Raw genomic sequence first — 53821 nt, 5'->3', positions numbered from 1 at the left:
CCCATTGGAAGCCTGGGAATAAAGTTTTCTTCTAGATAGAAATTAGCCACTCCAACTACCACGTTGTCGAAATACAATAAAATGAGGTGGGGTTCATTGAAGTAATAATTAGATTGAACAAAAAGGCCGTGCGAATCATGTGTATCAATTTGATTCGTAGCGTATCCATATATTTCGTAGCGAGAAAAACTCGCACCAATGTAGTGCTGCCAAAATGCTGGATTTGCCGAATATCTTTCAGCATGGACACAAAAAGACTTATTTGACACGCTGAGGCTATATTGATGCCATCCGTCAATATTTGCCCACGAAATAAATATGGTCTGATTATCGTCGAAAAGTAGTTCTATCTGATGTGCAACTATATCTACTCCTTTGCCATTGGTAGTTAGAAATTTCTGGTCGAACACATCATGATAAAAGCAGGCTTGCAAATTTTTCCCCAGCACTTGTGCCAACGGCGCGTGAAAATAGGATTCTAGGTTATCCATATTTATGAATGAAATCAAAAGCGCCCCGTCCGAACAATTCGGGCGGGGCGCTTAAGGTACGGCGGGGGCGGCAGAAACTGCGGCGTTAGGCTTTCTTCAGGAACTCGGTTTTGAGCACCATCGTGCTGCCGCCGGCCCGGCCTTCGATTTCGGCGGGGCTGTTGGTGAGGCGGATGTTTTTGACCACTGTGCCGCGCTTGAGCGTGAGCGAGGAGCCCTTCACTTTCAGGTCCTTGATGAGCGTCACCGAGTCGCCTTCCGCTAGCAGGTTGCCGTTGCTGTCCTTTACGTGCATGAGGAGTGCGGTTTGAGGAGAGTGGAAGTAAAAGAGAACGTCATGCTGAGCGGAGTCGAAGCATCTCTACCGCTTCGTTGCCCTGCTATGCAGCCGACAAGATTACCTACTGCGGTAGAGATGCTTGACTCCGCTCCGCTGCGCTCAGCATGACACGTTCAGGTTTACTGCCTTACACGTTGAAGCGGAAGTGCATGATGTCGCCGTCCTGCACCACATATTCCTTGCCTTCGACGGCCATTTTACCGGCTTCCTTGATTTTGGCTTCGGTCTTATACTGTTGGTAGTCGGGCAGCTTGATAACTTCGGCGCGGATGAATCCCTTCTCGAAATCGGAGTGGATGACGCCGGCGGCGGCGGGGGCTTTGTCGCCCCGGTGCACTGTCCAGGCGCGTACTTCCTGTACGCCGGCCGTGAAGTAGGTAATCAGGTTGAGCAGCGAGTAGGAGGCGCGGATCAGGCGGTTCAGGCCCGATTCGGTGAGGCCGTACTCGCCCAGGAACATCTCCTTCTCCTCGGGGTCCTCCATCTCGGCAATCTGCGACTCGATGGCGGCCGACACGAGCACCACTTCGGCGCCTTCCTGGGCCACATGGGCTTGTAGGGCTGCCACGTGGGCGTTGCCGTTCTGGATGCTGCCTTCGTCCACGTTGGCCACGTAAATCACGGGCTTGATGGTGAGCAGCTGCAAATCGGCCACTGCTTCCAGGTCCTCGGGCGTTACCTCCAGGGCGCGGGCGTTCTGGCCGCCTTCGAGGGCATCCTTGAAGCGCTGGAGCACCACTACTTCCTTCTTGGCCGCCGCGTCGCCGCTCTTGGCCGAGCGCTCCGACTTGGCGAGCTTCTTATCGATGCTCTCCAGGTCCTTAATCTGCAGCTCGGTGTCAATCACGTCCTTATCGAACACCGGATCGACCCCGCCGGCCACGTGCACGATGTTCTCGTCGTCGAAGCAGCGCACCACGTGGATGATGGCATCGACCTCGCGGATATTGGCCAGGAATTTATTGCCCAGCCCTTCGCCCTTGCTGGCGCCCTTCACGAGGCCGGCAATGTCCACGAACTCGATGATGGTGGGCAGCACCCGCTTGGGGTTCACGAGCTCTTCCAGAATCTGCAGCCGCTCGTCGGGCACCGTAATCACGCCCACGTTGGGCTCGATGGTGCAGAACGGGTAGTTGGCCGATTCGGCTTTGGCGTTGGAAAGGGCGTTGAAAAGCGTGGATTTGCCGACGTTCGGCAGGCCGACGATACCGCAGCGGAGACCCATAAGAGGAGATGGTAAGTTGAAGAAATAAGGAATCAGGCTATCGGCCTAGTTCAGGGGGCAAAGGTACGGGGCTTTTTTGGGGAAAGCATGGTACCCGCAAGGATGTAGCGCGAAGCTCCGGCTTCGCGGATCGTGGCGAACGGCTAAGCCGGGTGGTGCCCTGGGGCGCCCGGCGCAAGCCCAAGCCATTTCGCTTAAACGCAACACGCGCACCAGCTATAAAAGCTAGGTGCGCCGTGAGGCAGGCAGTTGCCAGAAAGAGTAATGTAAAGTTTGTTTCGCTAGGCAGGGGCAGTTAGTAGGCAGAATCGGTGGCGGGGGCGGGCGGAATGTTGTAGCCACCGTCGCGCTGGTCACGGTCGTCGTAGGCGGGGCGGGGACGGTCGAGCTCGGCCACTTCATCGGGCGTCAGCAACTCCTCGCGCACATATTCCACAGCGTCCTGCAGGGCATCCACAAACTTGAGGAAGTCCTCTTTGTAAAGGAAAATCTTGTGCTTCTCGTAAGAGAACGTGTCGTCGTCGCGTAGGCGGCGTTTGCTTTCCGTAATAGTGAGGTAATAATCTTGCCCGCGGGTGGCTTTTACATCGAAAAAGTAGGTGCGCTTACCGGCTTTGATGCGTTGGGAGTAGATTTCTTCCTGGTCGTGACGGTCTTCCACTGGCCTAGTTGCTAAAATTTGGTTATTCCAAGATGATTGAAGTTGCATGCAAAATACGGAGTTAGGGTAACATTGGAAAGTTTTAGAGTGCTATTTTTCCTATTTCGGGATAATAACATATAAATAAGAAAAAGAAGCAACTTTTAAGCCTCACCGCTGAGGAAGCCGACAGTGTCTATTATGGTATAAAAGCAAGATTATATAGTTTAGCTAACGTATAGTGATTGTATGGGTCAACTGGTTTGGTAAGCGGGCTTACTAGACTTCTGCCGGGGCCGTCCGCCCGATTCCGTTGTATCTTGCCGTAGTTCCGCCCGCCGCTCTTCCTCTATGGCCCAACCCCTCGATCTTGCCGCCGTCAGTTCTTTCGGGAACCTGGAGTTTCTGGCCCGCCAACTGGTGGAGGGCTTCATTACGGGCCTGCACCAGTCGCCCTACCACGGCTTCTCGGTCGAGTTCTCGGAGCACCGCCTCTACAACCCCGGCGAAAGCACCCGCCACCTCGACTGGAAGGTGTTTGCCCGCACCGACAAGCTGTTCGTGAAGCGCTACGAGGAGGAAACCAACCTGCGCTGCCACCTGCTGCTCGACGTGAGCCCGAGCATGTACTACCCAGCTCCGGGCCACGATAAGCTGCGGTTTTCGGTGCTCTGTGCGGCCGCCCTCACTACGCTGCTCCAAAAGCAGCGCGACGCGGTAGGCCTCGTTACGTTCGCCAACGCAGTGGAGCTGCAAACGCCGGTGCGCTCCACCAGTACCCACCGCCACACGCTGTTGCTCACGCTGCAACAGCTGCTGGAGCGCCCCGCCCCGGTGGGGCAGGCGGGCACCAACGTGGCGGCCGTTATCCATGCCATTGCCCAGCAAATTCCGAAACGCTCGTTGGTGGTGCTGTTTTCCGACATGCTGGGCCGCGCCCCCGACGAGCAGGCCGAAACCCTGGCCGCCCTCCAGCACCTGCGCCACCAACACCATGAGGTGCTGCTGTTCCACGTAATGGACCGCGCCACCGAGGCCGATTTCAACTTCCCCGACCGCCCGTATTTGTTCGAGGACCTCGAAACCGGCCAGACTCTCAAGCTCCAGCCCAACCAAGTGCGCGAGCAGTACCAGGCCGCCATGCGCCGCTACGAGCACGACCTGGCCCTGCGCTGCGGCCAGTACAAAATCGACTTCGTGCCGGTTGATATCCGGGAGCCGTTCAATAAAGTGCTGTACGCTTACCTGGTAAAGCGCGGCAAGATGCGGGGGTAATTCCCGGCATATTGTTCCTCTTTGTATCGCCTTACTACTACCTATGGCCCTTTGGTTTTGCCGCGTGTGCGGCCTGGATTACGATGAGTCGCCGTGGGGCGCGGATGGGCGCACGCCCGACCACACGTGGTGCAGCTGCTGCGGCACCGAATTCGGATTTCACGACGCCTCACTGGAGGCTGCCCGGCAGCGGCGGGCCCAGTGGCTGGGGGCGGGCGCGGAGTGGTTCTACCCCAACATCCGGCCTGCGGGCTGGAACCTGGCCCAACAGCTGGCCCAGATTCCGGTTGACTACCAATAGGCCGCTTACTTTCGCGTTATGTTCTTATTTGATACCCTGTTCTTCGCCCTGCCCCTCTGCCTGCTGTCGGCGGTGATGACCGTCTACATTGCCCACATGTACGGGCGGCGGTTCTGGCCCTGGCTGCTGTTCGGGTTCTTCGTGCCGATAGTGTCTACGTTCATTGCCATTGCCCTCGGCATCCGCGATGCCCGCCGGAAAGGCGAGCAGTAAGGCCAACGTTGCCAACTACTGCGCGCCAGTCCTACTCCGCACCAGGGCTGTTATCCAACGACTGCCAGAGGTACTTGCTGGCCAACGTGCGGTAAGGCCGCCAAGGCTCGGCAAGCTCCACCATGCGGCGCAGCAGCGGCCGACCGGTTTCTTCCAAGCCATAATGGCGGCGCATGGCGTTCTGGATGCCCAGGTCGCCCTCCGGAAATACATCGGGCATATCCAACGCAAACATGCACAGCATCTGGGCCGTCCAGCGGCCAACCCCTTTTATTTGGGTGAGGTGCTGGGTGAGTTCTTCTTCGTTGAGTTGGCTCAGGTGGGCGTGGTCGAGCTGGTCGCGGAGGGAAAAATCGGCAATGGCACGCAGGTAGCCCGCTTTCTGGCGCGAAAGGCCGGCCGTGCGCAGCTCCTCATCCGAAAAGGCCAGCAGCGCCACCGGTTCGGGGTAGCCCTCGGGGCCGAACAGACCCTGAAACTTACGCCAGATGGCCGCCGCCGCCTTCGTAGAAATCTGCTGGCTCACGATGGCGCGTAGCAGCCCCAGGTACAGGTCTTCGTGGGCGGCGGGCGCAATGGGCCGGCCGGCGGCTAGCAGATGGGCCAGCACCGGGTCGGCGGCGCGCAGGTGGCGCAGGGCAGCTTCGGGAGAAGGGGAGGAAGTGAGGGCGGACATAGGCGGAAGGGAAAACAGCGGCGCTAGGCCAAGGCAATATCGAGGCGGGAAGTGGGCACTGGAAACTCGGCCAGCACCTGCCCGGTGGCGGCGAGGCGTATGCCTGTCAGGCACTGGCCCAGGTACGCTCCAGTATCCACGTAAAGTGCGTTGGAGGCGGGGTCGAGCATTATTTCGCCGGCGGTAGGGGTATGGCCTACTACCTGCCGCCGCCCCTGGTTAAGTAAGGGGCCGCGCCGCCAGAGTACGCCGTGGGGGTTTCCGGGGTCCAGGGGCGTAAGCGTGTCGGCAAACCCAGCATGACTGATGAGCAGCTGCTCGCTTTCCCAGCACAACGGGCGCTGTTCCAGCCAGGCCAGATGGTGCTGCAACAGCATTCGGCGGCCCTGGTACTGCTGCACGGTAACGTCGCCGCCCCAGGTCAGCCAGCGCGGGTTCGGGCCCTGGGGCCCAAAGTGCCGGAGCATTTCCTGCTCGTGGTTGCCCCGCAGAAACACCGTGCGGCCGGGATGGCTGGCCTCCAGCTCGCGGGCCAGCTCCACGCACTCGGGGGCAAAGCGGCCCCGATCCACTAAATCACCTACCTGCACCAGCAACTCGGTGGCCGGCCGCCAGTGGCCCACTACCTCCCGCAGCGTGTGGTAACAGCCGTGCACATCCCCGATAACGAATAGGTCCATCGTGTTTAAACCTTTAGCCGAGGGCCATTGGCTGATAGTTTTATGCTTAAACGAAATCTAGCAGCTAATGGTCCTCGGCTAATAGCGTACGTACAAGCATCAGTGCATGCCCGGTTCGGCCTCAGTGCTGAGGCCCAGCTTTTTAACCAACGGCCCGATGGTAAGACCCTGCACAATAATGCTGAACACCACCACCACATAGGTCGCGCCCACAATCAGGTCACGGGGCATGGAATCGGGCAACGACAGCGCCAGCGCCACCGAAATACCGCCCCGCAGCCCGCCCCACACCAGCACGCGCAGGGTAGGGGCGTTGAAATCGGAGTAGCGCTTGAGCAGGCTTAGGGGGAGGGCCACCGAAATGAGGCGGGCCAGCAGCGTCAGGAAAATGGAAATCACCCCCACCATGAGGATAGTCCTGTTGATGTCGAGCACCAGCATTTCAAGGCCAATGAGCACGAACAGCACGGCATTCAGGATTTCATCGAGCATTTCCCAGAACTTATCCACGTACTCGCGGGTGAGGTCCGACATGCCTTTCTCCCGGCCCTTGTCGCCCACAATCAGGCCCGCCACCACAATGGCCAGCGGCCCCGAGGTGTGCCACTGCGAGGCCAGGGCCGTGCCGCCCATGACCAGGGCCAGCGTAATGAGCACTTCTACTTTGTAGTTATCGATGGTACGCAGGGCCCAGAAGCCGGCGTAGCCCAGCACCACGCCCAGCACCACGCCGCCCAGTGCTTCTTGCAGGAACAGCTTGCCAATGAAAGCCGGCGAGGCCTTATCGGTGCCGTAAATGGCAATTTCGTAGAGGCTGGCGAAGACGACAACCGCAATGCCGTCGTTGAATAACGACTCACCCACAATCTTGATTTCCAGGTTCTTGCTGATTTTAGCCTGCTTCAGAATCCCGAGTACGGCAATAGGGTCGGTGGGCGAAATCAGGGCCCCGAACAGCAGGCAGTAGATAAAGTGCGTCTCGACCCCGAATAAAGGCAGCACGTAGTAGGTGCTGCCGGCCACAATCAGAGTAGAAAGCAGCGTACCGGCCACGGCCATGGCCGCCACCGAGCCGCGCTCCTTGCCCAGGGTGCGCACATCGACGTGCAGGGCCCCGGCAAAGAGTAGGAAGCTCAGCATCACTTCCATCAGCACATCATGGAAGTTGATGCCGCGTACCAGTTCGCTGGCCGTGAGCAACCAGGGTACCCCTAGGCGGCCCAACGCAATGGCAACAAGGGAGGATACCAGGGCCAAAATCATGAGGCCGATGGTGGAGGGTAGGCGCAGAAAGCGGTGATTGATGTAGCCGAAAGCTGCTGCTATGACTAACAGCAGCGTCAGGGTATTATATAATTCCATGAAAGGACACTAGGGAGAGTTTTGGTAAAAGACGCGAATTCGAGGCACAAAGCCCAGTCGTACGTCATACTCCACCCTAGTCGAGGGCGACCAGCGCCTTTTCCACCCGCGCCAGCATTGCATCGTCTACATCGAGGTGGGTCACGAACCGAATGAGCTGGGGACCAAACGACGAGGCCTTGATGCCCTGCTGCTCCAAATAAGCCAGAAACGCCTCTGCGGGTTGGCTGTCGCGGAGGCGGAAGATGACCAGGTTGGTATCGGCGGGTAGCACTTCGGCCACGTAGGGGCGGGCGGCCAGCAGGTCGGCCAGTTTTCGGGCCCGGCGGTGGTCGTCGGCCAGGCGCTCCACGTTGTGCTCCAGGGCGTACAAACCAGCGGCGGCCAGGTAGCCGGCCTGGCGCATGCCACCGCCCATTACCTTCCGAATGCGCTTGGTTTGCTGAATGAAGGCGCGGCTGCCCAGCAGCACCGAGCCTACCGGCGCGCCCATCCCCTTGCTCAAACACACCGAAATGGTGTCGAACAGGCGCCCGTACTCGCGGCCGTCCTGGCCAGTGGCTACCAGGGCGTTGAACACCCGGGCCCCATCGAGGTGCAGGGGCAGGCGGTGGCGGCGGGCCACCTCGGCCAAGGCCTCCAGCTCGGGTAGGGTGTAGCAGCTGCCGCCGCCTCGGTTATGGGTGTTTTCGAGCGAAATAAGGCGGGTGATGGGGTAATGTACGTTCTCGGGCCGGATGGCCGCCTCCACCTGCGGAGCCGTGAGGCGGCCCCGGTCGCCGGTCAGCAGCGCCACCGACGCACCCGAGTGGAAGGCAATACCGCCCACTTCCCACAAATAAATATGCGACGTCTGCTCGCAGATGACCTCGCTCATGGGCACGGTGTGGGCCTTAATGGCAATCTGGTTGGTCATGGTGCCGGAAGGGCAGAACAGGCCGGCTTCGAGGCCGAAGCGGGCGGCCGTTTCGGCCTCCAGGGCCTGCACAGTGGGGTCTTCCTCATACACGTCGTCGCCGACTCGGGCATGGAACATGGCTTCCAGCATGGCCGGAGTGGGGCGCGTAACGGTGTCGGAGCGCAGGTCGATGGGGGGCGTATTCATGGCTGCAAGAAGCGGTAAAATTGGCAAAGGTTTTCGGGTGTCAAATTTAGTCCTTACTTTTGCCCCTCATTTACAGAAAGATTTTAACCGACCCGGAAAATGAGCGTTACCCGTCTGAAGCGGAAGCACCGCAAGAACATTGCTCGCGCCAACAACAAGCAGCGCATCATCAAGCAGCTCCTGCTGACCCCCGTACTGAAGAACGTGGACCTCGACGAGTTGAAGGCCAGCTTCCAGAACGGAGGCGGCCGCCCCGACATTGCTCCTAAAACGGAGGCCATTGCCGCTGCCGTTCACGAGTCGGAGGCCGCTACGGAGGCCGCCGCTAATTCGGGCCTCAGCCAGCTAGAGTCGGCCGAGTAGGTTAGCGCGCACCAGCTTGGCAGTAGGGGCCCGCTTAATGCCCCAGCCAGGAAAGTGACGCTACCAGCCAGCGGTGACCGGAGTCAGTGCGAATAATAATAAAAAAGCCTTTCCTAACCCGGAAAGGCTTTTTTTGCTGTCTTTTTTGATTCTAATAGCAGCGGCTACTCCACCATTAGCCGCTGCGTGACCCGCCCCGTGCCGGCCTGCACGCCGACCATGTACAGGCCGGGAGCCAAGCCGGTCAGGTTCAGCTCGTAGGTCAGGCCAGCAGCGGGTAGGGCTACAGTAATGGCGCGGACCGACCGGCCCAGGGCATCGCGCATTGTAAGTGTAGCGCGTGCCGCACCAAGCAAAGGCGGTAGTAGGAGCCGAACTGTGTTGTGGGCCGGATTGGGGGCTAGGCTGAAGTGAAGTGAGGGCGCTAGCGTTTTAGTGGCCAGCGCAACACTTCCTACTGCCGCCAGAAAGCCCACGGGGCTGCCACCTGTGGCGGCTACCGTGAAGCGGCCGAATTGCGCGGACGGGCGCGTATCGCCCACTACGTAGAGGCCGGTGGTCGTCAGGGTCAGTGCCTCGGCGGCATCGTTGCCGGGGCCCCCGGCCTGCTGCGCCCAAGCCACGGCGCTGGTGCTGCCTTGGTCGGTGAGCAGCGCCACAAATAAATCATCGGTGCCAACGGCCCCCGCGTTGGTCAGGGTCTGGCCGCCCGCGCTGAGCGTACGGCCATCGAAGGTACCGGCCACGCCCACGCTGCTTCCCTGCACGGTTATGCCCCGCAGGAAATTACGGCCCGGGCCGGTAAGCTGCCGTTCCCAGACGCGGGTAGCGCCGTTGCCCTCGTCCGTGAGCTTCAGCACATACATATCGTCGGGGCGGCTACCATTCACAATGACCGGGGAGGTTGAATTACCCGCCACGTACACGCTGTTGCCATTGGCCGCTACTGCGGTGGCCGCGTCGCCCAGGTTTTGCGCCCAGGCAAAGCTGGCTGCGGTACCGGTATCGAGCAGGCGGGTCAGAAAGCCGTCGTTGGCGGAACTGTTGTCGGAGTCGCTCAGGTTGGTTAATCCCAGGTTGCCGAATGCGACATTCTTGCTCGAAAAGCTACCGGCCGCATACACGCTGCTACCATTTACCGCCAAGCTGTACACCTCCTCACGGCCGTTGCCACTGATGGGCCGCACCCACTCGAAACGATATTCTCCCGCCACCTCCGCGAGTCGGGCCACGAAGCCGTCGGCCAGGGGGGATGCTCCATTGCTGAGGTTCAGTTCGCCGAAAGCCGTGACGTCGCTCTCAAAGAAACCACCCACGTACACGCCCGATTCGCTTAGTGCCAGCGCATTTACCCGCTCATTGGCAGGCCCCCAGATGGGCTGGGCCCAGATGAAATCGGCGCTGCTGCCCTGATCCGTGAGCCTAGTGATGAAAGCATCGGAGGTAGCGGCGGTCTTGTTGGTATTGGTGAGCGTAACGGCCCCGAACGCCACGGTGGAGCTGTAAAAGGCTCCGGCCACATATACGCTGCTGCCGCGAACCACCACAGCCAAGGCCTCTTCGCGGTCGGCGCTGCCCATGCCGCGGGCCCACTCGAAGCGTTTACTAACCGGGCTCCACTTGGCTACGAAGGCATCCGTAAGGCCCGCGCTTACCAGCGTAGTGGCGCCAAAGTTGACCGTACCCGAAAACGAACCAACCACAAACACGTTACCGGCTGCGTCGGTGGCGACGGCGGCAACATGAGAGCTGCCGTTTGTTTGGGTGAAAGTCTGGGGCATTTGCCATTCGGGGGCTTGCGCGTAAGCAGCCGAACCGGCTAGCAGTGTCAGCAAGAGGGGCAACCGTTTCAGACGAGTGGTAAGATTAGGTAGAGAAAGAGGCATAGTACTGAAAGTAAGGGGTGGGATAAAGAGGTGCTGGCCGCCGCAAACCGATAAAAGAGGTCCTGTGGCTGTTTTTATAAATATAATTTATTTTATTTATAATATAGCTTTTTATGGCTACTGGTATTCTGCGGCTGAAAACAGCTACAACACTTACTCACTCGCTGCCGCGCGGCCCCAATTCCACGGCCTGCAACTGCTGCACCTTGCCGTCGGCCACCTCAAACCGCAGCAGTGTGCGCACCTTATGGAAGCCGTGGCGGCCGGCCGCACCGGGGTTGAGGTGGAGCAGGTGGCGGGCCTTATCGGGCATCACTTTCAGGATGTGCGAGTGGCCGCTGATATACAGGCCGGGCCGGTGCTCCTCGACGAGGGCACGACCAGCGGGGCTATAATGGCCGGGGTAGCCCCCGATGTGGGTCATGAGCACGCGCAGGCCTTCCAGCTCGAAGTATTGCACCAGTGGCTGGGTTAGGCGTACGTCGCGGCCATCGATGTTGCCGTACACGCCCCGCAGTGGCGCCAGTTCCTCCAGCTGCTCCACTACGGCCGCCGTGCCGAAGTCGCCGGCGTGCCAGATTTCGTCGCAGCCTCGCAGATGGTGCAGTATCCGCTCATCGAGGTGACTGTGGGTATCGGAAAGCAAACCAATTTTTTTCATGGGGCGAAGGTAGGAGGCGAGGTAATGGGTTTGGTAGGTTGTCATCTTGAGGGAAGCATAAGATGGCGATTCACCAAAATCCCCATTTTACCAACTCACCATTTGGGAACACAACCGGCTACATCCCGTATCTTGCCCGGCCCCCGGGGTATTTTCGTATCCGGGGAAATATGCTGTGCTTTGCAGCAATCCGTCTCAGTTCTCTTTCTGCCCTCCAGCTTACCCCGCGATGAACGTTTTCATCAACGATATTCCGCTGATTATCAAGAAAAACAGCGAAAAGATTTACAAGCACAAGTACGACCTGATTCTAAATCCGGAGGACGAGTTTACGTCGAAGGATTTGGTGGGCGACGTGCTGGTGCGCGACGTGACGGACGGCTTTGTAGACCGGCTGCTACGGCTGATGGAGGTCAAGAAATTAAAAAAACTGACCTCCCTCACGCTGCTGGCCCGCAAAAAAAAGCGCCTCATTCTCCACCTCAAAGACCAGTTCCGCATTGTGAAGGCTGCCGGCGGCTTGGTGGAAAAGGATGGGATGGTGCTGATGATTTTCCGCCTCGGTAAGTGGGATTTGCCTAAGGGCAAGCTCAAAAAGGAGGAAGACCCGACCCTGGGCGCGTTGCGCGAAGTGGAGGAGGAGTGCAATGTGCGGATTGAGTTGGGCGAAGAGCTGCCCAGCACCTGGCACTCCTACGCCTACAACGGCAACAAAATCCTGAAAAAAACGAACTGGTATATCATGCGCTGCCTCGACGACTCGTTGATGAAGCCCCAGGCCGAGGAGTATATCGAGGAAGTCCGCTGGATGTCGCCCCAGGAGGCCCTCGGCGTCCTCGATGAGTCGTATGCCAGCATTGCGCTGGTGATGCGCCACTACCTGAGCAAAACGGCCGGCCAGGTTGCCCCCGTCGAGCAAGATCCCACTACGTAATATTTCACCCTTAGCTTTCCATTCCATGCGTGTTTCCCACTACCTTGCCCTTGGCCTTTTATGGAGTATGGCCGCGTGCAGCGGCTCGCAGATGGCTTCGGAGCGCAGTAGCCCCAACACCGGTAGCCAAGCTGCCGGCCGCACGGCCGCCGTTGATGTGCCCGCACTGATGGGCCGCAACATCGACCAGGTGCGCCGCACGCTGGGAGCCCCCAAGGAAACCAAGGAGCAGGCCATCGGGCTCGAACCCACGGCCGAGCAGATGCGCATGACCAAGGGCCAGGACTGGATCAATACCTTCGAGCGCAACGGCACCACCATGATCGTGACCTTCAACGCTAGCAACCGCAAAGTGCGCGACCTTGTGTTGGTAGGCAGCGACGAGGACGAGCTACTGCGCGAGGCCAACTTGAGCCTGACCGCCCCCGAGTATATGGTGCTGCCCGTAATGAACCCCAGCAATGCCTCCGAAATCATCGGTATGCGCGTTGTGGCACGTCGGCAGTAAGGGTAGCAAAGTCAGCCCCAGGCAGCAAGAGGCAGCGCCGCTCAACTTACCCGTAAGGGCCGTTGAGCGGCGCTGCCTTTTGCTGCCTGGGGCTGAACTTACTCGTATTTCGGCAGTGTGAAGGGTACGAAATCGTCGACGTTGCCGCCGAAACGGTGGATTTCTCGGATGATGGTGCTGCTGATGGCCGCCAGGGCCGGGGAGGTGATGAGGAATACGGTTTCGAGGGCCGGGTTGACGTGGCGGTTGGCCTGGGCAATGGTGTTTTCGTACTCGAAGTCGGTGGTATTGCGCAGGCCGCGCAGCAGAAACCGGGCACCTACTTCGCGGGCAAAATCGGCCGTTAGGCCCTTGTAAGACCGTACCGACACCTGGGGCTCATCGCGAAATACGTCCTCGATCATGCCCTGCATCACTTCTACCGGCAAGTAGCGCTGCTTGCTGCTGTTGTTACCGATGGCGATAATCACCTCATCGAACAGCTCGGTGCCCCGGCGCACCACGTCGAGGTGGCCGTTGGTGAAAGGGTCGAAGGAGCCGGGAAACAGGGCGATACGCATGGGCAGTGAATGAGCGACTCGGTGAATGAGTGATGATGTTCTGGAGAGGCAAAGAAAAAAAGTGCTCCGTATTGAGTGCGGGGAGTCAGGGCGAAGCAGCTGTCAGACTCACTCATTCACCGAGTCACTCACTCACTTATTCGCACAAGTGCAGGGCGAAGAGCTCGAAATAGCGGTACTCGAACAGGTCGTTGAGGCGGTAGCTGTAGCCCAGGTCGAAGGGGCGGTTGCCGAAGCGCAGGTTACGGACATACTTGCGCAGGATGCTGAACAGCTCCGAATCGTGGGTTAGGTCGCCCCAGACCATTACCGGGTCCTGGTCGGGGTTGAGCTGAAGCTCCTGCATCACCAGGATAACGTAGTAAATAAGGTCTTCGGGGGTGCTGTAGGGGAATACGTTGCAGAGTTGCAGCTGTTTGCCCCGCATCACGAGGATGGTAAGCTGGCGGGGGCCAATGCTCAGGTACACCCGGGCCGGACCGTTGTTCTCGCTCTGTTGCAGCACGCCCTGCAGCAGGGCGCTGGTGCGGTGCACGAGGCGGCCAGCGGGGTAGGTCTGCTTGAACCAAGTGCTCAGCGAGCGGTCGGTCGCAAACAAACTCACGATGTCGGGGCCCCCATGGGTGTAGGCGTGCACCGATTCGTGGCGGGTGTCGAGGGCGTGGTGCAGGCCCAGGTAGGCGGTTTCGTCGCCGGGCCGGAACAGGGGGGCGGGCAGCAGCGTGAAGGCGCGGTTATGCACGGCCAGCCGCACCCGGTTCCAGCCGGTACGGCCCAGCAAATCGTGGTCGGTGGCCAGGGCGGCCAGCTGCTGGGCCAGGGTAGTATCGGCTTCCGGCGCGGCGTACTCTTCGAGGGCCACAAACTTGTTGCGCTTCACATCGGCTACACCCAGGCGCAGGCCAGCGGGCCCGGCCGTGAGGTAAAGGTTGTAGGCCGCCAACTGCTGCGGGTCCAGGGTTTCGTCGCGCAGGCGGTGCAGGGCCGCCGGGACCAGAGAAGCAGCAGTAACAGTAGGCGACATGGGCAGCAGGAGAGGAGGCAGGAAATCGGGGAGGGGAGAAACAGCCTGGGCGGCGGCACTCGGCCCCGGCCCGCCAAAGGTACAAAAGGCCTTCTTTACTGAAACCGCGTTTGAGGGATAAACACGTCGTCGGTACTGATGAGGTCGCGCAGCACCGGGTGCACCTGCGCGGGCGGCAGCTGCGTTAACTGGCGCGGGGCCACAAATTCGAGGCGGGTCAGCAGTTGGGCATTGGGGGCATGCTCGGGGTCGTGGCCGAGGCGGGGCATAGCGGTGGCATCGAGGGGCAGCACCTCAAAGAACAGCTCCAGCGCCTGCAAGCCAGGGCCCTGGTACTCGTGCAGGTGCAGAAAACGGCCTACCCGCACAGCCAAGCCTGTTTCTTCTTCAAATTCGCGCCGTAGGCAGTGCTGCAAGGTTTCGCCGAAGTGCCAGCCCCCGCCCGGTGGCGACCAGAACAGCTGCTCGTTGGGCAGCAGGCCCCGGTGGGCGGTGAGCAGCAACGTGCCCTCCTGCACCAGCAGGCCGCACACCCGCACCCGGGCTACGCCGGCGTAGGCCTGAAGCAAATCGTGGGGGTGGGCAGAGAAAGAGGAATCCATAGCAACAGAACAGAAAAAGCGGGCGGGCCGCCGGGCAAAGCTAGCAACCTGCGCCCACAACGCCCCCGCCGCGCTTCTATTGCCAGCCGCCGCGCGCGGGGAGCCACCAGAAATCCCCAACTTTGCCCCCTATGACGACGCCCGAACCAACGCCTGCAACTCCCGAAACACCCCAGTCCCTCGAAGCCCGCATCCGCCGCAAGCTGGTCCGCCAGCACTTCATGCACCATATCGGGGCCAATCTCACCCTGATAGCGCCTGGCCGCATCGAAGCCGAGCTAGTCCTAGAGCAGCAACACCAGCAGCACACCGGCTTCGCCCACGGCGGCCTCGTGGCCACGATGGCCGATCTGGTAGCCGGCTTCGCGGCCGTGACGCTGGTGCCCGAAGGCACGGGCGTAGTCACGGTGGAGCTCAAAACCAGCTACCTGCACCCCGGCGTGGGCCAGCGCCTGCGGGCCGTAGGCTGGGTGCTCAAGGCCGGCCGCCGCCTGCACTTCTGCGAATCGGAGGTTTGGTGCGACGACAAGCTGATTGCCAAGGCCACCGCCACAATGGCTGTAATTGAGCCCAGTTGATATATGGAAGAGAAAGCAGGTTTTTTTGTGAGTTGGTTGCGCTGGCAACGGCAGGACGGCTATTCGTTGTGGATTGAATGGCCCGAACGAGAGCAGTACTGGGCGGATGCTCGGGGTAATGTCCCGCTATTCGCAACCAGTGAGGAGGTCGGCCTACTGGCTACCAAGCTTGGCGTTCAGATATATGTGCAGGCAGCAGAGCCTGGTATGATTGATTTAGACTGCGTGTGGCAGTGGTTGCAGCAGCCACAAAAGCGTCCGCCCAAGGAGTGTCTGGCTATTTGGAATACATTCAGCGATGTGGGCTCGGGAGTGAGCGTGCCGTTTGATGGTGACCGGAAGAGTACGGTGCGTAATCGGGTTTTCGATAAGCTTTATTTCAACGACGGTATTTTTCAGATAAATCAGGACGGGAAAGCGGATTTTCATGGTCCACACACTAAACCCTGGATCCCAGGCTGGAAACGAGAGGAGCGGAAAAAGCTGCAACGCAGCCTCAAGCAAGGATTTCGTTTGTGGCAGAAGCATACTTACCGAGCAACTATCGACGCGGTGCCGTTGCCGTAGCTGCATAGCGCAATGCTGTACCTTTGCCCAGTATGCTAAGCGTCAGAACTCCTTCCGTAAGAGATTATTTCCCCTTCGAGCCCACCGAGGACCAGGCCACGCTGTTTCGGCAGCTCGATGGGTTTCTGGGCGATGCGCTGCCGGGGCGCAAGGCGTTCGTGCTGCGCGGCTACGCCGGTACCGGCAAAACTACCGTCGTGAGTGCGCTCGTGCAGTGGCTCCACCAGATGGGCCGCAAATACGTGCTGATGGCCCCCACCGGCCGCGCCGCCAAGGTGATGAGCACCTACTCGGGCGTGGCGGCCAGCACCATCCACAAGAAAATATACCGCCAGACCAGCGGCTCGCCCTCCCAGGGCCTCACGTTTCAGCGCCAGCCCAACCGCGCCCAGGACACGCTCTTTATCGTCGATGAGGCCTCGATGATTTCCGACGAGAAGGCATTCGGCGTGAATGGCCTGCTCGACGACGTGATGAATTTCGTGTTCGAGAAGCCCTCCAACCGCCTGCTGCTCATCGGCGACACGGCCCAGCTGCCGCCGGTGGGCCAGTTGCTCAGCCCCGCCCTCGACCCCGAGCTGCTGCGCGACCGGTTCCGGGCCGAAGTGGGCTCGGTGGAGCTGCGCCAGGTGATGCGCCAGGCCGAGCAGTCGGGTATTCTGATGAACGCCACGGTGCTGCGGGAGGAGTTGCGCGAGGAAAACCCGCGCATCCAGTTCTTCACTAAAGGCTACCCCGACATCTTCTCGATGGGCACCGACAAGCTCGAAGACGGCCTGCGCTGGGCCTACAAGCAGTTCGGCCACGAGAATAGCACCATTATCTGCCGCTCCAACAAGAACGCCAACCAATACAACCAGTACATCCGCCGCATTCTGTTCGAGGCCGAGGACGAGATTGAATCGGGCGACTACCTAATGGTGGTGCGCAACAACTACTACTGGCTACCCAAGGATTCCGACATCGGCTTCCTGGCCAACGGTGACTTCGTGCAGGTGGTTAAAATCATCCGGACCACCGAGGAGTTCGGCTTCCGCTTCGCCGACGCCCGCGTGCGCCTCGTCGACTATCCCGACGAGCCCGACCTGGAAGTAAAGCTGCTGCTCGACACCCTGCACACCGAAAGCCCCTCGTTGCCCGCCGACCGCAACAAGGCCCTCTACGAGGCCGTGGGCATGGATTACGACCACCTCACCACCAAAAAAGAGCGCAGCGCGGCCCTGCGCAAAGACCCGTTTCTGAACGCGTTGCAGGTGAAATTCGCCTACGCCCTCACCTGCCACAAAGCCCAGGGCGGCCAGTGGCAGGCCGTATTCGTCGACCACGGCTATCTGAAGGACGATATGGTGAATTCCGAGTTTGCTCGTTGGCTCTACACGGCTGTCACCCGTTCCTCCGAAAAGCTGTTTTTACTTAACTTCAACCAGAAGCTGCTCGGCGACCCGGCCGAAGATTAAACCCGCCCAGCGCGGGGGCGGCGAACCAGAACGTTCCCGGCCGTTGTTGATTCGAAAAGCGGCGCGGCCGCAACGCTGGCCCGAAAGTTGGCAGGCTAGCCCATTGCAGATTTTTGCGTATTTTCACCTGTCTTTTATCCCCTTCTACCATGAAAAAAGTCCTTTTTCTGGCTCTGTCGCTTTCGGTGATGGGGCTGAGCACCCAGGCGCAGTCGGTGCAGCCGGCCAACGCCCAAGCCAAAGTGGCCGGTCCCCAGATTCAGTTTGAAGAGCAGAAGTTCGACTTCGGCGCCATCCGCACCGGCGACGTGGTCGACCACACTTTCAAGTTCAAGAACGTGGGCACCCAGCCGTTGGTGATTGCCAATATTGGCGTTACCTGCGGTTGCACCACGCCCGACTGGACCCGCGAGCCCATCATGCCCGGTAAGAGCGGCACCGTCACGGCCAAGTTCAACTCGGCCGGCAAGTATGGCATGCAGAACAAGGTTCTGACTGTTGAGTCGAACTCAGTAGGCGGCAACGCCATGGTGGCCATTGTAGGCGACGTGAAAGAGGCCGGCGCGGCCCTGCAGGCAGCCCCTGTCAATGCTGCCGAGGCGGCGGTGAACGAGTCGGCCCCCGATGGCAAACAGAAGCTCAAAATGGACGACCGGAAAATCAAAGCCAAGAAGAAGTCGTAATTTCTTCGCCCGGTTATTCAACTAAAAAAGCGCCTCCCCAAAACGGGAGCGCTTTTTTGTTGCTGAGTTGCAGGCTTGTTCTACAACTGGCGGGCGGCCAGCGCCAGCATAATCCAGCCGGCAATGAAGAGTAGGCCGCCGATGGGCGTAACAGCCCCGAGTTTGGTGATGCCCGTCAGGCAAAGCACATAGAGCGAGCCGCTGAACACGAAAATACCACCCAGCCACAGCCAGGCCACGGTACCCAGGCTGCGTAGCTCGGGCCGCGCCAGCAGCAGCAGCCCAATACCGAACAGCGCCATCGTGTGGAAGAACTGGTAGCGCACGGCCGTTTCGAAGGTCTCGAAGCGTCCGGCGGCCTCCAGGCTCTTGCGCAGCCCATGCGCCGCGAAGGCCCCAATGCCCACGCTCAGAGCGCCGAGCAAAGCGGCTAGTTGGATGATGAGGCGAGCAGTCATGGATGGTGGTTTTGGTTGTTAAAAATTGAGCGTCATGCTGAGCGAAGGCGCAGCCGTAGCCGTAGCATCTCTACCGCCATGGTAATCATGCTTACTGCAACGACGCAGTAGAGATGCTTCGACTGCGCCTCCGGCTTCGCTTAGTATGAGGGCCGGAGGCTAGCGGGCCCCAAAAATAGCACTGCCCACCCGGATCAGGGTGCTGCCTTCGCGCAGGGCCAGTGGGTAGTCGGAACTCATGCCCATCGATACCTCCCGGAACGTAGGTTCATCGGCGAAATACAGGCTTTTGAGCTTGTCGAAGTAGCCGCGCAACTGCCGAAACTCGCGGCGCAGCTGGTCTTCGTCGGTAGTGTTGGTAGCCACGCCCATCACGCCGGTCAGGCGTACGTGACGCAGAGCGCGGTACTCGCCGGAATTCAGAATTTCTTCAGCTTCGGACAGCGTGAGGCCGGTTTTGGTGTCCTCGTCGGCAATCTGGAACTGGAGCAGGCCCTCAATAATCCGGTCGGATTTGGCGGCCTGCTTCTCGATTTCGAGCAGCAGTTTCAGGCTGTCGATGCTCTGGATAGTATGCACGAAGGGCGCAATGTACTTGACCTTATTGGTTTGCAGGTGCCCGATGAGATGCCACTCCACGTCGGTGGGCAACTCGGGTTGCTTGGCGGCCATTTCCTGGGCCCGATTCTCACCAAAAAGGCGCGCCCCGGCCTCGTACGCCTCGCGTAGTACCTCTACGGGGTGCGTTTTAGTCACGGTGACCAGTCGGGCATTGGTGCCGGTCAGGGTTTGCTCGATGCGGTGCAGGTTGTCCTTAATCACAGATTTTTACGGGTTTTTCGCTGCTGACGCTGATTCTTGAATGCAGCTTAGGCAACGGATGAAATAATACCCTGTTTTGGTTAGCTCAACAACCGCCCAAGTTCCCTAGGGTTATGCTCCAAGTGCCAAATCCAGCACCGGAACAGCGTAAACGAATCTGCGTTATCAGCGAAAAAATCAGCGCGAATCAGCGATTTAGTCTTCCAGCGCGTTGGTGAGGAAGGTGTTTTTGAGCCCCAGCCAGACCAGCCACAGGCCCAGGCACCAGTAGAGGTAGGTGCGGTAGTAGTCCTGGGTGTTGCGGTAGCGAGTCTGCTTGATTTCGGACTTCTCGTAGCGGTTGATTTGCTGGAACACCTGGCGGAGGCCGGCGTTGTCGGTGGCGCGGAAAAAGCGACCCTCGCCGGCCTGGGCAATCTGGCGCATGGTGGTTTCGTCGAGGCGGGTGTCTATGAAGCGGGGCTGGCCGGTTTCGTCGGTGCCGTAGGGCACGAGGCCATCCTGGCCCAGCCCAATAGTGTAGAGCTTGAGGCCGTAGGCGTGGGCCAGCTGGGCCGAAGTAAGTGGGTCGAGCGAGCCGGCCGTGTTCTCGCCATCGGAAATCAGGATGCATACTTTGGTGGGCGAGGGCGAGTCGCGCAGGCGGTTGGTGGCCACGCCCAGGGCCGTGCCGATGGCCGTGCCGTCGTTGGGAATCATGCCCAGACGCAGGCCCTGCAGGTTTTCGCGCAGCAGGTCGTAGTCGGTGGTGAGGGGAGCGAGCGAGTAGGCGTCGCCGGCAAATACCACCAGCCCCACCCGGTCGCCGCGGCGCCCGTCCAGGAAATCGAGGGCGACGCGCTTGGCGGCTTCGAGGCGGTTAGGACGCAAGTCTTGCAGCTCCATGGAGGCCGATACGTCGAGCACCAACACAATATCGATGCCCTGGCCGGTTTGCACCACCCGCTCGTCGGTGCGCTGGGGGCGGGCCAGGGCCACCAGCCCGAAGCTCAGGCTTAGGGCCAGCACCAGATCGGGGATGAAACGCAGCACCGCGCTCCAGTCGCGCGGGAGCTGGCCGCGCACGAAGGCTACGCCCAGTTGTGAGCGCCGCCGCCGGGCCAGTGCCCAGCGCAGCACGAGCAGCAGCGGCACCAGTGGCAGCAGCAGCAGCAAGCGCGGCTGCTCCCAGCTGTAGCTGGCCAGCGTGGAATACCGCACGCTGTCGAGCAACGCAGTCAGCAAATCAGACAAGAAGCGAATGGGCGAATAAGTGAATGAGTGAATCGGTGGAGTAGGGGCAAAGAAACGCCATTTGCTGCATTCGCCACCTCAACTGGCTTTGCTATCGTTGGGGGCCAGCCAGCAACTGCGACCACCGCCGCGCCCGAGTACCCACGGCTACCCTATCGTAGCGGCCCGTATCCAATTACTCACTCATTCGCTCATTCACCAGCTCAGGCCAGCCGGCTGCCGTTGGGCAGGGGCGTGGCCACAGTGGCCAGCACGATGTGGCCGGCGGCATCGGGGGCGCCGGTCACGAGCACTTCGGAGCGGAAAGGGCCGATTTGTTTGGGTGGAAAGTTGACCACGCACAACACCTGCTGGCCTACCAAGTCGGCGGGTTGGTAGTGGTGGGTGATCTGGGCGCTGGATTTCTTCAGCCCGATTTCCGGACCCAGATCGATGAGAAGTTGGTAGGCCGGCTTCCGCGCCGCCGGAAACTCGCGGGCCTCCACAACAGTGCCCACCCGGATATCAACCAGTTCAAAATCTTCCCAGGTAATCATGAGGCAAAATGGTGCGGTGGTGAAACGGGACGTTTGACGTTTAGGCGGCGCGGGGAAAGCTGGCGGCGCTAGCGGCGTTATCTCAGGGCCAGTTGAACATTAAACGCCCCATCTCAGCTTACTCGGCAAAGGAGGCCAAATCCTTAAGGCGCTGCTGGGTTTTCTGATCCCACTCCTGCTGCTTGGCCGCGTTGAGGCCGTGGTTAGTTTCCCCGTCGTAGCGGGCCTCATCGCGCTGCCAGGTCAGGAAGGCCACTTTCGTGAGGTTATTGAAGGCCGGTTGCAGATGTTCGCAGTCGAACTTAATCAGCGTGAGCTTCTGGCGCAGCAGGCGGGTGTGCACTTCGGTCAGGTCGAAGTGCAGCTGCTCGTGGCGCAGCAGGGCCGGCGAAGCACGCGTAGCATTGCGCACCCACGACTCGGAGGGCGTAAACGTGGCCTGCACCTTGCCAGAGAATTGATAATCAGTGCAGCCAATATTGGCATCGATGCTCGACGAGGTAAGTGCCTCCAGGCGGTCGGTGTTGGGCCGGGCCTTGAAATCATCCCAGGTGAGGACGCGGGCAGCACTCCAAACGATTTTGGGGGCCGGGGGCGTCACCTGGGCGGCGGCAGGCACCGAACCTGTCGGCAATAGCAGGCTCAAAAGCCAGAAAGGGGCAGTAAACAGCATTCAGCCAGTTAATAGAGATAATAAACCACGAAGCCGGCAGCAGTCCGGCCCGAAGCCTAAACTACGCGAAAAGCGGGCCAGTCGGTTCCCGGTCTAGCGCGTGGCCAACGCGGGGACGGACGCCGACGGAGCTTCCAGCGGCCAACGATGGAAGCGTAGCAGCAGCACGCCGGCTACCAGCGTGAGGCCCGTAAGCAGCCCCAGCCACACGCCCACTGCGCCCCACTTCAGCCAGAAGGCCAACACGTAACCCAGAGGCAAGGCCACGGCCCAATAAGCCAGCAGCGCCACAATCGAAGGCACCTTTACGTCCTCGAACCCGCGTAGTGCTCCCAGGCCCACCACCTGCAGGCCGTCGGAAATCTGGAACGCGGCGGCTATCAGCAGCAGCGTGGCCGCCTGGGCCACCACGGCCGGATCGTGGTTGTAGTAGAAGGGCAGGCGGTGGCGCATCAGCACCAGCACCACCCCCGTCAGGCTCATGAATCCGAAGGTGAGCAGGTAAGCCATCATCCCGGCCTTCCGGGCGCCGGGCGCGTCGTGGGCCCCGTAGTACTTGCCTACCCGAATGGTAGCTGCCGCCCCAATGCCGCTGGCGGCCATATAGGTGACGGAGGCCACATTGATGGCAATCTGGTGGGCAGCCAGCTGAGTGGTGCCCAGCCAGCCAATCATGATGGCCGAGAAGCTGAACGCACCCATCTCGAAGGTCATCTGCACGCCGATGGGAGTGCCCAGATTCAGCAGGCGGCGCAGGCCGGCCGCGTCGGGACGCAACTGGTGGGCAGCAGCCTCGCGGTAGGGGCTCAGGCGGCGGGCGCGCAGCACGTAAGCCGCCATCATAACGGCCATCAGCACCCGGGCCACCAGCGTAGCCCAAGCCGCGCCCATCATGCCCATATTCGGCAGCCCAAACTTGCCAAAAACCAGCCCGTAACAGAGCACGGCGTTGAGCACGTTGGCCTGCACCGAGAGCAGCATGGCCTGGCGGGTAAGGCCCAGGCCCTCGGCGAACTGCTTGAAGCCCTGAAAAATCATCAGCGGGAAGAACGACAGGAACAGCACCCGCACCCAGGGCGCCGCCAGGGCTACCACCGGTGCGGGTTGCCCCAAGTAGGGCAGCGCCAGCGGCACGAGCAGGCCCAGGGCCGCCAGCAGCAGGCCGGCCACTGCGCTCAGACCCACCCCGTTCACGAGCAGGCGGCCGTTGGCGGCCACATCGTTGCGGCCGTCGGCGGCGGCTACCAGGGGCGTAATACCCATCGTGAGGCCCAAGCCCAGCACCATCACCACCGTACTCACGCTCACGCTCAGCGACACGGCCGCCAGCGGAATCTTGCCCGTCTGGCCCACCACCATGCTGTCCACCACGTTCACGAGCACGTGCCCCAGCTGGCTGAGCATAACCGGATACGCCAGGTTGAGCGTGGGTTTGAGGTGGGCGCGAAACGTGAGAGGGTACATGGCAGCAGGCAAATCGAAGCCGCAAAGGTACGCGCCGCCGCGGTGAGTGACGTTCTTTTCGCTCACTCACCCAAGACTTACGCAAAGCGGAGGTAGCGCGAAGCTCCAGCTCGCGCTACAAGCTCACGACCTGCCTTTGCGGAGTTCCTACCACCGTGTCACCGCAGCACCTGCTCCATCCGCTCACAAGCCAAGGCCAAATCGGCTTCGGGTAGAGCGTAAGAGAGGCGGGTGAAGCCGGGGGCGTCGCAGCCGGCGCCATCGACGCCTAGTACGCCGGCCTGGGCCAGGCGGGCCATCAGTTCGGCTGAGGCTTCGGCAGGTGGCAGGTCGGGGCGCAGGTGAGCCCGCAGGTCGGGGAAGGCGTAGTAGGTGGCCGTGGGGTGGGAGGGAGGCACACCGGGCAAGGCGGCCAGAAAATCGAGCAGGTAGGCGCGGGTGGGCTGCAGCTGGGCCAGCAGGGCGGTTGCTACGGCGGGTGCGGCCGTTGTTACGGCCAAAGCCGCGCCTGGGTGGGGGTCGGCACGGCGCAGCCGGTGGCGTGCTGCCAGTTGGCGCAGGCCCGGGCCACGGCGGTCGGAGCTACGAGGTAACCAATGCCCCAGCCAATAAGAGCCAACGACTTGCTAAACCCGTTCACAACCAGGTGTTGGTTGTGGGGGTCGGGGAAATCGAGCAACGAGGGGGTGGGCTCGGGGGTGAAGTTGATGAGGTTGTAAATCTCATCGCTGAGCACGAATAGGTCCGGAAAATCGTGGGTCACAGTGAGCCAGCCGGCCAATTCGGCCCGGCCGTAGAGGCGGCCGGTGGGGTTGCCGGGGTTGGAGAACAGCAGCACCCGGGTCCGGGGCCCAACGGCGGCCCGCAGTTGGGCAGGGTTTAGGGTGTAGTCGTCGGCCGGGTCGAGGGGCAAGGCCCGGAGGATGCCGCCGGCCCGCTCCACCAGTTCTGCGAAGCCGAACCAGTTCGGTGTGGGCATCAGCACCTCGTCGCCGGGGCGGAGCACCGTTTGCAGCAGGGCAAACAGGGCGGCCTTTGCCCCGGGCGTAATCACCACGTTTTCGGCGCCGCGGGCCAGGCCGGCCAGCGCCGTCCTCAGGGCCTCGGAACCAGCGGCGGGCAGCACTTCGAGCGTCGGCGTGCGCAGGCTACGGGCCGCCGCTTCGGCCGCCACGGCTGGCACGGCAAAGTTACCGTAACCAGAAGCAAGGGAAATATCCATTAATGAGCTAGGAATGCGCCTTTTTGAAAGCCGGTTTCTGCGAATAAATAGAAGAAGCTGTTTAGGAAGTCGTTTGAAACTTAGGTGAACGTCATGCTGAGCTCAGCCGAAGCAGTAGAGATGCTTCGACTGAGCCATCCAACGAAACGGTAGAGATGCTTCGACTTCGCCTCCGGCTTCGCTCAGCATGACGTTCCTTTTTAGTCCAGTTCGCGTACCGCTTCTCACTTCTCACTTCTCACTTCTTGGCCAGTAAGGCGTCGGCGAAGAAGTTCTGTTCATCGGTGAAGTACTCGGCCACTTGCAGGCCGGCTTGCTGGGCCACCTCCTCGATGCTGTGGCGGGTGAACTTGTAGGAGTTTTCGGTATGAATCATCTCCCAGGCCCGAAAGTCAACTGCCCAGTCCAGCTCGGCGAAACGCACGGTTTGGGCGCGGGTGCTGACGAGGAACGAGCGCACGGCCCCGGTCAGTGGGTCGTAGTCGGTGTAGTGTTGCCAGGAGTCGAGGTCGAAGTTGGCGCCCAGCTCCCGGTTGAGGCGGTGCAGCAGGTTGAAGTTGAAGGCGGCCGTAATGCCTTGCGTATCGTCGTAGGCGGCCCGGATCTGGCGCGGGTCTTTCTGCAAGTCGAGGCCAATAAGTAGCCGGTCGTCGGGGGTGAGGGGCTGGGCTAGGTTAAGGAGGAATTGATGGCGCTCTTCGGGCAGGAAGTTGCCGATGTTGGAGCCCAGAAACAACACTGCTTTGCGGCCCGGTCGCGCGGCCATCAGGCGCAGCGCGTCGCCATAATCGGCTACTACGGGCTCCACGCGCAATGCGGGTAGCTCGGCGCGCAGGCTGGCCGAAAGTCCTTCGAGGGCCGCCGCCGAAATATCGACCGGCACGTAGGTGAACTGCGCATTGGTTTCGAGCAGCTCGCGCAACAGAATCTTGGTTTTGAGCCCGTCGCCAGCCCCTAGTTCAAGCAGGAAAAACGGCTCTTCCTGGTCTTGGGGCCGCAGGGCCCGGCTGATGGCGGCCCGGTGCTGTTCGAGCAGCGCAAACTCGGTGCGGGTGGGGTAGTACTCGGGCAGCGCCATAATCTGCTGAAACAGCCGGCTGCCCTCGTCATCGTAGAAATACATCGACGATAGCGCCTTAAACGGCCGTTGGAGTCCCTCGCGTACGTGCTGACGCAGAAACGAATTGGGGTCGGGGCTTTCGGCGGTGGGAGTAGTGGGGGCAGCAGGGGCGGAGGCAGGTGAACTCAGGGGCATAAGTGGCAATATGGTAGCAAAGAAAAGCAACAACCCCACCGGGGCCGTAAGGTTGGGTTGGCACAAGGCCCGGCAAAAGCGCAGAAGCGCCGTCAGCCGCCGCCGAAACTACCGGGCCAATCGGATACCCGTGAACTGCCAGCGTTTATCGGGGTGGAAGAAGTTGCGGTAGGTGAGGCGGATATGGCTTTCGGGCGTGGCGCAGGAGCCCCCGCGCAGCACCAGCTGGCTCACCATAAACTTGCCGTTGTATTCGCCCAGCGCCCCGGCGGCGCGTTGGTAGCCGGGATAGGGGTGGTAGGCCGAGTGGGTCCATTCCCAGGCGTCGCCGAGCAGCTGGTGGCACTGGGTGGGGTCGGCGTTGGCGGGCAGGGGCTGGGGGTCGAGCTGGCCGCTTTCCAGGAACGTACCAGCGGCCGGGTCAGGCCGGAACTGGCGGGCGGCAATTTCCCACTCCTGCTCGGTGGGCAGGCGCGCCCCCTGCCATTGGGCGTAGGCATCGGCCTCGTAAAAGCTCACGTGCGTAACCGGGGCGGCCAGATTTACGGGTTGCAGGCCGTAGTGGGTAAAGCGGTGCCACTGGCCCTCGTGCTGCACCCAGTACAGCGGCGCCTGCCAGCCCTGCTCCTGGGCCAAATCCCAGCCTTCGCCTAGCCAGTAGCGGAAATCGGTGTAGCCGCCGGCCGCCATAAATTCGAGGTATTCGGCGTTGGTCACCAGCCGGTTCTGCAGCTCGAAATCGGCCACGTAGGTGTCGTGTCGTGGCAGCTCGTTATCAAAGCAGAACCCTTCGCCCGCAAAGCCCAGCCGGTGCATTCCGCCCGAAACCGGCAGCCAGGTTGCTTGAGGCGCCGCCGCGGTTTTAATTTTCAATTCTTCATTAAAGTAAGCCGGGGCCAGGGGACTGGTACTGAGGATGTACTTGATGTCGGTGGCCAGCAGCTCCTGGTGTTGCTGCTCGTGCTGGAGGCCCAGCTCAAACAGCTCCCAGAACAACGGCGGCAGCGTGTCCGCGGCTTGGTCGAGCAGCTGCTGCATGGCTGCATCCACGGCCGCGCGGTAGGCATACACGTCGGCTAGTGGCGGGCGCGAGAGGGTGCCCCGGTCGGCCCGGTTGACGCGCGAACCCAGGGAGTTGTAATAGGAGTTGAACAGGAAGGCGTAGTCGGGATGAAAAACGGTGTAGCCAGGCTGGTATTCACGCAGCAGCATCATCTCCCAAAACCAGGTGGTGTGGGCCAGGTGCCACTTGGGCGGGCTCACATCGAGCATGGGCTGCATCACCGTGTCTTCGGGCAGCAGCGGGCGGCACAGGGCCACCGACTGCTCGCGCACGGTGGCAAAACGGACCGTTGGGGCAGGCGCAACGAAGGAGGCGGGGGCAGGCAGCGAAACGGAAGCAATAGTCATTATAGAGAGGGATGAGAAGCCGAAAGGTACCCATGTAACGGCAAATCAGGCCCGTAGTTTTCGGCGCGGCGTGGGTAGCCGGACCGCTACGGGTTTACCGAATCGGCTCCGTAATTATACGGACGATCTCCTCCGTAGAAGTTGGTATTTTATAGATCCAAGGTATCATAAAACTAGTTTTGGCTAGCTGCAAGGTGGCTATTGATCGTAGCGGAAGCACGTTCGGTCCGGACTAAACTATTGGTTGCTGCCCGGCCGGGCTTCGTTCTCGCAACCGTTCATCTACCAACCCTTTCCGCCACTATCATGAATTCCAACTCCAACCAGCAGTCCAACCAGCGCGGCACTGCCGCCCCCGAGAAAGTTGTAACCAAACGTCCGCGTGGCTTTGCCGCCATGGACCCCGCCACCCAGCGCCGCATTGCCAGCGAGGGTGGCCGGGCCTCGCACCTGAGTGGGCGTGGTCACCGCTTCACCTCCGAAGAAGCCCGGGCCGCCGGCCGTAAGGGCGGTCAGGCCAGCCGGGGTAGCACCCCCAAAGATAATGCTGCCGAATAGCCACCGTTGGATAGAAGGGTAGGGCTGGCCACGGCTGGTCCTGCTCCCTGAACTACGCCGCCTCCAGGCCGGATTTCCGGTCGGAAGGCGGCGTTTGCGTTAGCGGTTCAGGCCGTATATTGCCCTCTCCGCTCCGTTTGTGGTTCTGCCCTGCTACTGCTTCCTATGCTCCAACTGCGCTATTCCCACCGCGCGCTGCGCTTCAACTTCCCGGCCCGCACTTCTCGCGGGGCCCTCACCGAGCACCTGGCCCACTATCTACTGCTCTACAACCCCGACGAGCCCGGCCGGGCCGGCTGGGGCGAAGCGGCCCCGCTTGCTGGCCTAAGCCCCGACCACCGGCCCGATTTCGCGGCCACCGTGGAGGGGTTCGTGCGCGAATTCAACCGCCGCCAGCTCCGCGATCTGTTGCCCGAGGAAGCCGCCGCCCTGGTTGGGACCGAGTGGCCGGCACTGCGCTTCGCCCTCGAAACCGCCGCCCTCGACTACCAGCATGGGGCTCGCCGCCAACTCTACGACAACGCGTTCAGCCGGGGCGAAGCGGGCGTGCCCATCAACGGGCTGGTGTGGATGGGCGACGCCGCGTTTATGCGCGAGCAGATTGAGCAGAAGCTCGCCGCCGGCTACGACTGCCTGAAATTGAAGATCGGGAGCCTCGACTTTGCCACCGAGCTGCGCATTCTGGCCGATATCCGGGCCCAGGCCGGGCCCGAGCGCCTCACGCTGCGGGTAGATGCCAACGGGGCCTTCGCGCCGGCCGAAGCCCTGGGCAAGCTCGACCAGCTGGCCCGTTTCGACCTGCACTCCATCGAGCAGCCCATCGCAGCCGGGCAGTGGGCCGCCATGGCCGAGGTCTGCCGCCACTCGCCCGTGCCGGTGGCCCTCGATGAGGAACTGATTGGCCTGCCTGACCCGGCCCGCCAGCACGAGCTGCTCGAACGGGTGCAGCCGGCCTACCTCGTGCTCAAGCCCACGCTGCTCGGCGGCCTGGCGGCTAGTGCCGAGTGGGCCGCGCTGGCCGACCGCCACGGGCTGGGCTGGTGGCTTACCTCGGCGCTGGAATCGAACGTGGGCCTGAACGCCATCAGCCAGTTGGCCGGCTCCTGCGCCCGGCCGGGCTTTGCTCAGGGGCTGGGCACGGGGCAGCTCTACCACAACAACCTGGCGGCTCCCCTCACCATCGAAGCCGGCCAGCTGCACTACGACCCCGCCGGCACCTGGGAAACTCCGGCCCCGGCAGCCGATTAACCGTGCGGCAGTGCGGATTTTCAGTATCTTACCTAGGAAGTTTCTTCCAGTATATGTGGATTCGCATTCGGGCTTTCTTACAGGTAGTAGCCCGGTTTGAGGTTGGCGGAGCCGCCCGCCGGTGGGCTGCGTGGCTGCTGGCCACGTGGTTGCTGGTTGGGCTGCTGGAAACCGCCGCCGCGCAGGTTCAGGTACCGCCGCCGGTGTTTCGGCTGCTGCGGCCCAATGCCAAGCGGGCGCGGGTGCCATTTCTGCTGCAGCGCAACCTGATTGTGATTGAAACCTTGCTTAATGGCCAGGGACCCTATAATTTCCTGCTTGATACCGGCCTGAGCATTTCCCTTATCACCGACCCAGCCATCGGCACCGATCTGCAGCTGCCCATTGCGGGCCGGTTTCTGGTGTCGGGGGCGGGGGAGGAGAGCCCGGTTGAGGCGTTCCAGGTGCCGGGCGTGAGCGTGGAGCTGGAGGGCGGCGTGGTGGCCTCGCAGGCGCCCTTTCTGATGCTCTCCGACGACGTGCTCAACCTCTCGGGCTACGTGGGCATGCCCATTCATGGCCTGCTCGGGGCCGATGTGTTTCGCAACCTGATAGTGCGCGTTGATGTGGAGGAGCAGCGGCTTACGTTTCAGCCGCCCGCTGCCTACCGGGCGCCGCGTGGGCGCCGCTGGGCCCACCTGCCCCTCACCTTGGAGGGCCGTAAGGCCTACCTCACGTTGCCCGTCCACCTCTCTGCCGACTCGCCGGGCCTGCCCCTGAAGCTGGTGCTCGACACCGGGGCCGGCCACGCGCTGTCTATTGAAACAACTTCCGATGCGCGGCTGGAACTGCCGGCCCAGCGCCTGCGCACCCAGCTGGGGCGGGGGCTCAATGGTAACATCAACGGCTACCTGGGGCGGGTAGAGGCCCTGCAGCTGGGCCAGTACCGAATACCCACCCCACTCACGTCCTTCCCCGATTCGGCCGATGTGGCCGCGCGGGCCGAGGTCTTCCGCAACGGCAACTTGGGCTTCGAAGTGCTCAAACGCTTCACCACCATCATCGACTACCCCCATAACCAGCTGCTGCTGCGGCCCAACAGCCTGTTCTCCGACCCCTTCGAGCACGATATGTGCGGCTTCGACCTGCTGGCCTTCGGCTTCGGCTACCGGCGCTACCGCCTGCTGCGGGTAGAGCCCAACGGCCCCGCCGACCAGGCCGGCTTAAAAGCCGACGACGAGCTGGTATCCATTAACCTGATTCCAACCGAGGTATTCACTCTCAACCAGATAAACCGGATGCTGCACTCCGGCAACGGCCGCCAACTGCTGGTAGTGGTGCGCCGCGCCGATGGGGAGCTGTACACGGCCACGGTCCGACTCAAGCGCCAGATTTAAGACGTTGGCCATGTCCTGACAGCCGTTTTCCGGGCTAATGATGATCAAAAGGCAACCAAAATCAGTACATTAGAAGCCCGTCCGTACTTAGCCGCCCGCTCTTTATGACCCATCCCACCCCCGCGCTATCCGGGCTCCCGCCGGCCATTGCGGCCAACCAGCACATTTATTCCGATTATTTCGACGAGCAGTTCGTCGAAACCCTCGACCGCAACATCCTGCAGCTGCTCGACCGGGTGTGGTTCCGCTCCGAGCTGGTGGGCTTCGACGATTATCCGCAGCGCAACCGCCCCGACCGGCCCCTCATTTTCGCCTCCAACCACTCGGGCATGGCCTTCCCCTGGGATGCCATGGTCGCCCTGGCGCACCTCTGGCGCCGCCTGCCCGATTTGCGCGACTTGCCCCGCCCCCTCTCGGCTCCGCTGCTCTCGCAATCGAGACTGATGAATCCGTTTATGGTGGAAAACTTCTGGAAGCGGTGCGGCTGCGTGGATGCCACGACGCTCAACTTCGAAACGATGATGTACTACAACGACCACAACCTGATGCTCTACCCCGAGGGGGTGCCGGGCATTGGCAAGGGGTTCAACAACAAGTACCAGCTCCAGCGCCTGGCCACCAGCACCGTGCGCCTGGGCATCGCGCACCGCACCGACATCATCCCGTTCTACACCATCAACGGCGAGTACCTCAACCCCCACACCTACAGCTGGGAATGGGTGAACCGGCTAAGCAAGAAAATCGGGATTCCCTTTATTCCGGTGGGGCCGGTGCTGCTGCTGGTACTGTTGCAGCCCTGGTTTTTCTACATGGCCTTCCCGGCCAAGCTCACCTTCGTGCTGGGCAGCCGCGTGAAGCCCTACGAGCTGACCGACAAGAACCCCGACGAACTGACCCGCGACGATTACCGCGACCTATCGGAAAAACTGCGCACCCACATGCAGGGCGAGATGGATGCCGCTGTAGCCAAGCACGGCCAGCACCCTTACCAGTGGGGCGAGCTGTGGCAGCGCATTAAGGCCAACTGGCGCTACTTCCCATTTTTCCTGCCCTGGGCCTGGCCGGCGCTGTTTCAGGAGTTTGAGCGCCAGTACATTAAAGCCGGCCGCCGCGACTTCGACCTCGACCTGCGTGCGCCCGGTTCCTACTGGCGCATGCTCTGGCGCAACCCCTTCACGCTTACGTTTTTCATTCCGCTGCTCGGCTGGATTCCCATCGCCATCCGCGGCTACCGAAACCACCGAATCGAGAACTAAGTATTGCTGTTAAGCGCTGAGTACCTGCCCTAATCCCACCCACCCCGAATTAAGTGAGCAGAATGGAGCATATACCGCCTAATAGGGGCGCAAATGCTGCCTTCCAGCTGCCTGGTTCGCCATTTAAAACAGCATGCCTTCTCCCCAACACACGCTGCTAAAGCAGTTTTTAGTGGCGTCGGCCGCTCCGCTGGCCCGGCGGCGCCCCAGCCTGCCCACCATGCGGCTGGCCGTCGAAATGATGGCTTTCGGTCAGTTTATGCCTTGGGATATTTTCCTGGAGGAAGCCGATGTGGAAGGGATGGCGGCCGAATGGATTCGGCGGCCGGCGCCCCCGCTGGCCGGGTAATCCTTTACCTGCACGGCGGGGGCTACGTGCTGGGCTCGCTCAATACCCACCGGGCGTTGGTGGGCAGCCTGGCCCAGCGCTGCGGGGTGGCGGCGCTGGCCATCAACTATCGCAAGGCCCCCGAATATCCGTTTCCGGCTGCCCTCGAAGATGCGCTGACGGCTTACTACTGGCTGCTGGAGCGCGGCCACGTGCCCGCTGATATCATCGTGGCCGGCGACTCGGCCGGGGGCGGGCTGGCACTGGCCCTACTGCTGGCGCTGCGCGACGCCGGCGAGCCTCTGCCCGCCGCTGCCGTGGGCCTTTCGCCCTGGACCGATCTGAAACTGCCCGCTGGCACGTTGCGCAGCATCTGCCAGGAGGAAAGCCTACTACTCGAAGCGCTGGAAATCCGTAGCTGGGGTCCGCTTTACGCCGCCGATACGCCCCTGAATCATCCGCTTATTTCGCCCGGCCGGGCCGAGCTGCATGGGTTGCCGCCGCTACTAATCCAGATATCCAACGCCGAAGTGCTGGGCGACGATGTGCGCCGTTTCGCCGACCAGGCCCGCGCCGCCGGGACGCCCGTCACGCTCCAGGTTTTCGATGGGCTGGTGCATTGGTGGCACCTGTTCTGGCGTTTCGTGCCCGAGGCCGCCACCGCCCTCGACCGGGTGGCCGACTTTACCCGGCAGGTCTGGGAAACCGAGGAGGCGGCTCCCGCCGTCCGCCAGGCAGCTTAAGCGCTAGTAAGAACTGGAGAAAAGACGCCGTGCATAAAGCGTTAACAACTTATGACAATGGTTATGGCTGATAATGAGGTGCTAGGAAAGGAATAAAATACACGTAAGCTTAACTATATAGCATTGTTTTTCGTAGGTTTGTGAAAAGTAGTAGGCTTGCATACTAGTTTCGCGCAACCGGCTTCAGATTCGCGGTTTTTCTCCCTTACATCCATTCCTTCAACCCCTTACCCATCATGGAAGATTTGTTCAAAAAGTTCGTCAACGCCGGTGTTGGTTTCGTTTCCCTGACCAACGACCGGGTGCAGAAGACCATTGATTCACTGGTGAAGGAGAGCAAGCTCTCGGAGAAGGAGGGGGCCAAAATCATGGACGACCTCAAGAAAAACACCGATGCCAAGCGCAAGGAGCTGGAAAAACAGGCCCAGGGTCTGGCCGCCCGGATGATGAAAACGGTGGGCGTGGCTCCGAATTCGGAGCTGGAGGAGCTCAAACGCAGCAAGGCCAACAAATCGACGGGCAGCGCGTCGTCGTCAGCGGACAGCAGCAAGAAGGCCTCAACTTCGAAAACGGCCGCTAAGGCCAAAGGAGCCGTTGCCAGCGCGACCAGCAAAGCCGCCAGCACTGTGAAGAAAGCCGCCGACAAAACCAGCGCCGCCGCTGGCAAAACCCAGAAGTCGGCTGCTGGCTCGGCCGGCGCCGCCAAGAAAGCCGAGAACAAAGCCGACGCGTCGTCCGATAGCAAATAACCCATAGTCCGTAACCGCCCAACGGTTGACGAAACCCCGTTTGCATTTCGCAGGCGGGGTTTTGTGTCGTTGGGCATCCGTGCTGTTCTACTGGCCGATAAGCCGTAATTTGCCCGGTACTCCCGCTACGCTTTCCGTGTATGTTCAAGAACACCATATCCAATATTTCCCGCATCCGGCAGGTGGCCGAAGTGCTGATCCGCTACGGGTTTGAGGACGTAGTGACCAGCACGCCCCTGCGGCGGCTGGTGCCCAAGAGCCGGCGGCGCTCGTGGCTGGAAGGCGAGCAGGCGGTGTTCGAAACTACCCGTTGGGAGCGGATTCGCATGATTATCGAGGAGCTAGGCCCCACTTTCATCAAGCTGGCCCAGGCCCTAAGCAACCGTGCCGACCTGTTGCCGCAGGCCCTGATTGACGAGTTCGAGAAGCTCCAGAGCAATGTGCCGCCCTTCGCGGTGGCGCAGGTGCGCCAGATAATCGAGCGGGAGCTGGGCCGGCCCCTGGAGGAAGTATTTACCGATTTCGAGGACGTGCCCCTGGGCTCAGCCAGCATTGGGCAGGTGCACGGGGCCCGCCTGCTCACGGGCGAGAAGGTGGTGGTGAAGGTGCAGCGCCCCGACGTGCAGGAAAAGGTGCGTACCGACCTGAGCCTGCTCCACGAGCTGGTGCGTCTGACGGCTGGCTTCCTGCGCAAGCAGGGCCTGAGCAACCCCCAGGACATCGTGGACGCCTTCGAGCGGAGCATGATGAAGGAGCTCGACTACACCTCCGAGGCCCGCAGCATGGAGCAGTTCCGGGCCCTGTACGCCGACTACGACACGTTTTACATCCCGAAGCCCTACCGCGAGCTGAGCACCAACCGCATTCTGGTGATTGAGTTCGTGAGCGGATGTAAAATCACCGACAAACCCCAACTGCTGGAGTGGGGGCTGAGCCCGGAGAAAGTAGCCGAGGTGGGCATGGACGTGTACCTGACCCAGATTTTCGAGTTTGGCTCCTTCCATGCCGACCCCCACCCGGGCAACGTGCTGGTGCGCCCCGACGGCACGCTGGTGCTGATTGATTTCGGCATGGTGGGCCGCCTGACCAAGCAGCAGAAGTACGCCTTCGCGGGCGTGTTCATTGGCATGGCCCGGCAAGATCCGCGCAGCATGGCCCTCAACTTCCGCCGCCTGGCCCTGACCTCGGAAATACCCGACATGCGCGCCTTCGAGGCCGATCTGGCCCAGCTGATTGAGGATTTCGCCACCCTCGACGTGAAGGAGATGAGCATGTCGGACCTCGCCGATTCGCTCCAGGACGTGATATACCGCTACAAGCTGCAGGTGCCGGGGGCCGTATTCCTGATTCTGCGGGCCCTGGTTATTCTCGAAGGCATCGGTAAGGTGCTGCACCCGAGCTTCAACACCTTCGAGTTCGTGCGGCCCTACGGGGCCCGCATTATGGCCGAGCAGTACTCGCGCGAAAATATCCAGAACGAGGCCCTGTACACCGGTACCCAGCTGCTGGCCCTGCTCCAGACCCTGCCCACCGACATCCGGCAAATCGTGCGCAAAATCTCGCGCGGCGACCTGCGGGTGCGCGTGGAGCTAAGCGGTTACCAGCTGCTGCTGCGCAAGGCCGATGAGCTGGTGAGCCGCAGCATTCTGGCCGCCGTCACGGTGGCCACCATCCTGTTCGCGGGCCTGAGTTTGCTGGGGCACTACTCGCCGGTCATGCCCTACTACCGGGGCTTGCCGGTTATCACCTGGTACAGCCTGGCCATAGCGGCGTTGCTGCTCCTGATTCTGCTGCTGCTGGGCACCCGTCGGCCCCGGCGGTTGGAGTAGGGTGGAGGGCCGACCGGCGCGGGTACTGTAGAACGGGTTTTTCGCCCCAAACATAACCCTGCCCCGCCCCCCGACCGTATGAAAGGGTAGAGCGGCGCACAGCTTCGTGCTGGCGCGTTTTGCTCGTTTCTTCGAATTAACCCCCTATCCGATGACTGATCAGAAAAAAGAAGACCAGAACGACGACAAAGTATATTCGACCAAAACCGGCAGTACGGCCACCGAATTGACCGGGGCTACCAAGGTAATGACCACCGCCGCCGATGGCGAAACCGATGCCAACGCCCCCATCAGCGACCAGGTAGATGAAAAAGCCATCCGCAAGGATGCCCAGAACGACCAGAACAAGAAGTAACCGGGCTCTTTACCCCCAGTAAAGCAAACGCCCCCGCACGGTTTCGTGCGGGGGCGTTTGCTTTGGGTAGAAGCGGCACTGCAAAACAGATTTTCGCGGTACTGCTCGTATCAGGACATTTTACTCCAGGTGCATGTCCTTAATAATGCGCTGGATTTTCTCGTCGGCGAGGCGGGTAGCCAGGTCGAAATCGACGGCTGAGGCCAGGGGCTGCTTCACGCTGAAGTAGAACTTGATTTTGGGCTCGGTGCCGCTGGGGCGGGCCGAAATCTTGCTGCCATCTTCCAGCATAAACTGGAGCACGTTGGAGCTTTCAAGGCCGGTTTCAGTTTCGAGCTGGGTATGCAGGTCCTTGATTTTGCCGGTCTTGTAATCGCGCATTTCCACTACCGGCTGGCCGGCGAGGGTGGCGGGCGGGTTGGCCCGCAGCTGGCGCATCATGTCCTGGATTTCCTCGGCCCCGCGCTGGCCTTTTTTGGTGATGGAAATCAGGTGTTCCTTATAAAACCCGTACTTCAGGTACATGGCCACCATTTCCTCGTAGAGCGAGTGGCCCTGGTCTTTGGCTACGGCGGCCATTTCGGCCAGCAGCACGCAGGCCGAAATGGCATCCTTGTCGCGCACGAAGTCGCCAATCATGTAGCCGTAGCTTTCCTCGCCGCCCCCGATGTAGGTTTCCTGGCCCTCCTTCTCCCGGATGATGCCGGCAATGTACTTGAAGCCGGTGAGCGTCTGGTAGGCCTGCACGCCCTGGGCGCGGGCAATGTCGCCGAGCACCTCGCTCGTGACGATGGTATAAACGATGAAGTCTTGGTCGGTCATTTTGCCCGCCTGCTTGCGGGCCGAGAGTAGGTAGTGGGTGAGCAGCGCGGCCGTCTGGTTGCCGTTGACGAGCACCCACTCGCCGGCCGTGTTTTTGAGGGCGATGCCCACGCGGTCGGCGTCGGGGTCGGTGGCCAGCACGATGTCGGCATCGAGGGCTTTGGCCTGGTCGAGGGCCATTTGCATGGCTACTTTCTCCTCGGGGTTAGGCGACTGTACGGTGGGGAAGTTGCCGTCGGGCGTAGCCTGGGCCTCCACAATGTGCAGGTTATCGAAGCCGAGCTGCGAAAGGGCGGCGGGCACGAGCGTGATGCCGGTGCCGTGCAAGGGCGTGTACACGATTTTGAGGTCGTGCTGGCGCTGAATGGCGGCCGGGTTGATGCTCAGCGCCTTCACCTGGGCCAGGTAGGCCGCATCGAGGTCGGCACCGATGAGGTGGATGCGGCTGGCGTTGGCGGCAAATTTCACATCGCGCACCGAGGCAATGGCCTCCACCTCGCGGATAATGTTCTGGTCGTGGGGTGCCACTACCTGGGCGCCATCGTTCCAGTACACCTTGAAGCCGTTGTACTCCTTGGGGTTGTGCGAAGCCGTGACTACGCAGCCGCTCTGGCAGCCCAGCTCCCGAATGGCAAACGAGAGTTCGGGCGTGGGCCGCAGGGCCTCAAACAGAAACACCGTGATGCCGTTGGCCGAGAAAATATCGGCTGCAATGCGGGCAAATTCGGGGCTGTTATTGCGCGAGTCGTGGGCCACGGCCACTTTCACTTCTTGGCCCGGAAACGATTGGAGCAGGTAGTTGCACAGGCCCTGGGTAGCCATGCCCAGCGTGTAGCGGTTCATGCGGTTCGAGCCCGCCCCCATCACGCCCCGCAGCCCGCCGGTGCCAAATTCGAGGTTGCGGTAAAAGGCGTCGGACAGCTGCTCGTGCTGGCTGTCGTCGGCCAGCAACTGCCGGATCTCGGCTTGCGTGGCGGCGTCGTAATCGGCCGTGAGCCAGCCGTTGATTTTGGTTTGCAGGTTGGGGGAAAGCGGCATTGTATAGAAGTGAGATAGGAGAAGTGAGAAGTCAGGAGTGAGAGTTGAGACATAAGAAGTGAGATGGACGACCTGCTTTAGTGGTCGTCCATCTCACTTCTTATGTCTCAACTCTCACTCCTTAAATTACAGGTTACCCCGCAAGCCCTGCTCGCGCTCAATGGCTTCGAACAGCGCCTTGAAGTTGCCTTTGCCGAAGCTCTTGGCGCCTTTGCGCTGGATGATTTCGTAGAACACGGTGGGCCGGTCCTCGACGGGCTTGGTGAAAATCTGGAGCAGGTAGCCTTCCTCGTCGCGGTCGATGAGCAGGTTCAGGGCGCGGACGCTGTCGAGGTCCTCGTCGATGTGGCCCACGCGCTCTAGGAGGTCGTCGTAGTAGGTGGCCGGTACGTTGAGGAACTCTACGCCGCGGCGGCGCAGCTCGGTTACAGTGGTGCGGATATCGTTGGTGAGCAGAGCCATGTGCTGTACGCCGGGGCCGTGGTAGAAGTCGAGGTACTCCTCAATCTGGCTCTTCTTTTTGCCTTCGGCGGGCTCGTTGATGGGGAATTTCACGAAGCCGTTCCCGTTGCTGACCACCTTACTCATCAGGGCCGAATACTCGGTCGAGATGTCGTCGTCGTCGAACGTAATGAGCAGCTTGAAGCCTAGCACATCCTCGTAAAACTTCACCCACTGGTTCATCTCGCCCCAGCCTACGTTGCCCACGCAGTGGTCGACCACCTCCAGGCCTACGGGGTTGCCCTGGGGCACAGCGCTGGTGCGCGCCACGAAGCCCGGCAGAAATGGCCCGGAGTAGTTGCTGCGCTCCACGAAGGTATGGATGGTTTCGCCGTAGGTGTAGATGCCAGCCAGCGTTACCGAGCCGTTTTCGTCCTCGATGGTGTAGGGCTCGAAAGCCACTTTGGCGCCGCGCTTGGTGGTTTCTTCGAACGATTTGCGGGCGTCGTCCACCCACAGCGCCATCACCTTCACGCCGTCGCCGTGCTGGGCCACGTGGCGCGTGATATCGGAATCGGGGAGGAGAGAAGTCGTGAGCACCAGCCGGATTTTGTTCTGCTGGAGCACGTAGGAGGCCCGGTCGCGGACGCCGGTTTCGGGGCCGGCGTAGGCCACCAGCTCGAAGCCGAACGCGGCCTGGTAAAAGTAGGCCGACTGCTTGGCGTTGCCCACGTAGAATTCAAGGTAATCGGTGCCGTTGAGGGGCAGAAAGTCGTGGGCGGGATGGGCCTGAACGGCCGGGGAGGTCATGGTTTGCATAGGAGTGGCGAATTAAGTGGGAAGGGTAAAAATACTGGTTTTTGCTTTTGGATGCTTGCCTACCAGCCGGAACGGGCCAATAGGCCAGCCGATGGTATAGGGTTGTAATACGGCAAGATGGCTAAAAAGCACCGGCCAAAAACCAAAAAGCTAGTCCTAAAAACCAACAACTAAGAACCACCTGCTACCTTTGGGGCTCCACCTATTGCTTTTAGCCTTATGAATTCGGAAGAGCTGAACCGCGCCCTCGTGGCCCTCATCGACAAGAAAGCCGAGCTGCACACGCTCACCTACGATGATGCCCGCTACGATGATGTGGAGGAAGAACTCCACGACCTCGAAGACGATTTCAACGATGAGTACGGCACGTTCCTGGAAACGGCCCTCGAAAAAGTCCACGACGAGCTCAGCTCCGACACCGACGTGCTGCTGCCCACCGCCTACCTGCCCGCCACCACCAGCGGCAAGCCCGGCCCCAAGGAAGGCGTTTGGATCGATTCGGAGAAGTACTCGGGCAAGGAAGCCCGCCTGACGCTGGCCCCCAACCCCGTTCGCCTCATCCTCACGGTGGGCAAAGCCGTGCAGCAGGATGTGTGGAAAGCCTAAAGCCAGATAAAAATTGAGACTTAATAATGGGAGCTGGCGGCTGTGGTCGTCGGCTCCCATTTTTTGTAGCGCCAAGGTGCTGCTTTGCTGTTTTGCAGTTCGCGCTACAGCCGTAACGGCACTCCGCAATTCTTAATCTCCCTATTCGTCATGCTCTACCGCATTAGCCGGCCCGAAGATTGGCAACACGCCCAAAAAATCGGGTTTTTCGTTAGCGCCGACTTGGCTGCCGAAGGCTTTATTCATGCCTCAGAACTGGCCCAGGTGCTCGAAACGGCCCGGCTCTACTACCCCAACAGCCCCGGGGCGCTGCTACTGGAGCTTGATGAAACGGCATTGGTCGCGGCCGGCGTACGGGTGGAGCGGGAGTGGGCGGCGGGTCGGCAGGCCTACTTTCCGCACTTGTTTGGGCCGGTGCCGTTGGCGGCCGTGCGCCGGACGTGGCCGCTGCCGGTGGCCGTCGACGGCAGTGCCGCGCTGCCGCCGGAGCTAGGATAGCCAAAAGTGGTCTTATTATTGAACAGAACCACTATATAGCGTCGCGCCGGTTATCGGGGCATTTGGTTTATTTGTCCCTACTCTTCTTTAGCGTTATCGATGGCTCTATTCCGACCTGTTGCTGCTTGGGCGCTAGCCGCTGTGGCTTCGTTGTTACTCACAGCCTGCGGGCCCACCCGGGTACTGAGCGTGCTACCAGCCGGCTGGGGCGGCGGCCGAGCCGTCAGCCTCGTCAGCCACCCCAACAGCGTATATGTGCGTTTCCAATTTGTGCGGGCCGAGGCCGAGGAGTTGGTATTCCAGGCCGAGTTTAGCAATGCCGCCGACTACCCGGTAACCGTGGATCCGGCTAATTTCTACTACCTGCCCTTGCCGGATAGTGCAATGCCCTCCGCTTCAGTAGTGCCGGCTTTTGCGCCCGGCCCTCGCCCGGCCCGCGACCCGGAAGCTCACCTCGCTGCCTTGGCCGCCCGCCGCGACCAAGAGGCAGTCAAGGCCGATAAAGTAAGTTTTTTTGAGCTGCTGACCCTGGCCACCAACATAGCCGAGGATATTTCGAGCATCAAAAAAAAGGAAACTGCCGCCCAGGTAGCCGAGCGCGATGCCCGCCACCAAAACGACGGTATTTACTTCGACAACCAACGGGCCGACCACGCCGACGCGGCCTATGCCCTGCACGCCACCGTAACCGAGCAGGCCCACGCCCTGCTTCGCCCGGCCACCCTGCAACCCGGCGACCAGGTGGTGGGCCTCGTGTACTTCCCCCGCCTAGACGCGGCCCGGCAGCTGCGCTTCGTGCTCTTCTTCGATGAGCGCCCGGTGCAATTCGACTTCAGCCAGGAACTAAGAAAAATAAAACTCAACTAAATGCCAAAGTGCCCTTGCCGGCTATGGCAAGGGCACTTTGGCGTGATGGAAAGCCCGGCCTTTACTTGATGGCGACGGGTACCCGCATGTTTTCCCAGCGCAGTGTCAGGCCCGTGGGCGTTACGTCGTACATCAGCCGCTCGGCGGGGGTAATGGCTTTCTGGGGCGTTACGGTTACGCGCAGGGCGTCCTGCTTGTCGTCGTATTTGAAAGCGCCCCACTGCTTGGCCGTTTTATTGAAAATCATCGTCCACTGCTTTTCAGTAGGGATGGTGAACAGGCTGTAGGTGCCGGCGGCCAGGGGCTGGCCCTCCACCGTTACGGGCTGGTCGAAGGTGATGGTGGTGGCCTCGTTGGCTCCCGAGCGCCACACCTGGCCGTAGGGCACGAGCTGGCCCCAGATAGGGCGGCCCTTCACGGCAGGGCTGCTGTAGACTACTGTTGCGGTAGCCTTGCCAATTTTGCCGGTCGCCGTGGCGGGCGGGCTGGCCGGGGCCTTTTTATCCTGGGCGAATGTTTGGGTGGCGGCTAGGAAGCAGAGAACCAGCAGCAGCAGGCGGAAAGCGGGCATATTTTTCATGGGGAGTGGAGCGAAGGTGAATAATGGCGAATAAGTACGGCGGCCAGCGAATTGTTTACCGGCTCGCAGTCGTGCTTGCAAATACGAGAGCCCGCCAAGCTACGGGTTATTGCAGCGGGGCGGGCTCTTCTGGCTTGTTATTTTTCGCCAACTTATAAACTTATACCAGCTCGGCCAGTTCCAGCCAGCGGAGCTCCTTGGTTTCCAGCTCTTGGCTGAGACTCCCGAGGCGGGCACCCCAGGCGGCAAACTCGTCGGCGCTGCCGCTGCCGCCGTTGAGCTTAGCCGTAACCTCCTGCTTCTCGGCTTCGAGAGCGGCCAGCTCCTTTTCCAACTGCTCGTACTCTTTCTTCTCGGCGTAAGAGGCCCGACGCTTGGGAGCGGCGGCGGGCGCGGGCGCTACGACTGGCGCGGGCTTGGCTGCCTCCACTTTGGCGGCGGCGCGGGCCGTTTTGGCCGCTTTTTCCTCTTCTACCAGCGCGGCTTCAGTTTCGCGCTCGGCCAGGTACTCGCGGTAATCGGTGTAGTTGCCGGGGAAGTTGAGCACGGCCCCGCCCGGTTCGAGCACGAACAGGTGCTCGGCCAGCTGATCGAGGAAGTACCGGTCGTGACTCACGATGAGCAGGCAGCCGCCGAAGTGGAGCAGGAAGTCTTCCAGAATGTTGAGCGTGCCCAGGTCGAGGTCGTTGGTAGGCTCGTCAAGAATCAGGAAGTTGGGGTTCTTGATGAGCACCCGCAGCAGCTGTAAGCGGCGCTTCTCGCCCCCGCTGAGCTTGTTTACCAGCGTGTACTGCTGGGCCGGCGGGAACAGGAATAAGCTCAGGAATTGGCTGGCCGTGAGCACGTCGCCGTTGGCCAGCTCTACCACTTCGGCCACTTCCTTCACGATGTCAATCACGCGCTGGGTGGGGTCGAATTCGAGCTCCGTCTGGGTATAATAGCCGAATACGGTGGTCTGGCCCACCTCGATGGTGCCGGAATCGGGGGCGAGCTTGCCCGTGAGCATGTTGAGCAACGTGGATTTGCCCGCGCCGTTGGGGCCCACCAGCCCGATGCGGTCCTTCTTCTTAAACACGTAGCTGAAATCGTCGAGCACCACGTTGTCGCCGAACTGCTTGTTGAGGTGGCTGGCTTCGATGATTTTACCGCCCTGGCGGGTAGTTTTCACGCTCAGCTCCACGTTCTGCTTGCTCAGGTTGGTGCTGGCCTTTTCCTTCGTGATATAGAAGGCGTCGATGCGGGCTTTCTGCTTGGTACCGCGGGCCTGGGGCATGCGGCGCATCCAATCGAGCTCCTTTTTAAACAGCTGACGGGCCTTTTCTACCTCGGTGGCTTCGCGCATCTCCCGGTCGGCCTTTTTCTCCACGAAATAGGCGTAGTTGCCCTGGTAGCGGTACATCTGGCCCTTATCGAGCTCCACAATTTCGTTGGCCACGCTGTCCAGAAAGTACCGGTCGTGGGTCACCATGAGCAGCGTGAGGCTGGGCGATGAAAGGCGGTTTTCGAGCCACTCGATGGTGGCTAGGTCGAGGTGGTTGGTCGGTTCGTCGAGTAGCAGCACATCGGGCTCCTCAATCAGTACCCGGGCCAGGGCCACGCGCTTGCGCTGCCCGCCCGAAAGCTGGCTCACGTTGCGCGTCAGCAGCTCCCCCAAAATACCGAGGCGGCTCAGAATCTGCTGCACCTGGGCCTCGTAGTCCCAGGCGTTAAGCGAGTCCATGCGCTCCAGCACCCGCTGCAAATCGTCGGATTTGTGGTCGGGGTCATTCACGACGTGCTCATACTCCTTGATGGCCTTGAGCGTGTCGTTCTGGCTGGCGAAGATGGTTTCTTCCACGCTCAGGCTCTCATCGAAGACCGGCTGCTGGCCCAGGTAGGTCACGCGGATGCCCTTGCGCACGCTCACCAGACCGGTGTCGGGAGCTTCGAGGCCCGCCAGAATGCGCATGAGGGTGGTTTTGCCGGTGCCGTTGATGCCCACGAAAGCTACGCGCTGGCCCTGGAGCAGCCCGAAGTTCAGGTCTTTAAACAGCCACCGGTCGGTATAATTCTTCGAAAGATTTTCGGCAGAGAGGAGATTCATGCCGCAAAGGTACGGCGTTGGGGCGGTGAAATGGTGAGAAGTAAGAAAAGCCCGTCATGCTCAGCATGACGGGCTTTTCTTACTTCTCACCACTAAATCACCCGCACCCGGTCGCGGTGGGTGTCGTCGCGCAGGATTTCGAGGCCCTTGTAGGCCAGGGGACGGCCGGTGTTGTGGGTCAGGCCGTCGCCCTCGTAGCGATGGGCCACGTCGAGCACCAACTGGGTATATTTCCGTTCGCCCAGCTCGATGGCAACAGGGCGGCCGAGGCTGGAGTCGAAGGTGGCCAGCGCCTGGTCAATTTCTTCCAGAATCTTACTCATAGCTCAGAAAAACGGGTATGCGGGGGAAATATAGAAAGATGTGCGCAGTTATGCCGCGGCATCAGCACGAGGCCACCACGAAAAACGGCCCCACCTACTCCGGTAGGAGTAGGTGGGGCCGTTAAACGGTTGCAAGGGAAGCGGCTTACTTCTTAAGCATCTTCAGCAGGGCTTCGGCCGCCGGCTCCGAGGAGGCGGGGTTCTGGCCCGTGATGAGGTTACCGGCCTGGGTCACGTACGGGGCCCAGTCGGCACCCTTAGAGTAGTCGCCGCCGTTTTCTTTCAGCATGTCTTCCACCAGGAAGGGCACCACGTTGGTCAGCTGCACGGCTTCCTCTTCGGAGTTCGTGAACCCAGCCACCGATTTGCCTTTCACCAGCGGCTCACCGTTGGCGGCCTTGGTATGGCGCAATACACCAGGGGCGTGGCAGACGGCCGCTACGGGCTTGCCGGCAGCGTACATGGTTTCAATCAGCTCAATCGACTTCTTGTCTTCGGCCAAATCCCAGAGCGGGCCGTGGCCGCCGGGGTAAAATACGGCGTCGTAATCAGCCCCCGAAACCGAGTCGAGCTTCACGGTCGAAGCCAGCACCTTCTGGGCCTCGTCGTCGGCCTTGAAGCGCTTGGTGGCGTCGGTCTGGGCGTCGGCGGCGTCGCTTTTGGGGTCGAGGGGCGGCTGGCCGCCTTTGGGCGAGGCCACGGTCAGCGTCGCACCTGCATCTTTGAATACGTAATAGGGAGCAGCAAATTCTTCGAGCCAGAAACCGGTTTTTTCGCCGGTGTTGCCAAGTTTATCGTGCGAGGTGAGCACCATTAGAATTTTCATGGGAAGCGTATTTTAGGGTAAGGAAAAGAGAACGGTAAGCGGAATACTACAGCGTACCGGCCAGCGAGTAGCGCGAAACGGTGCGTTCGGCTAGTACGGGCACAATCTGGCCCACTACAATTTGCTGGAAGTGGTCGGAGTCGATGTGGGCCTGCAGCGCCTCGGCATCGGCGTACTGCTCATACATGAATAGGTGGGTAGCATCGGTGGGGTCGACGTGCACGGTGTACACGAGGTTGCCGGGCTCCAGGCGGCGTACGGTGGCGGCAGCCTGTTGCATCAGGCGCAGTACCTCGGCCTCGTGGCCGGGCTGCACGCGCCACTCGGCGGCAATGCAAACGATAGTTGAGGGGGAAGCAGACATAGTAGTTGGAAAAGAAGTCCTGGGGCTGGATCGAAAAAGGCAAGCCGTTAGGCCACCTTCACCACGGCCTTGCCGGTGTTGTCGCCCTGGAACAGGCCCAGGAAAGCGGCTGGAATCTGTTCGAAGCCGTCGGTGACGGTTTCCTCGAACTGCAGCTTACCCTGGCCGTACCACTCGCCGAGCTGCTTCACGCCCTCGGGCCATCGGCTCAAGTAGTCGCTCACGATGAAGCCCTGGAGCTTGGTGCTGGTTTTGAGTAGCTTGCTTTCGGGGCGCGGACCCATGGGCACTTCGGTGGCGTTGTACATCGAAATCTGGCCGCAGATGGCAATGCGGGCGTGCTTGTTGAGCAGGTCGTACACAGCATCGGTGATGGGGCCGCCCACGTTATCGAAGTAGCAATCCACGCCGTTGGGCGCGGCAGCGGCCAGGGCGGCGGGCACGTCGGCAGTTTTGTAGTTGATGGCCTCATCGAAGCCCAACTCCTTCAGATACGCCACTTTCTCATCGGTGCCGGCCGTGCCAATCACGCGGGCGCCCTTTATTTTGGCCAACTGGCCCACTACCATGCCCACGGCACCAGCAGCACCGGATACGACGACCGTTTCGCCTTCCTTGGGGTCACAGATGTCGAGCAGACCGAAGTAAGCGGTCAGGCCCGTCATGCCCAGCAGGCCCAGGTAGTAGCTGATGGGTGCCTGGTCGGCGGGCACTTGCTGCAAGCTTTTGGCCGGGGCCACACTGTATTCCTGCCACGGCAGGCTGCCCACCACTAGGCTGCCCACCGGCAACTGGTCGGCCTGGCTCTGCACCACTTCGGCCACCACGCCACCAGCAATCGGCTCGCCCACCTCAAACGGGGCCACGTACGATTTGGCGCTGCTCATCCGGCCCCGCATGTAGGGGTCGACGCTTACGTAGCGGGTTTTGAGCAGCACTTCGCCGCTTTTAATAGCGGGCAGCTCGCGGGTTTCAAACTTGAACTGGGCTTCGGTTGGTTCGCCCTGGGGGCGGCTGGCTAGCAGAATGGTGTTGGTTTTCATAGGGTAGTTGTTGCTGGTTTCTCGTTGCTGGTTTTCCGCTATAGTTAAGCCCTCAATTGGGAGCCAAAAAACAAGCAACGAATAACGAATAACTAGATGGTGGTCGTGGTCAGGTTGACTTCGATGTTGTTGCGGGTGGCGCGGGAGTAGGGACAAATGCCATGGGCGGCTTCGACGAGCTGCTCGGCCTGGGCCTGGGAGAAGCCAGGCAGGTTCACGTGCAGGTCGGCCGAAATACCGTAGCCGCCGTCTTCGGCCTGGCCGAAGCCGATGAGAGCTTCCACCGTCACGTCCTGGAGTTTTACGCCGGCCTGGCGGGCGGCTACACCCAGGGCGCCTTCGAAGCAGGCGGCATAACCGGCCGCAAACAGCTGCTCGGGATTGGTAGCGCCGGCCTTGCCGGGGCCGCCCATTTCTTTGGGCGTGCTCAGCGTGAGGGTCAGGGCGTCGTTGTTGGTGCTGATGGCGCCGTCGCGGCCACCTTTAGCTTTAGCCTGCGCCGTAAATACTTTGTTGGTGAGTTTCATACAAAAAGGAAAAAGAGGGGAAAGTAAAAAACGACTCATCGGAGCCGAATAAGTAATTGGTTGAGTTGGCCCCGCAAGGCCTCGAATTCGGTTTCCGGCATTTCGAGCCGCGCAAACAGCTGCTCGGGAATCCGGCAGGCCGGCTGCCACAGGGCCGCCCCAGCCGGCAACAGCTCAATGATAACCGACCGTTCGTCGCGCGGGTCGCGGCGGCGGCTGAGCCACTGTTTCTGCTCCATGCGCTTGAGCAGGGGGGTAAGCGTACCCGAATCGAGGAGCAGATTTTCGCCCAATTCCTTCACCGTTAGCTGCTGGTGTTCCCATAGGAGCAGCAACACTAAGTACTGCGGGTACGTGAGGCCTAACTCCTGCAACAGCGGCTGGTAAGCCTTGGTCAGGAGCCGCGAAACGGCATAGAGCGGGAAGCACAGCTGGTTTTCCAGCTTGAGCAACGGATTCTGGTCGGCGGAAGAAGTGGCGAGTGAGTCAGACATTGTTATCAGTTAAACGGAGATGAGAAGTGTAATGTTTAATTGTGGGCAACTAAATTGATAGAAATGGAACAAGCTACTAGCTACCGTGCCGATTGATGCAAGCTTAGTAGGAATAAAAAAAGGTTGCCACACAATAAGTGCAGCAACCTTTTTTTAAGAAAATTGGCAGTTTAGACCTGCTGATAACCCTGGATTCCGCCAATGAGGTTGCGGACCTGGGTAAAGCCCTGCTGCTGCAAAAACGCTTTGGCTGAGGCCGAACGGCTGCCGCCCTTGCAATGCACGACTACTTCGGTGTCGCGCAGGTCTTCTAAGTCGTCGAGCTTGCCGGGCAGCTCGCCCAGCGGAATATTGCGGCTGCCCTCAATGCGGCTCTCCTCATTTTCCCACGTTTCGCGCACGTCGATAATGACGGGTGCGGTCCCCTGGGCTAGGCGGTCTTTGAGTTCGGTAGCAGTTATGTCAGTCATAGTAAAAGAAAGGTGGAGCAGAGCGAAAAGGAAGGTGGTGGATGCGTATCCGGAGTACAAGAATAATAAAAACCCCGGCAACAGTACTGCTTTGCCACTCCGCTATTGGCTTCCCAGCGCCAGCCGTTGGGTCAGGCTCCGGCCATCTGGTAGCACGAGGCGCACGAAATAGAGCCCGGCCGGCAGCGCGGGCAGGTGCAGTTTGGGCTGGCCGGCTTCGGCGGTGGGCTGCTCCCACAGTACCCGGCCCAGGGCATCGAGCAAAGTAGCCTGCCGGTAGGGGCCGGGTACCTGCACCCGGCCATCGGGGCTGGGGTTAGGGTAGAGGCGGTAGCGGGTGGCGAGGTCGGACGGGGCGGCGGCGGCCGTGATGACGCTGCCCAGCACCGGCCGCAGCATCAGGGCCCCGGCGGGGCTGTAGTTGGTGGCCGGGTTAAAGGGCTGCCAGGCTCCCTGAGCAAAAAAGAGCAGGGCCCCGGCCGGGGAGGCATTATTGAGGTCCAGTCCGAACTCCACGAATTGCGGAGTGGGCGCCTGCCCGTAGCCGGCATAAAACCGCCCATCTACGGGCACGGCCTGGTCGAAGGCTACCTCCACAAACGACTGTCCGGCGGGTAAGCTTGTGGGCACCGTGAAGCTCTTGCTGGCCTTGGGCTGGGCGGTGGGCTTCCCGGTGCCGTCATCGTCCCAGATATTGACGGTAATCAGGCGGCTGGCGGCCGTGCTTAGCACCGGATACAGCCGGATGGCCCGCACTTGGTCGGGACGGTTGAGCTCGAAGCGCAACGCGTAGTAGCTGGACGGGCCCGTGGAGGCCGGGGCCAGGCTCAGCGAGGCTTCGGCCGTGCCATCGTCGTAAGCATAGTAGTCGCTCAGCTCGGTGAGGCGGCTGATGGTGTCGTTGGCCAGCGTGAGCGGGTTGGTTTCATTGGTGATGAGCACCAGGCGCTGGCGCAGCTGCTTGGTGGCCGGCGTGGCGGGCACCGGAGCCAGGGCCGGGTTGCCCACCACCGGGTACTGGCGGGCCCGGGCATCAAGCGAAGCGCCGCCGCTCAGAAAGCGGGTACTCGGCCCAGCGGGCAGCACATCGAGAAAGCCGGCCCAGGTGATGGGGGTGGGAGCGGGGCCGGCATCGAGGTTGTTGGCCGTAGTGGCGGTGCGGGTGGCCAGTTCCTGGGCCGGGTTCACGTTGAACTGGCCTACCGGCATAGCCGCGTAGCGCCGCAGGGCGCTGGGCAGGGCCCGGCTGGTGGCAATGTCGCGGAAGGTGGAGTCGGTGGCCGAGCGGTTGCGGTCGAGGCGCACGTAATCCACGCTCCAGGCGTCGCGGGCGTTGTAGAGGTAACCGCTCACGCGAATGCGGAACTGAAAGCCGGCGTGGAAGAAGGCCGCTTGGTTCACTGGTAGCGCCTTAAAGCGGAAGTTCGTCGTATCGGCCGGACTCGGTAGCTGCCACACCTGCTGCCATAAACCGTTACGGTCGCGGAACTCCACGTAAAGCGCAATGGGGCGGGTGCCGCTGGCCTCGGGCCGCCCGCGCACGGTGCCGGCCTGCCAGAAAAAGCTCAGAAACACGTTGTCGGCCACCGTCAGCGCGCTTAAATCAATGGGCTGCGACGTGAGCGAATCAGCATCGCCAATCCGCGAAATAGCTCCCCGGGGCTGGCCCAGCTCATCGAGGCCGTCGAGGGTGGCTACGTTGCGCGTGATAGGCCGGCGCGGAAACCGGTTGTTGATCAGCGCCCCACCCCGGGGCAACCAGCGTTGCACGGCCGGTTGGCCTTCGGACTGACGCGAAAAATCATCGAAAAAAGGCAGCACCAGCGCCGTCGTCCGGTTCTGGGCCGGGGCGGCTTCAGCCGCGTGGGCCGGCTCCGAGCCCAAGGGCCGCACCACCTGCGCTTGGCTCAGAAGTGGCGTGAGCAGTAAAAGCGGCAATAAATAACGTAAGCAACGGGTCATGGGCAGGGATAGAAGTAGCGCGAAAGTCAGGTTTCGCGTATCGGGGAACGTCATCGTGTTGGCAGCGGTCAGCGGCTCACAAACGTAAGCGAGGTTCGTTGGTGTACAACGAACCTCGCGGTATTTTGATTCTGTGAACCCGCCCGGCGGCTTAGTCCACTGCCTTGAGCGGGGCCGAGCCGGCCACCCACAAGTCTACGAGCTGGCCCATCCGGATGGTGGTGCCGGGGCCTGGCACGGGGCGTTGCTTGATAACGGTGCCGTCGGCCTCGCCGTTGGGGGCCGACTGGTAGAAGATTTCGCCCACCTGCAGGCCCTGGCCCACGAGTAGCGTGGTGGCCTCATCGGCGGGCATGTTCACGAGGTTAGGCACCGGGAACTCCTGGTTTCCCAGCCCGTCGCCTACCTCCAGATCTACGCGGGTGCCCTTGGTGATGGGCGCGCCGGCCGCTATTTCCTGGCCGTTCACCGACTGTTTCAGCACGGCGTCTTTCTGAATGTTGGGCACAAACTTGAGCTGGCCGACCACCAGATCGTAGCTTTTGAGAATCATCTGGGCATTTTTCACCGAGCCGTCAGTCAGCTTAGGCATTTTGATGACGGGCGGGTTTTTCATCGACACCGTCACGTAAATCTTGCGGCTCTCTTTCACCTGCTCGCCGGCTTGCGGCTCCTGCTGCATCACGGTGCCGGCCTTGATGCTGGCGTTGTAGGTGCTGTCATCGACCAGGTAATCGAGGTTGCGCTCATCGAGGTAGTCCTCCAGATCGGCCTGGTTCATACCGGTTACCTTGGGTACCACAATGGTTTCGCCGTGGTTGGTCGTGATGGGCAGGTACACGTAGAAAAACCCGAACACTACAGCCGCCGCCAGCACCGCAATCAGAATCAGGTGCTTGAGCAGGTCAGCCGGCGTATCGGAACGAAGAAAGGACATGAAGAGGGAGAAGCTAGGAATTGGAAGCTAGGAGCGGGGTAAAGTTAGAAGCTAAGGACTAGAAACTAGTTCCTCTCCTTGGAAAGGAGGGGCTAGGGGTGGTTGATGCACGTTGAACAACTATCATGGATGACGTTTCGGCGTCATCAACCAACCCTAACCCCTCCTTTCCAAGGAGGGGAACTAGTCTCTAGTTATTCGCCATCATCTGCTTTTCGGTGCGCTGCTTGCCAAACTCCAGAATCCGGTCGATGAAGTCGTAAGGCGTGTAGCCGGCCAGCGCCGTTTGGTGGAAGATGCAGGTGGCGGGCGTCATGCCGGGCAGCGAGTTCACCTCGATGATGAGCACCTCCACGGCCCCGTTGGGGCGCACCCGCACGAAGGCGTCGATACGGGCGTAACCCTGGATACCCAGGATTTCGGCCACCCGGCGCAACTCCTGCTTCACTTCCTCCGAAATGCGCTGCCGCTCGTGGGGCTCGGGGGCGTAGCGGGCAGGGGTGATGTTCTGGCCTTCGCCGGCCAGAAACTTCTCCTCAAGACTCAGTACCTCGCCCGTGGCCAAGGCCTCCGACGCCTCGAACACTTCAATCTGCAACTCCCCATTTTCGGCCCAGTGTGTGAGCAAACCGCCGGTTACTTCCAGGAAGTGGGCGGCCCCATCGCGGCTGATGAGCGTCTCGACCAAAAAGGCTTCCTTTTGCGGGAATTCCTCCTTGAAGCCCAGGCTGAGCGTAGTGGCGTCGGCGGGCAGCAAGTCTTCCTGGTCGCGGAAGATGAGGCGCGTGAAGGCCGCCAACTCCGCCCGGTTCTTGATTTTCTTCACCGCCGAAGAGCACCCGTCGTCGGCGGGCTTGGCAATGAAAGGGTAGGGGAACTGCGTTTCGAGGCCGCGGAAGAAGCTTTCGGCGTCGGCTGCCCACTCCAGGCGGCTGGCCATGCGGTGCTCGGCCACGCGCATCCCGGCTTCGCGCAGGCGCTTGTTGGTCTCGAACTTGTTGATGGTAACGCTGCTGCTGGCCACGCCCGAGCCGTTGTAGGGCAAGCCGAACTGCTCCAGCTGCTGCTGCAAAGCGCCGTCTTCGCCGGGGCGGCCGTGCAGGGCAATGAACACCTCATCGACCATGCCCGCCAGCTCCTCGAAACTCACCCGCCGCGGCTGGGCCGTAGGCTGGCCGGCGTAGGTACTCGTGATGACCTGGGCCTCGCGGCGAATATGCTCCAGCACCGGGTGGGTAGCGTGTCCGGCCTCGGCCTGCTCGATTTTCTCGCGGATATCGTCGGCGTTGTCCTTGAGCATCACATTGATGGGCAGTACGTAGAGCCGGAACTCCTGGCTGCTGCCGGTCAGGAACACCGGCACCGGCTCGTACTTGATGCTGGAGCTGAGCTTCTCGTAGATGTTGCGCCCGCTCTCTACCGAAATATGCCGCTCCGAAGAGTAGCCGCCCATAATTACGGCCACTTTGGTGCGCGCCTGCTCCTGCGACGCCCGGGCCGCCACGGCCGCATCGAGCCGCGCCAGTAGGGCCGCCAGCTTCACCGGCCGCAGCCCGCCGCGCCGCCGTGCCGCCAGCGAAGTGCGAATCAGGAACGTGAGGAACTGCGAGGGGTTGAGGCCGATTTCGGCTGCCTGATGAAAGAAAAACGAAGCCGGCAGCATGCCCGAGGTAGTGTTCGGGTCGTTGAGAAAAATGGTGCCGTCGGCCTGAATAAAGCCGTCGAGGCGGGCATACACCTGGAAGCCAAAGGTGTGGTACATCGTTGCGCAGGCCTCCCGAATGCGCTGGATATCGGCCTCGGGCAGGTCGATGGGCGTGATTTTGCGGGCCAGGCCGGGCAGGTATTTCGAGCGGTAGTCGAACATTTCCTCGCCCTTCACAATCTCGGTGGGCGGCAGGGCCAGCGGCTGGCCGTCGGTGTCCTCGACCACGATGCACGAGAACTCGCGGCCCTGCACGAAGCTCTCCACCAGCACCTGCGTTTCGCCCTCCACGCTCGTCAACTGCACGCGTGGCTGCGTGGCCAACTGCGTATTCAGGGCCGCCAACAACTCCTCGGGCCGGTACAGTATGTTTGAACTGTTAGCTGCTAGCTGTTGGCTGTTAGCTTCATTCAACGAAGAGCTATCAGCTAACAGCTCCGAGCTATCAGCTGAATCCAGTACCACCGGCAGGCCAATGCCCTCCCGGATATCGACCAATTGCTGGAGCCAGGTGATTTTTTGGGTGTCTGAGAGGCCCTGCCACTCAGCTTGCGTCACGGTTTTCCGGAACAGGCTGCGCTCGATGGCGGTGCTGAACTTCGCTACGTCGGCTTCGCGCAGGATGCTGATGCCGATGCTGCTGCCCTGGCGCGGGGCCTTGAACACCAGCGGCAAACCTAGCTCGCGCACCAGGTAATCGAGGGTGGCCTGCGGGTCGGCGGCGTCCCATTCCTCGGCCGTAATCAGGCGGAAATCGGGCGTGGGCTGGCCCAAGGCTTTGAGCAGCTTCTTCTGGGCGATTTTATCGATGCCAAAGGCCGAGGGCAGGATGCCGGAGCCCGAATACGGGATGCCGTACCACTCCAGCAGACCCTGAATAGCCCCGTCTTCGCCGCCCGGACCGTGCAGGGCCAGGAAGGCGAAGTCGATGAGCTTGGCTAGCTCCCGGGGTTCCACGCGCCGGCCCACTTCGGCAATAATGGCGTCCTGCTCGGCGGCACTCAGTTCGCCTAGGCTCTCGAAGTAGAGTTGCACCGGCACCTCGGTGCGCGGCAGCGCCGATACGGGCGGGTAGAAATCCCGGATGGTGCCCTTGTAAATGAACTCCCAGTTGAGCAGAATGAAGTTGCCGCTGCTATCGACAAACACCGGCACAGCCTCAAAGAGGGCCTTGTCGAGGTTGTCGTACACCGTGCGGCCACCCGCAAAACTGATTTCCCGCTCACGCGACGGGCCGCCGAAGAAGATGCCAATTTTCATATCAAAGGCAAAGGTAGGACTTTGGGGATTGCGGAGGGGAGGGGAAAAGCGAGAAGTGGAAGGACGAAACGAAAAGAGAATGACGTTCTTTTCTCTCCCGCATCTTCATCGCCCTCTCCCACCTTCCCCCAAAGCCCTATCTTCGCCCTTCCGCCAACCCTATTCTCATTCCATGCAAACCCTCGACCAGTATAACTTCGCCGGCAAGCGCGCCGTGGTGCGCGTTGATTTCAACGTGCCGCTCGATAAAAGCTTCGCCATCACCGACGACACCCGCATCCGGGCCGCCACGTCAACTATCGAGAAGATTTTAAAGGACGGCGGCTCCGTGGTGCTGCTTTCTCACCTGGGCCGGCCCAAGGGCGGCCCCGAAGACAAGTATTCCCTGCGCCACATCGTGAGCCGCCTGAGCCAGGAGTACGGCCAGCAGGTGCAGTTCGCCGATGACGCCCTGAAAGCTGAAGAACAGGCCAAAAACCTGCAGCCCGGCCAGGTGCTGCTGGTGGAGAA

The 53821-nt window shown here is 61.1% G+C and carries 60 protein-coding genes (2 of these 60 only partly in view); 23 read left to right on the top strand and 37 right to left on the bottom strand.

Annotation, left to right across the window (positions count from 1 at the left end; translation table 11 throughout):
• The 4 genes from CDA63_RS03940 to CDA63_RS03925 all read right to left on the bottom strand — a co-directional run.
• Window positions 1–491: the 5' portion of a hypothetical protein gene (locus CDA63_RS03940; protein WP_088463137.1), read on the bottom strand. The gene continues 82 nt to the left of window position 1, outside the view; only the first 491 of its 573 coding nucleotides appear in the window; it begins with the start codon at window positions 489–491; its stop codon lies off the left edge, out of view.
• A gap of 85 nt (window positions 492–576) precedes the next feature.
• Window positions 577–786, bottom strand: a complete 210-nt coding sequence (locus tag CDA63_RS03935; RefSeq protein WP_088463136.1) for a zinc ribbon domain-containing protein YjdM — start codon at window positions 784–786, stop codon at window positions 577–579.
• Between the two features lie 172 nt (window positions 787–958).
• Entirely contained in the window at window positions 959–2056 is a 1098-nt protein-coding gene (gene ychF, locus CDA63_RS03930) for a redox-regulated ATPase YchF (RefSeq protein ID WP_088463135.1), read from the bottom strand.
• A 295-nt stretch (window positions 2057–2351) separates the two neighbouring features.
• Window positions 2352–2717, bottom strand: coding sequence for a DUF3276 family protein (locus tag CDA63_RS03925; RefSeq protein WP_088463134.1), 366 nt, complete (start codon window positions 2715–2717; stop codon window positions 2352–2354).
• A 330-nt stretch (window positions 2718–3047) separates the two neighbouring features.
• On the opposite strand from CDA63_RS03925, the gene CDA63_RS03920 reads away from it, so the two are divergent.
• From CDA63_RS03920 to CDA63_RS03910, 3 genes are read left to right on the top strand one after another with little or no spacing between them, the layout of a single operon-like run.
• Window positions 3048–3971 carry a DUF58 domain-containing protein gene (locus tag CDA63_RS03920; RefSeq protein WP_088463133.1) on the top strand — a complete coding sequence of 308 codons (924 nt, stop codon included), beginning with the start codon at window positions 3048–3050 and terminating at the stop codon, window positions 3969–3971.
• Between the two features lie 43 nt (window positions 3972–4014).
• On the top strand, window positions 4015–4272 hold the full coding sequence (locus CDA63_RS03915; RefSeq protein ID WP_088463132.1) for a hypothetical protein: 258 nt from the start codon (window positions 4015–4017) through the stop codon (window positions 4270–4272).
• 18 nt (window positions 4273–4290) lie between these two features.
• Entirely contained in the window at window positions 4291–4485 is a 195-nt protein-coding gene (locus CDA63_RS03910) for a hypothetical protein (protein ID WP_088463131.1), read from the top strand.
• 31 nt (window positions 4486–4516) lie between these two features.
• Here the strand turns inward: CDA63_RS03910 and CDA63_RS03905 are convergent, their stop codons facing one another.
• The 4 genes from CDA63_RS03905 to CDA63_RS03890 all read right to left on the bottom strand — a co-directional run bounded on the left by CDA63_RS03905 (window position 4517) and on the right by CDA63_RS03890 (window position 8308).
• Window positions 4517–5161 (bottom strand): DNA-3-methyladenine glycosylase family protein, encoded by a 645-nt coding sequence (locus CDA63_RS03905; RefSeq protein ID WP_088463130.1) that lies wholly within the window; start codon window positions 5159–5161, stop codon window positions 4517–4519.
• Between the two features lie 23 nt (window positions 5162–5184).
• Window positions 5185–5841 carry a metallophosphoesterase gene (locus CDA63_RS03900; protein ID WP_088463129.1) on the bottom strand — a complete coding sequence of 219 codons (657 nt, stop codon included), beginning with the start codon at window positions 5839–5841 and terminating at the stop codon, window positions 5185–5187.
• A gap of 99 nt (window positions 5842–5940) precedes the next feature.
• Entirely contained in the window at window positions 5941–7203 is a 1263-nt protein-coding gene (locus CDA63_RS03895) for a cation:proton antiporter (RefSeq protein WP_088463128.1), read from the bottom strand.
• Between the two features lie 76 nt (window positions 7204–7279).
• On the bottom strand, window positions 7280–8308 hold the full coding sequence (locus CDA63_RS03890) for a threonine aldolase family protein (protein WP_088463127.1): 1029 nt from the start codon (window positions 8306–8308) through the stop codon (window positions 7280–7282).
• A 99-nt stretch (window positions 8309–8407) separates the two neighbouring features.
• Between CDA63_RS03890 and CDA63_RS03885 the strand changes: the two genes are divergently transcribed.
• The gene (locus tag CDA63_RS03885) at window positions 8408–8671 is read left to right on the top strand and encodes a hypothetical protein (protein WP_088463126.1); all 264 of its coding nucleotides are present in this window, start codon (window positions 8408–8410) and stop codon (window positions 8669–8671) included.
• A 164-nt stretch (window positions 8672–8835) separates the two neighbouring features.
• Here CDA63_RS03885 and CDA63_RS03880 read toward each other — a convergent pair whose 3' ends face one another.
• Both CDA63_RS03880 and CDA63_RS03875 read right to left on the bottom strand, forming a co-directional pair.
• Window positions 8836–10557 carry a T9SS type A sorting domain-containing protein gene (locus CDA63_RS03880; RefSeq protein ID WP_126546720.1) on the bottom strand — a complete coding sequence of 574 codons (1722 nt, stop codon included), beginning with the start codon at window positions 10555–10557 and terminating at the stop codon, window positions 8836–8838.
• Window positions 10558–10714: 157 nt separating this feature from the next.
• Entirely contained in the window at window positions 10715–11218 is a 504-nt protein-coding gene (locus tag CDA63_RS03875) for a metallophosphoesterase family protein (protein ID WP_088463176.1), read from the bottom strand.
• Between the two features lie 229 nt (window positions 11219–11447).
• Here CDA63_RS03875 and CDA63_RS03870 point away from each other — a divergent pair, with 229 nt between their 5' ends.
• Together CDA63_RS03870 and CDA63_RS03865 are read left to right on the top strand one after the other, a co-directional pair.
• The gene (locus CDA63_RS03870) at window positions 11448–12152 is read left to right on the top strand and encodes an NUDIX hydrolase (protein WP_088463124.1); all 705 of its coding nucleotides are present in this window, start codon (window positions 11448–11450) and stop codon (window positions 12150–12152) included.
• A 67-nt stretch (window positions 12153–12219) separates the two neighbouring features.
• The gene (locus CDA63_RS03865) at window positions 12220–12660 is read left to right on the top strand and encodes a hypothetical protein (protein ID WP_088463123.1); all 441 of its coding nucleotides are present in this window, start codon (window positions 12220–12222) and stop codon (window positions 12658–12660) included.
• Window positions 12661–12758: 98 nt separating this feature from the next.
• Here CDA63_RS03865 and coaD read toward each other — a convergent pair whose 3' ends face one another.
• The 3 genes from coaD to CDA63_RS03850 all read right to left on the bottom strand — a co-directional run bounded on the left by coaD (window position 12759) and on the right by CDA63_RS03850 (window position 14846).
• Window positions 12759–13220 (bottom strand): pantetheine-phosphate adenylyltransferase, encoded by a 462-nt coding sequence (gene coaD / locus CDA63_RS03860; RefSeq protein WP_088463122.1) that lies wholly within the window; start codon window positions 13218–13220, stop codon window positions 12759–12761.
• 136 nt (window positions 13221–13356) lie between these two features.
• Entirely contained in the window at window positions 13357–14244 is an 888-nt protein-coding gene (locus tag CDA63_RS03855; RefSeq protein ID WP_088463121.1) for a DUF3822 family protein, read from the bottom strand.
• A 95-nt stretch (window positions 14245–14339) separates the two neighbouring features.
• Complete coding sequence (locus CDA63_RS03850) at window positions 14340–14846, bottom strand: NUDIX domain-containing protein (protein WP_088463120.1); 507 nt, start codon at window positions 14844–14846, stop codon at window positions 14340–14342.
• 131 nt (window positions 14847–14977) lie between these two features.
• Here CDA63_RS03850 and CDA63_RS03845 point away from each other — a divergent pair, with 131 nt between their 5' ends.
• The 4 genes from CDA63_RS03845 to CDA63_RS03830 all read left to right on the top strand — a co-directional run bounded on the left by CDA63_RS03845 (window position 14978) and on the right by CDA63_RS03830 (window position 18131).
• On the top strand, window positions 14978–15424 hold the full coding sequence (locus tag CDA63_RS03845) for a PaaI family thioesterase (protein ID WP_088463119.1): 447 nt from the start codon (window positions 14978–14980) through the stop codon (window positions 15422–15424).
• 3 nt (window positions 15425–15427) lie between these two features.
• Window positions 15428–15991: a hypothetical protein gene (locus CDA63_RS03840; RefSeq protein WP_088463118.1), complete on the top strand. Its 564-nt coding sequence runs from the start codon at window positions 15428–15430 to the stop codon at window positions 15989–15991.
• Window positions 15992–16023: 32 nt separating this feature from the next.
• Window positions 16024–17448, top strand: a complete 1425-nt coding sequence (locus CDA63_RS03835; protein WP_088463117.1) for an ATP-dependent DNA helicase — start codon at window positions 16024–16026, stop codon at window positions 17446–17448.
• A 149-nt stretch (window positions 17449–17597) separates the two neighbouring features.
• Window positions 17598–18131 (top strand): DUF1573 domain-containing protein, encoded by a 534-nt coding sequence (locus tag CDA63_RS03830; protein ID WP_088463116.1) that lies wholly within the window; start codon window positions 17598–17600, stop codon window positions 18129–18131.
• An 80-nt stretch (window positions 18132–18211) separates the two neighbouring features.
• Here the strand turns inward: CDA63_RS03830 and CDA63_RS03825 are convergent, their stop codons facing one another.
• The 10 genes from CDA63_RS03825 to egtB form a co-directional block, all read right to left on the bottom strand.
• Entirely contained in the window at window positions 18212–18589 is a 378-nt protein-coding gene (locus CDA63_RS03825; protein ID WP_088463115.1) for a DUF423 domain-containing protein, read from the bottom strand.
• 159 nt (window positions 18590–18748) lie between these two features.
• A complete protein-coding gene (locus CDA63_RS03820; protein WP_088463114.1) occupies window positions 18749–19411 on the bottom strand; it encodes a YggS family pyridoxal phosphate-dependent enzyme in 663 nt (220 codons plus the stop codon).
• A 195-nt stretch (window positions 19412–19606) separates the two neighbouring features.
• Complete coding sequence (locus tag CDA63_RS03815) at window positions 19607–20644, bottom strand: VWA domain-containing protein (RefSeq protein ID WP_242434538.1); 1038 nt, start codon at window positions 20642–20644, stop codon at window positions 19607–19609.
• Window positions 20645–20847: 203 nt separating this feature from the next.
• Window positions 20848–21180 (bottom strand): tRNA-binding protein, encoded by a 333-nt coding sequence (locus tag CDA63_RS03810; RefSeq protein ID WP_088463113.1) that lies wholly within the window; start codon window positions 21178–21180, stop codon window positions 20848–20850.
• 118 nt (window positions 21181–21298) lie between these two features.
• Window positions 21299–21853, bottom strand: a complete 555-nt coding sequence (locus CDA63_RS03805; RefSeq protein ID WP_088463112.1) for a DUF922 domain-containing protein — start codon at window positions 21851–21853, stop codon at window positions 21299–21301.
• 93 nt (window positions 21854–21946) lie between these two features.
• Entirely contained in the window at window positions 21947–23317 is a 1371-nt protein-coding gene (locus tag CDA63_RS03800) for an MATE family efflux transporter (RefSeq protein WP_088463111.1), read from the bottom strand.
• A gap of 158 nt (window positions 23318–23475) precedes the next feature.
• A complete protein-coding gene (locus tag CDA63_RS03795; protein WP_088463110.1) occupies window positions 23476–23817 on the bottom strand; it encodes an aminotransferase class I/II-fold pyridoxal phosphate-dependent enzyme in 342 nt (113 codons plus the stop codon).
• Complete coding sequence (locus CDA63_RS03790; RefSeq protein ID WP_088463109.1) at window positions 23808–24539, bottom strand: pyridoxal phosphate-dependent aminotransferase; 732 nt, start codon at window positions 24537–24539, stop codon at window positions 23808–23810. Before CDA63_RS03790 ends, CDA63_RS03795 begins: the two co-directional genes overlap by 10 nt.
• 238 nt (window positions 24540–24777) lie before the next feature.
• Window positions 24778–25794: an L-histidine N(alpha)-methyltransferase gene (gene egtD, locus CDA63_RS03785; protein ID WP_088463108.1), complete on the bottom strand. Its 1017-nt coding sequence runs from the start codon at window positions 25792–25794 to the stop codon at window positions 24778–24780.
• A 108-nt stretch (window positions 25795–25902) separates the two neighbouring features.
• Window positions 25903–27204 (bottom strand): ergothioneine biosynthesis protein EgtB, encoded by a 1302-nt coding sequence (gene egtB / locus CDA63_RS03780; protein WP_165768183.1) that lies wholly within the window; start codon window positions 27202–27204, stop codon window positions 25903–25905.
• A gap of 306 nt (window positions 27205–27510) precedes the next feature.
• On the opposite strand from egtB, the gene CDA63_RS03775 reads away from it, so the two are divergent.
• The 9 genes from CDA63_RS03775 to CDA63_RS03740 all read left to right on the top strand — a co-directional run bounded on the left by CDA63_RS03775 (window position 27511) and on the right by CDA63_RS03740 (window position 35646).
• Complete coding sequence (locus CDA63_RS03775) at window positions 27511–27762, top strand: KGG domain-containing protein (RefSeq protein WP_088463107.1); 252 nt, start codon at window positions 27511–27513, stop codon at window positions 27760–27762.
• A gap of 165 nt (window positions 27763–27927) precedes the next feature.
• The gene (locus CDA63_RS03770; protein WP_088463106.1) at window positions 27928–29010 is read left to right on the top strand and encodes an o-succinylbenzoate synthase; all 1083 of its coding nucleotides are present in this window, start codon (window positions 27928–27930) and stop codon (window positions 29008–29010) included.
• A gap of 53 nt (window positions 29011–29063) precedes the next feature.
• Window positions 29064–30386 (top strand): aspartyl protease family protein, encoded by a 1323-nt coding sequence (locus tag CDA63_RS03765; protein WP_088463105.1) that lies wholly within the window; start codon window positions 29064–29066, stop codon window positions 30384–30386.
• 104 nt (window positions 30387–30490) lie between these two features.
• Entirely contained in the window at window positions 30491–31642 is a 1152-nt protein-coding gene (locus CDA63_RS03760) for a lysophospholipid acyltransferase family protein (RefSeq protein WP_088463104.1), read from the top strand.
• Window positions 31643–31775: 133 nt separating this feature from the next.
• The gene (locus CDA63_RS20750) at window positions 31776–31991 is read left to right on the top strand and encodes a hypothetical protein (RefSeq protein ID WP_165768182.1); all 216 of its coding nucleotides are present in this window, start codon (window positions 31776–31778) and stop codon (window positions 31989–31991) included.
• On the top strand, window positions 31955–32713 hold the full coding sequence (locus CDA63_RS03755) for an alpha/beta hydrolase (RefSeq protein WP_165768181.1): 759 nt from the start codon (window positions 31955–31957) through the stop codon (window positions 32711–32713). The genes CDA63_RS20750 and CDA63_RS03755 overlap by 37 nt, the downstream gene beginning before the upstream one ends.
• A gap of 236 nt (window positions 32714–32949) precedes the next feature.
• Window positions 32950–33462, top strand: a complete 513-nt coding sequence (locus CDA63_RS03750) for a phasin family protein (protein WP_088463102.1) — start codon at window positions 32950–32952, stop codon at window positions 33460–33462.
• 140 nt (window positions 33463–33602) lie between these two features.
• A complete protein-coding gene (locus CDA63_RS03745) occupies window positions 33603–35291 on the top strand; it encodes an ABC1 kinase family protein (RefSeq protein WP_088463101.1) in 1689 nt (562 codons plus the stop codon).
• 151 nt (window positions 35292–35442) lie between these two features.
• Window positions 35443–35646: a hypothetical protein gene (locus CDA63_RS03740; RefSeq protein ID WP_088463100.1), complete on the top strand. Its 204-nt coding sequence runs from the start codon at window positions 35443–35445 to the stop codon at window positions 35644–35646.
• 120 nt (window positions 35647–35766) lie between these two features.
• On the opposite strand, the gene CDA63_RS03735 is transcribed toward CDA63_RS03740, so the two are convergent.
• Window positions 35767–37506, bottom strand: a complete 1740-nt coding sequence (locus CDA63_RS03735) for a phospho-sugar mutase (RefSeq protein ID WP_088463099.1) — start codon at window positions 37504–37506, stop codon at window positions 35767–35769.
• Between the two features lie 126 nt (window positions 37507–37632).
• Window positions 37633–38766: a 4-hydroxyphenylpyruvate dioxygenase gene (hppD, locus tag CDA63_RS03730; protein ID WP_199797486.1), complete on the bottom strand. Its 1134-nt coding sequence runs from the start codon at window positions 38764–38766 to the stop codon at window positions 37633–37635.
• 219 nt (window positions 38767–38985) lie between these two features.
• Between hppD and CDA63_RS03725 the strand changes: the two genes are divergently transcribed.
• The 3 genes from CDA63_RS03725 (at window position 38986) to CDA63_RS03715 (ending at window position 40737) form a co-directional block, all read left to right on the top strand.
• Window positions 38986–39372, top strand: coding sequence for a hypothetical protein (locus tag CDA63_RS03725; protein ID WP_088463098.1), 387 nt, complete (start codon window positions 38986–38988; stop codon window positions 39370–39372).
• Between the two features lie 150 nt (window positions 39373–39522).
• Complete coding sequence (locus CDA63_RS03720) at window positions 39523–39870, top strand: DUF952 domain-containing protein (RefSeq protein ID WP_088463097.1); 348 nt, start codon at window positions 39523–39525, stop codon at window positions 39868–39870.
• Between the two features lie 141 nt (window positions 39871–40011).
• Window positions 40012–40737 (top strand): hypothetical protein, encoded by a 726-nt coding sequence (locus CDA63_RS03715; protein WP_126546718.1) that lies wholly within the window; start codon window positions 40012–40014, stop codon window positions 40735–40737.
• A gap of 61 nt (window positions 40738–40798) precedes the next feature.
• Here CDA63_RS03715 and CDA63_RS03710 read toward each other — a convergent pair whose 3' ends face one another.
• From CDA63_RS03710 to CDA63_RS03655, 12 genes are all read right to left on the bottom strand, one after another.
• Window positions 40799–41317 (bottom strand): DUF2911 domain-containing protein, encoded by a 519-nt coding sequence (locus CDA63_RS03710; RefSeq protein ID WP_088463095.1) that lies wholly within the window; start codon window positions 41315–41317, stop codon window positions 40799–40801.
• Between the two features lie 160 nt (window positions 41318–41477).
• On the bottom strand, window positions 41478–43400 hold the full coding sequence (locus tag CDA63_RS03705; protein WP_088463094.1) for an ABC-F family ATP-binding cassette domain-containing protein: 1923 nt from the start codon (window positions 43398–43400) through the stop codon (window positions 41478–41480).
• A 92-nt stretch (window positions 43401–43492) separates the two neighbouring features.
• Window positions 43493–43723, bottom strand: coding sequence for a hypothetical protein (locus CDA63_RS03700; protein ID WP_088463093.1), 231 nt, complete (start codon window positions 43721–43723; stop codon window positions 43493–43495).
• Between the two features lie 145 nt (window positions 43724–43868).
• Entirely contained in the window at window positions 43869–44549 is a 681-nt protein-coding gene (locus CDA63_RS03695; protein ID WP_088463092.1) for a type 1 glutamine amidotransferase domain-containing protein, read from the bottom strand.
• A 46-nt stretch (window positions 44550–44595) separates the two neighbouring features.
• Window positions 44596–44913, bottom strand: coding sequence for a putative quinol monooxygenase (locus CDA63_RS03690; RefSeq protein ID WP_088463091.1), 318 nt, complete (start codon window positions 44911–44913; stop codon window positions 44596–44598).
• A gap of 47 nt (window positions 44914–44960) precedes the next feature.
• A complete protein-coding gene (locus CDA63_RS03685; protein ID WP_088463090.1) occupies window positions 44961–45956 on the bottom strand; it encodes an NADP-dependent oxidoreductase in 996 nt (331 codons plus the stop codon).
• 92 nt (window positions 45957–46048) lie between these two features.
• Window positions 46049–46483, bottom strand: coding sequence for an organic hydroperoxide resistance protein (locus CDA63_RS03680; RefSeq protein ID WP_088463089.1), 435 nt, complete (start codon window positions 46481–46483; stop codon window positions 46049–46051).
• Window positions 46484–46518: 35 nt separating this feature from the next.
• Window positions 46519–46977 carry a MarR family winged helix-turn-helix transcriptional regulator gene (locus tag CDA63_RS03675; protein WP_088463088.1) on the bottom strand — a complete coding sequence of 153 codons (459 nt, stop codon included), beginning with the start codon at window positions 46975–46977 and terminating at the stop codon, window positions 46519–46521.
• A gap of 170 nt (window positions 46978–47147) precedes the next feature.
• The gene (locus CDA63_RS03670; protein WP_088463087.1) at window positions 47148–47447 is read right to left on the bottom strand and encodes a rhodanese-like domain-containing protein; all 300 of its coding nucleotides are present in this window, start codon (window positions 47445–47447) and stop codon (window positions 47148–47150) included.
• A 102-nt stretch (window positions 47448–47549) separates the two neighbouring features.
• On the bottom strand, window positions 47550–49409 hold the full coding sequence (locus tag CDA63_RS03665) for a T9SS type A sorting domain-containing protein (RefSeq protein WP_165768179.1): 1860 nt from the start codon (window positions 49407–49409) through the stop codon (window positions 47550–47552).
• Between the two features lie 151 nt (window positions 49410–49560).
• Window positions 49561–50346 carry a PASTA domain-containing protein gene (locus CDA63_RS03660; protein ID WP_088463085.1) on the bottom strand — a complete coding sequence of 262 codons (786 nt, stop codon included), beginning with the start codon at window positions 50344–50346 and terminating at the stop codon, window positions 49561–49563.
• Window positions 50347–50536: 190 nt separating this feature from the next.
• Window positions 50537–53311, bottom strand: coding sequence for a D-alanine--D-alanine ligase family protein (locus CDA63_RS03655; protein WP_088463084.1), 2775 nt, complete (start codon window positions 53309–53311; stop codon window positions 50537–50539).
• 172 nt (window positions 53312–53483) lie between these two features.
• Between CDA63_RS03655 and CDA63_RS03650 the strand changes: the two genes are divergently transcribed.
• Window positions 53484–53821, top strand: the 5' portion of a protein-coding gene (locus CDA63_RS03650) for a phosphoglycerate kinase (protein WP_088463083.1). The gene runs 850 nt beyond the window's last position; the window shows 338 of its 1188 coding nt (coding positions 1–338); the start codon lies at window positions 53484–53486; its stop codon lies off the right edge, out of view.

The sequence above is a fragment of the Hymenobacter amundsenii genome (assembly GCF_002204745.1).
GTDB classification, from domain to species: Bacteria; Bacteroidota; Bacteroidia; order Cytophagales; family Hymenobacteraceae; genus Hymenobacter; species Hymenobacter amundsenii.
Note: the sequence above shows the minus strand (reverse complement) of the source record. Positions and strands in the feature narration are given on the sequence as shown.

Coding starts and splice junctions, on each gene's coding strand:
- CDA63_RS03935 (WP_088463136.1), bottom strand. CDS start 786: ATGCACGTAAAGGACAGCAACGGCAACCTGCTAGCGGAAGGCGACTCG.
- ychF (WP_088463135.1), bottom strand. CDS start 2,056: ATGGGTCTCCGCTGCGGTATCGTCGGCCTGCCGAACGTCGGCAAATCC.
- CDA63_RS03920 (WP_088463133.1), top strand. CDS start 3,048: ATGGCCCAACCCCTCGATCTTGCCGCCGTCAGTTCTTTCGGGAACCTG.
- CDA63_RS03915 (WP_088463132.1), top strand. CDS start 4,015: ATGGCCCTTTGGTTTTGCCGCGTGTGCGGCCTGGATTACGATGAGTCG.
- CDA63_RS03910 (WP_088463131.1), top strand. CDS start 4,291: ATGTTCTTATTTGATACCCTGTTCTTCGCCCTGCCCCTCTGCCTGCTG.
- CDA63_RS03905 (WP_088463130.1), bottom strand. CDS start 5,161: ATGTCCGCCCTCACTTCCTCCCCTTCTCCCGAAGCTGCCCTGCGCCAC.
- CDA63_RS03900 (WP_088463129.1), bottom strand. CDS start 5,841: ATGGACCTATTCGTTATCGGGGATGTGCACGGCTGTTACCACACGCTG.
- CDA63_RS03895 (WP_088463128.1), bottom strand. CDS start 7,203: ATGGAATTATATAATACCCTGACGCTGCTGTTAGTCATAGCAGCAGCT.
- CDA63_RS03890 (WP_088463127.1), bottom strand. CDS start 8,308: ATGAATACGCCCCCCATCGACCTGCGCTCCGACACCGTTACGCGCCCC.
- CDA63_RS03885 (WP_088463126.1), top strand. CDS start 8,408: ATGAGCGTTACCCGTCTGAAGCGGAAGCACCGCAAGAACATTGCTCGC.
- CDA63_RS03880 (WP_126546720.1), bottom strand. CDS start 10,557: ATGCCTCTTTCTCTACCTAATCTTACCACTCGTCTGAAACGGTTGCCC.
- CDA63_RS03875 (WP_088463176.1), bottom strand. CDS start 11,218: ATGAAAAAAATTGGTTTGCTTTCCGATACCCACAGTCACCTCGATGAG.
- CDA63_RS03870 (WP_088463124.1), top strand. CDS start 11,448: ATGAACGTTTTCATCAACGATATTCCGCTGATTATCAAGAAAAACAGC.
- CDA63_RS03865 (WP_088463123.1), top strand. CDS start 12,220: ATGGCCGCGTGCAGCGGCTCGCAGATGGCTTCGGAGCGCAGTAGCCCC.
- coaD (WP_088463122.1), bottom strand. CDS start 13,220: ATGCGTATCGCCCTGTTTCCCGGCTCCTTCGACCCTTTCACCAACGGC.
- CDA63_RS03855 (WP_088463121.1), bottom strand. CDS start 14,244: ATGTCGCCTACTGTTACTGCTGCTTCTCTGGTCCCGGCGGCCCTGCAC.
- CDA63_RS03850 (WP_088463120.1), bottom strand. CDS start 14,846: ATGGATTCCTCTTTCTCTGCCCACCCCCACGATTTGCTTCAGGCCTAC.
- CDA63_RS03845 (WP_088463119.1), top strand. CDS start 14,978: ATGACGACGCCCGAACCAACGCCTGCAACTCCCGAAACACCCCAGTCC.
- CDA63_RS03840 (WP_088463118.1), top strand. CDS start 15,428: ATGGAAGAGAAAGCAGGTTTTTTTGTGAGTTGGTTGCGCTGGCAACGG.
- CDA63_RS03835 (WP_088463117.1), top strand. CDS start 16,024: ATGCTAAGCGTCAGAACTCCTTCCGTAAGAGATTATTTCCCCTTCGAG.
- CDA63_RS03830 (WP_088463116.1), top strand. CDS start 17,598: ATGAAAAAAGTCCTTTTTCTGGCTCTGTCGCTTTCGGTGATGGGGCTG.
- CDA63_RS03825 (WP_088463115.1), bottom strand. CDS start 18,589: ATGACTGCTCGCCTCATCATCCAACTAGCCGCTTTGCTCGGCGCTCTG.
- CDA63_RS03810 (WP_088463113.1), bottom strand. CDS start 21,180: ATGATTACCTGGGAAGATTTTGAACTGGTTGATATCCGGGTGGGCACT.
- CDA63_RS03805 (WP_088463112.1), bottom strand. CDS start 21,853: ATGCTGTTTACTGCCCCTTTCTGGCTTTTGAGCCTGCTATTGCCGACA.
- CDA63_RS03800 (WP_088463111.1), bottom strand. CDS start 23,317: ATGTACCCTCTCACGTTTCGCGCCCACCTCAAACCCACGCTCAACCTG.
- CDA63_RS03790 (WP_088463109.1), bottom strand. CDS start 24,539: ATGGATATTTCCCTTGCTTCTGGTTACGGTAACTTTGCCGTGCCAGCC.
- egtD (WP_088463108.1), bottom strand. CDS start 25,794: ATGCCCCTGAGTTCACCTGCCTCCGCCCCTGCTGCCCCCACTACTCCC.
- egtB (WP_165768183.1), bottom strand. CDS start 27,204: ATGACTATTGCTTCCGTTTCGCTGCCTGCCCCCGCCTCCTTCGTTGCG.
- CDA63_RS03775 (WP_088463107.1), top strand. CDS start 27,511: ATGAATTCCAACTCCAACCAGCAGTCCAACCAGCGCGGCACTGCCGCC.
- CDA63_RS03770 (WP_088463106.1), top strand. CDS start 27,928: ATGCTCCAACTGCGCTATTCCCACCGCGCGCTGCGCTTCAACTTCCCG.
- CDA63_RS03765 (WP_088463105.1), top strand. CDS start 29,064: ATGTGGATTCGCATTCGGGCTTTCTTACAGGTAGTAGCCCGGTTTGAG.
- CDA63_RS03760 (WP_088463104.1), top strand. CDS start 30,491: ATGACCCATCCCACCCCCGCGCTATCCGGGCTCCCGCCGGCCATTGCG.
- CDA63_RS20750 (WP_165768182.1), top strand. CDS start 31,776: ATGCCTTCTCCCCAACACACGCTGCTAAAGCAGTTTTTAGTGGCGTCG.
- CDA63_RS03755 (WP_165768181.1), top strand. CDS start 31,955: ATGGATTCGGCGGCCGGCGCCCCCGCTGGCCGGGTAATCCTTTACCTG.
- CDA63_RS03750 (WP_088463102.1), top strand. CDS start 32,950: ATGGAAGATTTGTTCAAAAAGTTCGTCAACGCCGGTGTTGGTTTCGTT.
- CDA63_RS03745 (WP_088463101.1), top strand. CDS start 33,603: ATGTTCAAGAACACCATATCCAATATTTCCCGCATCCGGCAGGTGGCC.
- CDA63_RS03740 (WP_088463100.1), top strand. CDS start 35,443: ATGACTGATCAGAAAAAAGAAGACCAGAACGACGACAAAGTATATTCG.
- CDA63_RS03735 (WP_088463099.1), bottom strand. CDS start 37,506: ATGCCGCTTTCCCCCAACCTGCAAACCAAAATCAACGGCTGGCTCACG.
- hppD (WP_199797486.1), bottom strand. CDS start 38,766: ATGCAAACCATGACCTCCCCGGCCGTTCAGGCCCATCCCGCCCACGAC.
- CDA63_RS03725 (WP_088463098.1), top strand. CDS start 38,986: ATGAATTCGGAAGAGCTGAACCGCGCCCTCGTGGCCCTCATCGACAAG.
- CDA63_RS03720 (WP_088463097.1), top strand. CDS start 39,523: ATGCTCTACCGCATTAGCCGGCCCGAAGATTGGCAACACGCCCAAAAA.
- CDA63_RS03710 (WP_088463095.1), bottom strand. CDS start 41,317: ATGAAAAATATGCCCGCTTTCCGCCTGCTGCTGCTGGTTCTCTGCTTC.
- CDA63_RS03705 (WP_088463094.1), bottom strand. CDS start 43,400: ATGAATCTCCTCTCTGCCGAAAATCTTTCGAAGAATTATACCGACCGG.
- CDA63_RS03700 (WP_088463093.1), bottom strand. CDS start 43,723: ATGAGTAAGATTCTGGAAGAAATTGACCAGGCGCTGGCCACCTTCGAC.
- CDA63_RS03695 (WP_088463092.1), bottom strand. CDS start 44,549: ATGAAAATTCTAATGGTGCTCACCTCGCACGATAAACTTGGCAACACC.
- CDA63_RS03690 (WP_088463091.1), bottom strand. CDS start 44,913: ATGTCTGCTTCCCCCTCAACTATCGTTTGCATTGCCGCCGAGTGGCGC.
- CDA63_RS03685 (WP_088463090.1), bottom strand. CDS start 45,956: ATGAAAACCAACACCATTCTGCTAGCCAGCCGCCCCCAGGGCGAACCA.
- CDA63_RS03680 (WP_088463089.1), bottom strand. CDS start 46,483: ATGAAACTCACCAACAAAGTATTTACGGCGCAGGCTAAAGCTAAAGGT.
- CDA63_RS03675 (WP_088463088.1), bottom strand. CDS start 46,977: ATGTCTGACTCACTCGCCACTTCTTCCGCCGACCAGAATCCGTTGCTC.
- CDA63_RS03670 (WP_088463087.1), bottom strand. CDS start 47,447: ATGACTGACATAACTGCTACCGAACTCAAAGACCGCCTAGCCCAGGGG.
- CDA63_RS03665 (WP_165768179.1), bottom strand. CDS start 49,409: ATGACCCGTTGCTTACGTTATTTATTGCCGCTTTTACTGCTCACGCCA.
- CDA63_RS03660 (WP_088463085.1), bottom strand. CDS start 50,346: ATGTCCTTTCTTCGTTCCGATACGCCGGCTGACCTGCTCAAGCACCTG.
- CDA63_RS03655 (WP_088463084.1), bottom strand. CDS start 53,311: ATGAAAATTGGCATCTTCTTCGGCGGCCCGTCGCGTGAGCGGGAAATC.